The sequence below is a fragment of the Achromobacter denitrificans NBRC 15125 genome (assembly GCF_001571365.1).
Taxonomy (GTDB): Bacteria; Pseudomonadota; Gammaproteobacteria; order Burkholderiales; family Burkholderiaceae_B; genus Achromobacter; species Achromobacter denitrificans.
Genome location: NZ_BCTQ01000001.1, coordinates 334731 through 389749, shown reverse-complemented (window position 1 = coordinate 389749; position 55019 = coordinate 334731). Strand labels below are relative to the sequence as shown.

At 67.9% G+C, this 55019-nt stretch carries 54 protein-coding genes, 2 tRNA genes and 1 pseudogene (2 of these 57 cut by a window edge); 40 read left to right on the top strand and 17 right to left on the bottom strand.

Annotated features, from left to right (window positions below; genetic code table 11):
- Positions 1-243: the 3' end of a threonine ammonia-lyase gene (locus tag ADE01S_RS01820; RefSeq protein WP_062679743.1), read on the top strand. The gene continues 975 nt to the left of window position 1, outside the view; 243 of the gene's 1218 nt are visible here — the last part of the coding sequence; the start codon falls outside the window, past its left edge; its stop codon occupies positions 241-243.
- A gap of 16 nt (positions 244-259) precedes the next feature.
- Here the strand turns inward: ADE01S_RS01820 and ADE01S_RS01815 are convergent, their stop codons facing one another.
- The 3 genes from ADE01S_RS01815 to ADE01S_RS01805 form a co-directional block, all read right to left on the bottom strand.
- A complete protein-coding gene (locus ADE01S_RS01815; RefSeq protein WP_370511551.1) occupies positions 260-925 on the bottom strand; it encodes a PIN domain-containing protein in 666 nt (221 codons plus the stop codon).
- A 75-nt stretch (positions 926-1000) separates the two neighbouring features.
- On the bottom strand, positions 1001-1690 hold the full coding sequence (locus tag ADE01S_RS01810; RefSeq protein WP_062679741.1) for a glutathione S-transferase family protein: 690 nt from the start codon (positions 1688-1690) through the stop codon (positions 1001-1003).
- 511 nt (positions 1691-2201) lie between these two features.
- Complete coding sequence (locus tag ADE01S_RS01805; protein ID WP_062679740.1) at positions 2202-3125, bottom strand: carbon-nitrogen hydrolase family protein; 924 nt, start codon at positions 3123-3125, stop codon at positions 2202-2204.
- Positions 3126-3217: 92 nt separating this feature from the next.
- On the opposite strand from ADE01S_RS01805, the gene ADE01S_RS01800 reads away from it, so the two are divergent.
- Entirely contained in the window at positions 3218-4153 is a 936-nt protein-coding gene (locus tag ADE01S_RS01800; RefSeq protein WP_062679739.1) for a LysR substrate-binding domain-containing protein, read from the top strand.
- A 238-nt stretch (positions 4154-4391) separates the two neighbouring features.
- Here ADE01S_RS01800 and ADE01S_RS01795 read toward each other — a convergent pair whose 3' ends face one another.
- Entirely contained in the window at positions 4392-4829 is a 438-nt protein-coding gene (locus ADE01S_RS01795) for a universal stress protein (RefSeq protein WP_062679738.1), read from the bottom strand.
- Positions 4830-5053: 224 nt separating this feature from the next.
- Here ADE01S_RS01795 and cobA point away from each other — a divergent pair, with 224 nt between their 5' ends.
- The 8 genes from cobA to ADE01S_RS01755 are packed head-to-tail and all read left to right on the top strand — an operon-like array spanning position 5054 to position 11154.
- A complete protein-coding gene (cobA, locus tag ADE01S_RS01790; protein WP_062679737.1) occupies positions 5054-5857 on the top strand; it encodes a uroporphyrinogen-III C-methyltransferase in 804 nt (267 codons plus the stop codon).
- Positions 5836-6195, top strand: coding sequence for a c-type cytochrome (locus tag ADE01S_RS01785; protein ID WP_075873202.1), 360 nt, complete (start codon positions 5836-5838; stop codon positions 6193-6195). The genes cobA and ADE01S_RS01785 overlap by 22 nt, the downstream gene beginning before the upstream one ends.
- An 8-nt stretch (positions 6196-6203) precedes the next feature.
- Complete coding sequence (locus tag ADE01S_RS01780; protein WP_062679736.1) at positions 6204-7376, top strand: cytochrome D1 domain-containing protein; 1173 nt, start codon at positions 6204-6206, stop codon at positions 7374-7376.
- Positions 7366-8364 (top strand): siroheme decarboxylase subunit beta, encoded by a 999-nt coding sequence (gene ahbB / locus ADE01S_RS01775; protein ID WP_062679735.1) that lies wholly within the window; start codon positions 7366-7368, stop codon positions 8362-8364. The genes ADE01S_RS01780 and ahbB (ADE01S_RS01775) overlap by 11 nt, the downstream gene beginning before the upstream one ends.
- Positions 8357-8839: an Lrp/AsnC family transcriptional regulator gene (locus ADE01S_RS01770; protein ID WP_062679734.1), complete on the top strand. Its 483-nt coding sequence runs from the start codon at positions 8357-8359 to the stop codon at positions 8837-8839. The genes ahbB (ADE01S_RS01775) and ADE01S_RS01770 overlap by 8 nt, the downstream gene beginning before the upstream one ends.
- Before the next feature lies 1 nt (position 8840).
- Positions 8841-9344: a siroheme decarboxylase subunit beta gene (gene ahbB, locus ADE01S_RS01765; protein ID WP_062679733.1), complete on the top strand. Its 504-nt coding sequence runs from the start codon at positions 8841-8843 to the stop codon at positions 9342-9344.
- A 1-nt stretch (position 9345) separates the two neighbouring features.
- Positions 9346-10500, top strand: coding sequence for a heme d1 biosynthesis radical SAM protein NirJ (gene nirJ, locus ADE01S_RS01760; RefSeq protein ID WP_062679732.1), 1155 nt, complete (start codon positions 9346-9348; stop codon positions 10498-10500).
- Between the two features lie 18 nt (positions 10501-10518).
- Positions 10519-11154 (top strand): DUF4202 domain-containing protein, encoded by a 636-nt coding sequence (locus ADE01S_RS01755; protein ID WP_062679731.1) that lies wholly within the window; start codon positions 10519-10521, stop codon positions 11152-11154.
- 24 nt (positions 11155-11178) lie between these two features.
- On the opposite strand, the gene ADE01S_RS01750 is transcribed toward ADE01S_RS01755, so the two are convergent.
- Genes ADE01S_RS01750 through ADE01S_RS01740 form a run of 3 tightly spaced genes read right to left on the bottom strand, consistent with a single transcriptional unit; the run spans position 11179 to position 14136 of the window.
- The gene (locus tag ADE01S_RS01750; RefSeq protein WP_123786034.1) at positions 11179-12171 is read right to left on the bottom strand and encodes a precorrin-2 dehydrogenase/sirohydrochlorin ferrochelatase family protein; all 993 of its coding nucleotides are present in this window, start codon (positions 12169-12171) and stop codon (positions 11179-11181) included.
- A gap of 38 nt (positions 12172-12209) precedes the next feature.
- Positions 12210-12557 (bottom strand): c-type cytochrome, encoded by a 348-nt coding sequence (locus tag ADE01S_RS01745; RefSeq protein ID WP_062679729.1) that lies wholly within the window; start codon positions 12555-12557, stop codon positions 12210-12212.
- Between the two features lie 16 nt (positions 12558-12573).
- Positions 12574-14136 carry a nitrite reductase gene (locus tag ADE01S_RS01740; protein WP_062679728.1) on the bottom strand — a complete coding sequence of 521 codons (1563 nt, stop codon included), beginning with the start codon at positions 14134-14136 and terminating at the stop codon, positions 12574-12576.
- Between the two features lie 230 nt (positions 14137-14366).
- On the opposite strand from ADE01S_RS01740, the gene pdxR reads away from it, so the two are divergent.
- Together pdxR and ccsB are read left to right on the top strand one after the other, a co-directional pair.
- On the top strand, positions 14367-15887 hold the full coding sequence (gene pdxR, locus ADE01S_RS01735; RefSeq protein WP_075873203.1) for a MocR-like pyridoxine biosynthesis transcription factor PdxR: 1521 nt from the start codon (positions 14367-14369) through the stop codon (positions 15885-15887).
- A 169-nt stretch (positions 15888-16056) separates the two neighbouring features.
- Positions 16057-17418 carry a c-type cytochrome biogenesis protein CcsB gene (gene ccsB / locus ADE01S_RS01730; RefSeq protein ID WP_082775658.1) on the top strand — a complete coding sequence of 454 codons (1362 nt, stop codon included), beginning with the start codon at positions 16057-16059 and terminating at the stop codon, positions 17416-17418.
- A gap of 78 nt (positions 17419-17496) precedes the next feature.
- Here the strand turns inward: ccsB and ADE01S_RS01725 are convergent.
- Positions 17497-17584 (bottom strand) — tRNA-Ser (locus ADE01S_RS01725).
- Between the two features lie 123 nt (positions 17585-17707).
- Here ADE01S_RS01725 and ADE01S_RS01720 point away from each other — a divergent pair.
- From ADE01S_RS01720 to ADE01S_RS01705, 4 genes are all read left to right on the top strand, one after another.
- Positions 17708-18685, top strand: coding sequence for an NAD(P)H-quinone oxidoreductase (locus tag ADE01S_RS01720; RefSeq protein ID WP_062679727.1), 978 nt, complete (start codon positions 17708-17710; stop codon positions 18683-18685).
- A gap of 120 nt (positions 18686-18805) precedes the next feature.
- Positions 18806-19552, top strand: a complete 747-nt coding sequence (tpiA, locus tag ADE01S_RS01715; RefSeq protein WP_062679726.1) for a triose-phosphate isomerase — start codon at positions 18806-18808, stop codon at positions 19550-19552.
- 21 nt (positions 19553-19573) lie between these two features.
- Entirely contained in the window at positions 19574-20041 is a 468-nt protein-coding gene (gene secG / locus ADE01S_RS01710) for a preprotein translocase subunit SecG (protein WP_062679725.1), read from the top strand.
- 127 nt (positions 20042-20168) lie between these two features.
- The gene (locus ADE01S_RS01705) at positions 20169-21002 is read left to right on the top strand and encodes a MurR/RpiR family transcriptional regulator (protein ID WP_062679868.1); all 834 of its coding nucleotides are present in this window, start codon (positions 20169-20171) and stop codon (positions 21000-21002) included.
- On the opposite strand, the gene ADE01S_RS01700 is transcribed toward ADE01S_RS01705, so the two are convergent.
- Positions 20996-21841 carry an HAD-IIA family hydrolase gene (locus ADE01S_RS01700; protein WP_062679724.1) on the bottom strand — a complete coding sequence of 282 codons (846 nt, stop codon included), beginning with the start codon at positions 21839-21841 and terminating at the stop codon, positions 20996-20998. The two genes, ADE01S_RS01705 and ADE01S_RS01700, sit on opposite strands and share 7 nt — an antisense overlap.
- Positions 21842-22069: 228 nt before the next feature.
- On the opposite strand from ADE01S_RS01700, the gene ADE01S_RS01695 reads away from it, so the two are divergent.
- The 11 genes and pseudogenes from ADE01S_RS01695 (at position 22070) to ADE01S_RS01650 (ending at position 34004) form a co-directional block, all read left to right on the top strand.
- Positions 22070-23008 carry a phosphate/phosphite/phosphonate ABC transporter substrate-binding protein gene (locus tag ADE01S_RS01695; RefSeq protein WP_062679723.1) on the top strand — a complete coding sequence of 313 codons (939 nt, stop codon included), beginning with the start codon at positions 22070-22072 and terminating at the stop codon, positions 23006-23008.
- 23 nt (positions 23009-23031) lie between these two features.
- On the top strand, positions 23032-23880 hold the full coding sequence (locus ADE01S_RS01690; protein WP_062679722.1) for a phosphonate ABC transporter ATP-binding protein: 849 nt from the start codon (positions 23032-23034) through the stop codon (positions 23878-23880).
- Positions 23877-24881 carry a phosphonate ABC transporter, permease protein PhnE gene (gene phnE, locus ADE01S_RS01685; protein WP_062679721.1) on the top strand — a complete coding sequence of 335 codons (1005 nt, stop codon included), beginning with the start codon at positions 23877-23879 and terminating at the stop codon, positions 24879-24881. Before ADE01S_RS01690 ends, phnE begins: the two co-directional genes overlap by 4 nt.
- A gap of 89 nt (positions 24882-24970) precedes the next feature.
- Complete coding sequence (locus ADE01S_RS31710; RefSeq protein WP_165695600.1) at positions 24971-25141, top strand: hypothetical protein; 171 nt, start codon at positions 24971-24973, stop codon at positions 25139-25141.
- Between the two features lie 37 nt (positions 25142-25178).
- Positions 25179-27433, top strand: a pseudogene (locus ADE01S_RS01680) (phosphocholine-specific phospholipase C).
- A 79-nt stretch (positions 27434-27512) separates the two neighbouring features.
- Positions 27513-28976 (top strand): YadA family autotransporter adhesin, encoded by a 1464-nt coding sequence (locus tag ADE01S_RS01675; protein ID WP_062679720.1) that lies wholly within the window; start codon positions 27513-27515, stop codon positions 28974-28976.
- A gap of 86 nt (positions 28977-29062) precedes the next feature.
- Positions 29063-30004 carry a LysR substrate-binding domain-containing protein gene (locus tag ADE01S_RS01670; protein WP_062679719.1) on the top strand — a complete coding sequence of 314 codons (942 nt, stop codon included), beginning with the start codon at positions 29063-29065 and terminating at the stop codon, positions 30002-30004.
- Positions 30005-30085: 81 nt separating this feature from the next.
- Positions 30086-31483, top strand: a complete 1398-nt coding sequence (gene hglS / locus ADE01S_RS01665; protein ID WP_062679718.1) for a 2-oxoadipate dioxygenase/decarboxylase HglS — start codon at positions 30086-30088, stop codon at positions 31481-31483.
- Positions 31480-32655 (top strand): alpha-hydroxy acid oxidase, encoded by a 1176-nt coding sequence (locus ADE01S_RS01660; RefSeq protein ID WP_062679717.1) that lies wholly within the window; start codon positions 31480-31482, stop codon positions 32653-32655. The genes hglS and ADE01S_RS01660 overlap by 4 nt, the downstream gene beginning before the upstream one ends.
- 109 nt (positions 32656-32764) lie before the next feature.
- Positions 32765-33754, top strand: a complete 990-nt coding sequence (locus tag ADE01S_RS01655; RefSeq protein WP_062679716.1) for a Bug family tripartite tricarboxylate transporter substrate binding protein — start codon at positions 32765-32767, stop codon at positions 33752-33754.
- Between the two features lie 165 nt (positions 33755-33919).
- Positions 33920-34004, top strand: a tRNA-Leu gene (locus ADE01S_RS01650).
- An 80-nt stretch (positions 34005-34084) separates the two neighbouring features.
- Here the strand turns inward: ADE01S_RS01650 and ADE01S_RS01645 are convergent.
- From ADE01S_RS01645 to ADE01S_RS01635, 3 genes are all read right to left on the bottom strand, one after another.
- Positions 34085-35248 (bottom strand): alpha-hydroxy acid oxidase, encoded by a 1164-nt coding sequence (locus ADE01S_RS01645; RefSeq protein ID WP_062679715.1) that lies wholly within the window; start codon positions 35246-35248, stop codon positions 34085-34087.
- Positions 35245-36249 carry a Bug family tripartite tricarboxylate transporter substrate binding protein gene (locus ADE01S_RS01640; RefSeq protein ID WP_165695601.1) on the bottom strand — a complete coding sequence of 335 codons (1005 nt, stop codon included), beginning with the start codon at positions 36247-36249 and terminating at the stop codon, positions 35245-35247. The genes ADE01S_RS01645 and ADE01S_RS01640 overlap by 4 nt, the downstream gene beginning before the upstream one ends.
- A 73-nt stretch (positions 36250-36322) precedes the next feature.
- Entirely contained in the window at positions 36323-37303 is a 981-nt protein-coding gene (locus ADE01S_RS01635) for a Bug family tripartite tricarboxylate transporter substrate binding protein (protein WP_062679713.1), read from the bottom strand.
- Between the two features lie 184 nt (positions 37304-37487).
- Here ADE01S_RS01635 and ADE01S_RS01630 point away from each other — a divergent pair, with 184 nt between their 5' ends.
- Both ADE01S_RS01630 and ADE01S_RS01625 read left to right on the top strand, forming a co-directional pair.
- The gene (locus ADE01S_RS01630) at positions 37488-38162 is read left to right on the top strand and encodes an RraA family protein (RefSeq protein WP_062679712.1); all 675 of its coding nucleotides are present in this window, start codon (positions 37488-37490) and stop codon (positions 38160-38162) included.
- 124 nt (positions 38163-38286) lie between these two features.
- A complete protein-coding gene (locus ADE01S_RS01625) occupies positions 38287-39093 on the top strand; it encodes an IclR family transcriptional regulator (RefSeq protein ID WP_062679711.1) in 807 nt (268 codons plus the stop codon).
- Between the two features lie 27 nt (positions 39094-39120).
- Here the strand turns inward: ADE01S_RS01625 and ADE01S_RS01620 are convergent, their stop codons facing one another.
- The 3 genes from ADE01S_RS01620 to ADE01S_RS01610 form a co-directional block, all read right to left on the bottom strand.
- Entirely contained in the window at positions 39121-40089 is a 969-nt protein-coding gene (locus ADE01S_RS01620; protein WP_165695602.1) for a Bug family tripartite tricarboxylate transporter substrate binding protein, read from the bottom strand.
- Positions 40090-40159: 70 nt separating this feature from the next.
- Complete coding sequence (locus tag ADE01S_RS01615) at positions 40160-41596, bottom strand: aldehyde dehydrogenase family protein (protein WP_207554414.1); 1437 nt, start codon at positions 41594-41596, stop codon at positions 40160-40162.
- Positions 41597-41636: 40 nt separating this feature from the next.
- Positions 41637-43346: a thiamine pyrophosphate-binding protein gene (locus ADE01S_RS01610; RefSeq protein WP_062679708.1), complete on the bottom strand. Its 1710-nt coding sequence runs from the start codon at positions 43344-43346 to the stop codon at positions 41637-41639.
- A 221-nt stretch (positions 43347-43567) separates the two neighbouring features.
- Between ADE01S_RS01610 and ADE01S_RS01605 the strand changes: the two genes are divergently transcribed.
- Entirely contained in the window at positions 43568-44371 is an 804-nt protein-coding gene (locus tag ADE01S_RS01605) for an SDR family oxidoreductase (protein ID WP_062679707.1), read from the top strand.
- A gap of 27 nt (positions 44372-44398) precedes the next feature.
- Positions 44399-45382, top strand: coding sequence for a quinone oxidoreductase family protein (locus tag ADE01S_RS01600; protein ID WP_062679706.1), 984 nt, complete (start codon positions 44399-44401; stop codon positions 45380-45382).
- Positions 45383-45460: 78 nt separating this feature from the next.
- Here ADE01S_RS01600 and ADE01S_RS01595 read toward each other — a convergent pair whose 3' ends face one another.
- Positions 45461-46333 (bottom strand): LysR substrate-binding domain-containing protein, encoded by an 873-nt coding sequence (locus tag ADE01S_RS01595; RefSeq protein ID WP_062679705.1) that lies wholly within the window; start codon positions 46331-46333, stop codon positions 45461-45463.
- A gap of 141 nt (positions 46334-46474) precedes the next feature.
- On the opposite strand from ADE01S_RS01595, the gene ADE01S_RS01590 reads away from it, so the two are divergent.
- The 7 genes from ADE01S_RS01590 (at position 46475) to ADE01S_RS01560 (ending at position 52580) form a co-directional block, all read left to right on the top strand.
- The gene (locus ADE01S_RS01590) at positions 46475-47479 is read left to right on the top strand and encodes a Bug family tripartite tricarboxylate transporter substrate binding protein (protein ID WP_062679704.1); all 1005 of its coding nucleotides are present in this window, start codon (positions 46475-46477) and stop codon (positions 47477-47479) included.
- A 33-nt stretch (positions 47480-47512) separates the two neighbouring features.
- Complete coding sequence (locus ADE01S_RS01585) at positions 47513-48892, top strand: MmgE/PrpD family protein (protein ID WP_165695603.1); 1380 nt, start codon at positions 47513-47515, stop codon at positions 48890-48892.
- Positions 48893-48951: 59 nt separating this feature from the next.
- Positions 48952-49935, top strand: coding sequence for a Bug family tripartite tricarboxylate transporter substrate binding protein (locus ADE01S_RS01580; RefSeq protein ID WP_062679702.1), 984 nt, complete (start codon positions 48952-48954; stop codon positions 49933-49935).
- A gap of 35 nt (positions 49936-49970) precedes the next feature.
- The gene (locus ADE01S_RS01575) at positions 49971-50870 is read left to right on the top strand and encodes an NAD(P)-dependent oxidoreductase (RefSeq protein ID WP_062679701.1); all 900 of its coding nucleotides are present in this window, start codon (positions 49971-49973) and stop codon (positions 50868-50870) included.
- Positions 50871-50941: 71 nt separating this feature from the next.
- Entirely contained in the window at positions 50942-51835 is an 894-nt protein-coding gene (locus ADE01S_RS01570) for an NAD(P)-dependent oxidoreductase (protein WP_062679700.1), read from the top strand.
- Between the two features lie 14 nt (positions 51836-51849).
- Positions 51850-52257: a cupin domain-containing protein gene (locus tag ADE01S_RS01565; protein ID WP_062679699.1), complete on the top strand. Its 408-nt coding sequence runs from the start codon at positions 51850-51852 to the stop codon at positions 52255-52257.
- Positions 52254-52580: an NIPSNAP family protein gene (locus ADE01S_RS01560; protein ID WP_062679698.1), complete on the top strand. Its 327-nt coding sequence runs from the start codon at positions 52254-52256 to the stop codon at positions 52578-52580. Before ADE01S_RS01565 ends, ADE01S_RS01560 begins: the two co-directional genes overlap by 4 nt.
- Positions 52581-52586: 6 nt before the next feature.
- On the opposite strand, the gene ADE01S_RS01555 is transcribed toward ADE01S_RS01560, so the two are convergent.
- Positions 52587-53483, bottom strand: coding sequence for a LysR substrate-binding domain-containing protein (locus ADE01S_RS01555; protein ID WP_062679697.1), 897 nt, complete (start codon positions 53481-53483; stop codon positions 52587-52589).
- Positions 53484-53632: 149 nt separating this feature from the next.
- Here ADE01S_RS01555 and ADE01S_RS01550 point away from each other — a divergent pair, with 149 nt between their 5' ends.
- On the top strand, positions 53633-54028 hold the full coding sequence (locus tag ADE01S_RS01550; RefSeq protein ID WP_062679696.1) for a RidA family protein: 396 nt from the start codon (positions 53633-53635) through the stop codon (positions 54026-54028).
- A 1-nt stretch (position 54029) separates the two neighbouring features.
- Positions 54030-55019, top strand: partial view of an oxidoreductase gene (locus ADE01S_RS01545; protein ID WP_062679695.1) — the 5' portion only. The gene runs 189 nt beyond the window's last position; the window shows 990 of its 1179 coding nt (coding positions 1-990); it begins with the start codon at positions 54030-54032; the stop codon falls past the right edge of the window.

The window sequence follows — 55019 nt, the reverse complement described above, 5'->3', positions numbered from 1 at the left end:
CGCCTGGCCCGCATCCGCGTGGACCTGCGCGACCTGCCGGGCGCGCTGGCCCATGCCACCAAGCTCATCGCCGACGCGCAGGCCAACATCACCGAGGTGCACCACCAGCGCGCCTTTACCTCACTGCCGGTGCGCAACGTCGAAGTGGATTTCGTGCTGCAGACCCGCGGGCACGAGCACATCCAGGAAGTGATAGAAGTGCTGAACGCCGCCGGATTCGCCGCCAGCAATCACGACCACTGAGCGGCGCCGCTCGGATTCAGGCCGCCGGCGCGGCGTCTCGCGCCAGCAGGTTCTTCAGGCCGTACAGCCGCTCGCGGTGCAGCGTCGCCGACAGCGGCTCGGGCTCGCGCCCCAGCGCGACGTAGTCGGCGGGCACCTGCGCCACCGCGGCGCGGATCGGGTCGGCGCCGGCCTGCCACCATTGCACCAGCATGCGGTCGGGGTTGTAGACGTCCAGCCCCTGGCGACGCAACTCCGAGCGGTTGAAATCCTTCAGGTTCCACGTCAGGACCTGCACCACCGGCGGTTGCTGCAGGCCGCAGCGGGCGCGGCGCGCCAGGCCGGCCGCGATCACGTGAAAATCCTTGGGGTCGCTGTAGCGCAGGGACGCTTCGTAGACTTGCGTGTCCACCTCCCGGGCGGCGGGAAAGCGCGCATTCATGTCGTCCCACAACTCGTTCATGACCTCGGGCGGTATGGTCCAGATGCGCGAGGCGTTGCGGCGCCATTCCTCGCCGATGCGGTCGGTCCAGACCGGCACGAACACGCCGGCCTCGGCCAGCCGCAACAGCAGGCGGCGCAGGATGCCGGACATGAGGACGCAGGCGTCGAGGACGATGAAGGGGGCAGTGGCGGGAGCGGCGGTCAAGATGCGATTCGGGGGCGGGCCGGAGCGGGGCCGCGGCGCGGGCCCCGGCGGCATGGCCGGTAAGGAAAAGAGGCGAGGCGCAAGAATAATGGTTTTTCGGCTCGTCGGGGAACGGCGGGGCCGCCCCGCCTAGGCCAGGTCGGCGCGCAAGGCGTTGCAATGACGCACCAGATTGCGGCGCGACGACAGGAATTGCTTGAGCGGCGTGTCGATGGCGTAAAAGTGGATATTGGCCAGGAAACCGTAGAGGCCCGCGTCCACGCTGCCTGGATTGGGGCCGAAAACGAAATCCTTGTCGCCCAGCAGATCGGCGATGACTTCCAGGTCGGCGACCCCGCGCGCGTAGACGTCGTCGGGCGCGTAGCGGCCGATGCCCTGGTAGTGGTAGCGCTGGAAGTTGTATTGCCGGGCGGCCTCCATCTGTTCGGGCGACACGTCCGGATGGGTGTCCAGCAGCGCCTTCCTGAAGATCGGCCAATAGCGGTCGTCGCGCCAGCGCGAATACGACATGACCCAGTACAGATCGTCCAGCGTGCGGCGGATCAACAGGTCCAGCCCGTGCTGCTGCGGGGTGAGGGCGCTGTCTATCGTCAGTTCGTAGCGCCGCTTCAGGTAGGCGATGATGGCGTCGCTGTCGCCGATGGCCAGGTCGCCGTCCACCACGTAGGGCAACTGCCCCCGCGGCGCCGATTGCACGTCGAGGGTATGCCGGTGGTCGAACGGCAGCCGGCACAGCTTCAGGAAGGCGTAGATCTTCAGGCCGTAGGGATTGTTGTCCTCAAGCCCATAGAGTCCGGGGTACGAGAATAGGGTGATCATGGGACGCTCCCTGGTTGCCGGACTAGATTAAATCGATAGCCGGGATCGCGGGCGCCCAATTTCATGGGGACGGAGACGAACCGCAAGGGAGCGCGCGCCGGCGGGGCGCGCGAGGGGTGGTGCCCGAGACCGGAATCGAACCGGTACGGCCGCGAGGCCGAGGGATTTTCTTACCACTTCGGCTTTCGCCGCCAGCGCGGGGCGCTGTTCGTGGTCTGGAGCACGCCTTCACCATAGCCTTGCGGCCGTAGGTGCCCGCCGTCTGCTCTCTACACCTTCCCCGGCCTTTCAGCGGGGCTTGGCTCGGCGTTGGCTCGGAACGGGTCCAGGGCATTCGCCGAGTTTGACGGGCTACACCTTTGGAGTTTCCTCCAAAGGGCTCAAATTAGTTCAAGTCCCTTGTGTCTACCAATTTCACCACTCGGGCATTGCGCGGCCCCGGAAGGGCCGGCAGCGGGCGAGACTATACCATCCCGGGGCCGGACATAAGCACGCCCGGCGGGTCCGGCGGTCAGGAGATGAACTGCACCGGCGGGCGGGGGCGTTCGTCGACGGTCAGGGAGAAGACGTCCGGGCGCGAATAGTGGCCCACCACGTCGAAGTCGTAGCGGGCGCGCACCAGTTCTTCCGTGTCCACCTGGGCGGTCAGCAGGCCGGCCTTGCCGCGCAGCGGGCCGGCCAGCACGTCTCCCAGCGGGCCGACGATGACCGACCCGCCGTTGATCAGCGGCCGGTCGGCGTCCCAGCCGGGCACGTCCTGGCCCAGCTCGGCGGGCGAGGGCTGCACCTGGCAGGCGCTGACCACGAAGCAGCGGCCTTCATGGGCGATGTGGCGCATCGAGCATTGCCAGATGTCGCGCTCGTCCACCGTCGGCGCGCACCAGATTTCTACGCCCTTGGCGTACATGGCGGTGCGCAGCAGCGGCATGTGGTTTTCCCAGCAGATGGCGCCGCCGATGCGGCCGGTGGCCGCGTCGATGACGGGCAGGGTGGAGCCGTCGCCCTGGCCCCAGATCAGGCGTTCGGTGCCGGTCGGCATGAGCTTGCGGTGCTTGGCGGCCAGGCCGGCGCCGGGTTCGAAGAAGAGCGCGGTGCAGTACAGCGTGCTGCCGCCGCGTTCGATCACGCCCACGACCAGGCTGGCGCCGGTGCGCTGCGACAGGCCGGCCAGCGCGTCGGTCTCGGGGCCGGGCACGTCGATGGCGTTCTCGTAATAGCGGGCATAGGCTTCGCGGCCTTCGGGCAGGCGGTAGCCCAGGCGGGTGCCGAAGATCTCGCCCTTGGGATAGCCGCCCAGCAGCGCTTCCGGCATGACGACGAGCGAGGCGCCGGAGGCGGCGATTTCGCTTTCATAGGCCAGGATGTGCTCCAGGGTCCGGGCCTTACCTTCGGGAGAGGAGCCTATCTGCAGCGCGGCAACGGTTTTCGTGGTCATGTCGATGGTCTCGATGGGTGGGGAGGAAGGGCGATGCGACTTAGTGTCGGGCGCGTCCTAAAATCAATCAATCCTGCCCAGAGATAAATGATATGAACAAGATTGATATCGAATCGACGGATCTGAACCTGCTCAAGGTCTTCGAGGCGATCTATGACGAGGGCGGGGCGGGCCGCGCGGCCTTGCGCCTGGGCGTAACGCAGTCGGCCGTCAGCGCCGCGCTGGGCCGCTTGCGGGTCCTGTACGGAGATGCGCTGTTCACCCGCACAGGCAGGGGCCTGGCACCCAGCCTGCGGGCGCGCGAACTGCGGCCGGTCATCGGCGAGGCGCTGGACAAATGCCGGCAGAGCCTGGCCCTGGCGCGGCCGGGCGCGGCGGACTTCGCGGGCAGGTCCGTGACCCTGGGGCTGTCGGACGACTTCGAGATCGCGCTGGGGCGGGATGCGATCGGCGCGCTGGCGGAAAGCGCGCCCGGCCTGCGGCTGATCTTCCGCCAGACCCACAGCCGGCTGGCGGCGGACATGCTCATGGCGCGGGAGGCCGACCTGGTGATCGCCTCGGGCGGCCTCTCGGCCCACGCCTTGCAGCGCGTCACGGCCGGGCAGGGCGGCTACGCCTGCCTGCTGGATCCCGCCAGCCTGGCGCCGGGGCAGGCGGCCCTGTCCGTGGACGAGTTCATCGGCCGCCAGCACATCCTGGTGTCGTCGGGCGGCTTCATCGGCGTGGTGGACGAAGTGCTGCACGGCCTGGGGCTGTCGCGCCGGGTGCAGGCCTCGACCACGCATTTCTCCGCGCTGGCCTTTCTGTTGCGCGGCGGGGATGCCCTGTCGACCTTGCCCGCGCATGCGGCGCGGGGCCTGGCCCGGGCCACGGGCCTGCGCATGCTGCCCTGTCCGGTGGTCATGCCGGGTTATGCCATCGAAATGGGCTGGCGCCCGGACGCGCTGCGCGATGAGGCGGTGGCGGCGGTCCGGCGCTGCGTGCTGGGCTTGCTGGAAGGCTACGACTGGGACCGCCCAGGCGCCTGACTTCAGCGGGCGAAGGCGCTGGCGTCGTGGCGGCAGGCGTAGGGACGATCGTCCCGCGCGACATCGTCGCTGCCGCATTGCCAGCGGCGCATGGCAACTGAAGCACTGCGTATTGCGGGCCGGGTCTTGCCCGTTGCAGCGAGGGCATTGCATGGGCGGGATACGTCGGGCGCGGGCCGACGGGCGGCGGACCGTGGACGATACCCAGCCATGCGCATCGGGGAAAACCTGGCGGGCCTCAGCGGTACACCAGCACCGGCAACGTGGAGTGCGCCAACACCTTCTGGGTCTGGCTGCCCAGCAGCACGGCCGCCACCGCGCCATGGCCGCGCGAGGACATGGCGATCAGGTCGCAGCCTTGGGTCATGGCCAGGTCGACGATCGCCTGGTAGGGATTGCTGCTTTCGCGCATTTCCGTCGTGCAGGGCACGCCGGCGGCCTCTGCCCGCTTGGCCGCGTCCGACAGGTATGACTGGGCCAGGTCCCGGGCATGGCGCTCATATTCGGTGCGGACGCCTTCCAACTGCACGGTTTCCATGGAAATCGTCTGGAAGGGACTGTAGACGGTCAGCACCGTGACGCTGGCGCCCAGCGCGCGGGCCAGGCCCAGTCCTTGTTCCAGGCCGGCAGCGGCCAGGGCGGATCCATCGACGGGGATGAGTATGTGCTTGTACATGACAACCTCCTGAGGGTGGGGAGGGCACGCCGGTCCGGGAGCCCTTCAAGGAGCGTGAACAGCAGCAGCGCTATCCATACTACCCCTAGCCGCGGCTTTCCGCGACCATCCGGACGGCGGGCGCACCCATCCGGCGGACATCGACCGTACCTATGGCGCCCGCGCCCCGCTCCCTACACTTCCCTCAAGGCATTTTGCGCAGCGCGGCTGCAAAGGAGGGAGAGTTGAACGGAACGGTTTACCTCATCGGCGCCGGTCCGGGCGATCCCGAACTGCTCACGGTGCGCGCGGTGAAGCTGCTGCAACAGGCCGATGCCGTGGTCTGCGACCGGCTGGTGGGGGCCGGCATACTCCCCCTCATCAATCCGCGCGCGCAGTTCCACGACGTGGGGAAAGTTCCGGGCGGCTGCCTGCACCGGCAGGACGACATACATCGGCTGCTGTTGGATCTGGCGAGATCGCACGCCCGCGTCGTGCGCCTGAAAGGGGGCGATCCGTTTATTTTCGGCCGCGGCGGCGAGGAGCTGCTGTTCCTGGCGCGGCACGGCATTCCCGTGGAGGTGGTGCCGGGCATCACGGCGGCCAACGGCTGCGCGGCGGCCGTCGGCATCCCGCTCACGCATCGCGGGGTCGCGACCAGCGTGCGCTTCATTACCGGCCATCTGCGCGACGATGCGGGCCTGGAGCTCGACTGGAGTTCGCTGGCGGATCCCTCCTGTACGCTGGTGTTCTACATGGCGGTGGCCAATGTCGCGGCCATCGTCGACGCCCTGGTACGGCACGGACGCGACGGCAACACGCCCGCCGCGCTGATCCACGGCGGAACCACCACGAGCCAACGCTGGGAAGCGGCGCCGCTGCGCCGGATTCCAAAGATCGTCGCCAGCTTCGAGCCGCCCACGCTGCTGGTCGTGGGCGACGTGGTGCGGCTGGCCCGGCGCGCGGGGCCGGACGCGAAGCCGGCGCCTGCCGGCGAGCCTCGCCATGCTTCCGATGCGATCGAGCCATGCGCGCCTGTCGCCGCCTGATCGGGCCGATGTTGCTGTGCTGGGCGGGATGGGCGGCGGCGGGGGGCGGCGCGGCTCAGCCGGCCGGGTCCGGCGCGGAAGCCGGCGCGGGCCGCGAGGCCAGGCTCATCCATCTGGTGCGGCAGGACTGCGGTTCGTGCCACGGACTGCGGCTGAGCGGCGGCCTGGGCCCGCCGCTGACGCCGCGCGCGCTTTCCGGCAAATCGGGCGCCTATCTCGAACACGTGATTCTCCACGGCATACCCGGCACGGCGATGCCGGGATGGCAGGGGATCGTCGCGCCGGCCGAAGCCGCCTGGATAGCCGGGCAGCTGCTGGACGGCTTTCCACAGGAATAGAAGCCATCATGAACCTGCGTTTCCTTGCGATCCTGGCCGCGATCGTCGTGCTGTCCGGCTGCGCGCCGGCGTCCGCGCCGCGCGGCACAAACGATCTCGGGCTGGTGATCGAGCGCGCCGACGGCAGCGTTTCCCTCGTCGAGACCTCCGGCCCCAGCGTCCTGCAACGCATCGAAGGCTTGGGGGATCTGTCGCACGCGCATATCGCCTATTCGCGCGATGGCCGCTACGGCTATGTCTTCGGCCGCGACGGCGGCCTGACCAAGGTGGACCTGCTGCGCGCGCGCGTCGACCGCCGGGTCGTGCAGTCGGGCAATGCGATCGGCGGCTCCATCTCGCAGGACGGGCGCTTGATCGTGGTGCAGAACTACGAGCCGGGCGGCATCAAGGTTTTCGACGCCGAGACGCTGCGGCAGATCAGCGAAGTGCCGGCCGAATACGCGCCAGGGAGGCGGTCCAAGGTCGTGGGCCTGGCGGACCTGCCGGGCCAGAAGTTCGCCTATGCGCTGTTCGATGCCGGGGAAATCTGGATCACGGACCTTACCGATCCCGCCCGGCCCAGCACCCGTCGTTTCGCCGCCGGGCGCCAGCCCTACGACGCGCTGGTCACGCCCGATGGGCGCTACTACATCGCGGGCCTGTTCGGCGAAGATGCGCTGGCCATGATCGATCTTTGGCATCCGGAGGCGGGGGTGCGCAAGATCCTGCAGGGCTACGGCCGCGGCGAGCAGCCGCTGCCGGTCTACAAGATGCCTCATCTGCGCGGATGGGGCATGGCGGGCAGGCGCCTGTACCTGCCCGCCATCGGCCGGCACGAGGTGCTGGTGGTGGACACCGACAGCTGGCGCGAGGTCGGGCGGGTGGCGACGCTGGGCCAGCCGGTGTTCGTCATGGCGCAGCCGGACGGCCGCCGCGTCTGGGTCAATTTCGCGGTGCCGGACAACGGCCAGGTGCAGGTCATCGACACCGAGACGCTGGGCGTGATCCGGACGCTGGCGCCGGGCCGCGGCATCCTCCACATGGAGTTCACGCCGCGGGGCGAGTCGGTCTGGCTGTCCGCGCGCGATGACGACCGGGTCCTGGTGTACGACACCCGGACATTGGAACGCGGCAGCAGCTTCGACATCCCCAAACCGAGCGGCATCTTCTTCACGCACAGGAGCACGCGCATTGGCTTCTGATCTCCCCGAAGCCGACCTGCGCCTGCTCGACGCCTGGCAGCACGGCTTTCCCCTGACTTCGCGACCCTTCGCCTTGCTGGGCGCCTGCGTGGGCCTGGACCAGGCGACGGTGCTCGACCGCTTCCGGCAGTGGCGGCGCGAGGGCGTGGTCAGCCGGATCGGCCCGGTGTTGCACCAGGCCTGTTTCGCCAGCGCCCTGGTCGCGATGCAGGTGCCGCCGCAGCGCCTGGACGCCGTCGCGGCCTACGTGACGCGGCTGCCGGAGGTCAACCACAACTACGAGCGCGAACACGCGCTGAACCTATGGTTCGTTGCCGCCTGCCGCGACCGGGATGCGCTGGAGCGCTTGCTGGCTCGGATCGCCCAGGAGACGGGATGCCGGCCCCTGGCCTTGCCGATGGAGGCCGGGTATCACATCGACCTGGGCTTCAGCCTTTCGTCGCCGGAACGCCGCGCCGCGTCGGTCGAGACTGCGCGGCGGATCCGGCTTCCACCGGCGGGCAGCGCCGCGGAAGCCCTGCTGCACGCGGCGCAGGACGGCATCGAACTGAGCGCGCGGCCCTACCGGCGCCTGGGGCGGCTGGCCGGCCTGCGGGAAGAGGACGTGCTGCGCCGCCTGGGGCAATGGCAGCGGGACGGCGTGTTCCGCCGCTTCGGCGTCGTCCTGCGGCACCGCCGGCTCGGCTTCCGGGCCAATGCCATGTGCGTATGGAACGTGGACGATGCCGCGGTGGATGCGCTGGGCGCGCGGCTGGGCGCGGAACCCGGCGTCACGCTCTGCTACCGCCGCACGCGCAGCCTCCCGCACTGGCCCTACAACCTTTTCTGCATGATCCATGGCAAGGAGCGGGACGCGGTGCTGGCCCTGCGCGCCGAGATCGCGGCGCGGCTGGGACTGGACGCGTGGGCGCATGCAGTGCTGTTCTCGACCCGCTGCTTCAAGCAGCGCGGCGCCAGGCTCGCGATCGAGGAGCGAACGCATGGATGACCTTCGGAATCCGCCGGGCAACGGCATGGCGCTGGACGACACCGACCGCGCGCTCATCAACCATCTGCAGCACGGGTTTCCGGTATGTCCGCGCCCCTTCGCCGAGGTGGGGCGGGCGCTGGGCCTGGACGAGGACGTAGCGATCGGGCGCGTGGCGCGCCTGCGCGAGCAGGGCGCGCTCACCCGTTTCGGCCCGCTCTTCCAGATCGAGCGCGCCGGCGGCGCCTACTGCCTGGCCGCCATGGCCGTGCCGCAATGGCGATGGGAGCGCGTCGTGGAGCAAGTCAACCGCCGGATCGAAGTGGCGCACAACTACCGGCGCAACCATCTCCTGAACATGTGGTTCGTGCTGGCCGCGGCGGATGCCGCCGACATCGGCGCCTGCCTGCGGGCCATCGAGGAGGAGACGGGGCTGCCCGTGCTCGCCTTCCCGAAAGAGCGCGAGTATTTCCTGGAAATGAAGCTGGAGGTCTGACATGCCTGCTCCCGGGCTATCGCCATTCGAGTTGTCCCTGGTCCGCGCGACGCAGGCCGGCCTGCCCATCGCGCGGGAGCCATACCGCGCCGTTGCCGCGGAGCTGGGCGTCTCCGAGGACCAGGTGATGACGCAACTGCGTTCCATGCTGGAGCGCGGGGTGATCCGGCGCATCGGCGCGGTGCCCAACCATTACGCCCTGGGGTTCGTGTCCAACGGCATGACCGTGTGGGACGTGGACGATGCGCAGGTCGACGCGATCGGGGCCTGGATGGGCAGCCTGCCGGACGTGACCCACTGCTATCGGCGTCCGCGCCACGCGCCGCTGTGGCGCTACAACCTGTTCGCCATGCTGCACGGCACCGACCACGACGCGCTGCAGGCGCGCATCGCGCAACTGGCGCGGGCGTTGGGCAGCCGCTTTCCCGGCGCCCTGCGCGAGCATGAGGTGCTGTATTCCACGGCCATCCTGAAAAAGACCGGCCTACGCTTGAGGCACGCCTAGCATGTTCCGCATCTCCGCCTTCGTTTCCGATCTGCTGCAACCCACGCCTCCCGTTCCCAGGCGCGATCCGCCGGGGCCCGTGGTGATCTGGAACCTCATCCGTCGCTGCAACCTGCAGTGCCGGCATTGCTATTCGGCCTCGGTCGACAAGGACTTCCCGGGGGAGTTGCGCTACGAGGAGATCTGCGCGGTCATGGACGATCTCCATGCCTTCGGCGTGCGGGCCCTGATCCTGTCGGGCGGCGAGCCCTTGCTGCATCCCCGCATCTTCGACATCGCCCGGCGGGCGAAGGCGCTGGGGTTCTACGTCGGCCTGTCCACCAACGGCACCCTGATCAACGAGGGGAACATCGCGTCCATCGCCGATTGCGGATTCGATTACGTGGGCATTTCCCTGGACGGCGTGGGCGCGACGCACGACCGGTTCCGCGGCCAGGCCGGCGCGTTCGCGGCCTCGCTGGAAGGCATCAGGCTGTGCCGCGAACGCGCGCTGAAGGTCGGCATCCGCTACACCATGACCCAGGGAAACGCGGCTGATCTTCCGGGCCTCCTGGACCTGCTGGATACCTCGGGGGTGGATCGCTTCTATTTTTCGCATCTGAACTACGCGGGGCGTGGGCTGCGCAACCGCGGCGAAGACAGCCACCACCGCATGACGCGAGCGGCCATGGAGCGGATTTTCGAGGCCTGCCTGGCCTATGCGTCTGCGGGCCGGCCCAAGGAATTCACCTCGGGCAACAACGATGCGGACGGGGTCTTCTTCCTGCATTGGGTGCGGCGCCGCTTTCCGTCGCATGCCGCCCGCATCGAGGCCAAGCTGCGGAACTGGGGCGGCAATGCTTCCGGCGTGAACGTCGCCAACATCGACAACCGGGGCAATGTCCACGCGGATACCATGTGGTGGCACTACACTCTGGGGAACGTGCGGTTGCGGCCGTTTTCGGAGATATGGTCGAATCCGGACGAGCCCTTGCTCCAGGTGTTGCGGCGCAGGCCCCGGCCGGTCAAGGGGCGTTGCGCCGGCTGCGCCTATCTGGATATCTGCAATGGCAACACCCGCATCCGCGCGGAGAAACAGTCGGGCGATCTCTGGGCCGAAGACCCGGGGTGCTATCTGACCGACCACGAAATCGCGGCGGGCGGCGCGGCCCGCTGATTTTTCACTGGAGATGGCATGGAACATTCGACCAATCCCGCGGCGCAGGACGACACGCCATTCCAGCGCGCATTGCGCCTGTTCGACGACTACAACCGGCGCGACCCACACTCGATGGCGTGGCAGGGCGAGGCGCAGCCGCGCGAGTGGCTCCACGCGCAGTTCCTGTCCGACTGGGTCGCGAGGTTGGCGCCGGACGCCAGCCTCGCGTTGCGCCTGGCCGCCCGCTGCCAGCATATCGGCCGCTGGGAAGTCTCGCGCGCCGCGTATCCGGAGGGCCGCAGCGGCTATCTGCAATGGCGCAATGCGCTCAAGGAGCATCACGCCGGCATCGCCGAGCGGCTGCTGCTCAGCGCGGGCCATGATCCGGAGACGGTCGCGGCCGTGGCGAAGATCGTGCGCAAGGAGGGCATCAAGCGCGATCCGGATGTCCAGTGCATGGAAAACGCGCTGTGCCTGGTGTTCCTGGAGCACCAATACGAAGACTTCTGCGACAGCTATCCCGACAAAGTGATCGACGTGTTGAAGAAGACCTGGAGAAAAATGGACGATGCTGGCAGGGTGGCGGCCGCGTCCCTGTCTTTCAGCGAGCGGGGCCGCGCCTGTCTGCTCGCGGCGCTGGCGGAAGAACCGCCGCGGGAACGGGCCTCCTGATTCCGCGGGGCCCGCGCGCGGCCGTCAGAGGACGGTGCAAGGCACGCCGCGGGCCACGATGCGCCGGGCCAGCAACTGCGGGTCGTGCGCCGTGCCCAGCAACAAGGTGGCGCGCTTGCCCGATTTCACGTGCCGCACCAGCCACGCCAGCCCGTCGTCTCCCGAGGCGTCCGGTTCCGAGCGCAGTCCCTGGCCTTTGAGCGCGATTCTTGCCGCGTCCCGCCGCGCCTTGTCGAGAATGGCCGGGTTGACCGCCGGGACGTGGGCCACGAGGTCGGCCTGGTTCAAGGCGCGCAAGGCGCGCAGGGTCAGCAGGTCCACGGGGCCGTCCGCGGCGGCCAGGATGGTCGCGCTTCCGATGCGCGCCGCGGATTCGCCGTCCATGGCCGCTTCCAGCGTCAGGCAGGCCCGCCGGTCCTCACCCGCCGCAAGCAGGCCGGGCAAGGGGCCGTCCAGCATCCAGTCGTAGAAGTCGCGGCGCGCGTCCAGGTCGCGAAAGCGCCTCACGATGCGGCTGCGGTAGCGCGCCACGAATCGCGCCAGATCGCCCGTGCTTTCGTCCAGCAGCGATTCGAGCCGCTCCCGGATCCGCCGCGCCAGCATGGGCGCGCTGCCGCCGGAGGACACCGCCACCACCAGGGGAGACCGGTCGATGATGGCTGGCACCTGGATGGTGGACAGGACCGGATCGTCGACCACGTTGCACGGAATGCGACGTTCCCGCGCCGCGGCCGCGACCGCCTGGTTGACGCCGCCCTGGTCGGTCGCCGCGACGACCAGCCAGGCGCCGTCCAGGCTGGCCGGCGTGAACGGCGCGGGCACGTGTTCGAGGCTTCCCGCGTCCGCCGCGTCCCGCAGCCAGGGGGTAAGCGCCGGGGCCACCACGACAATGGCGGCGCCGGTGCCCAGCAGCAGGCCCACCTTGCGTTCGGCGACGGCGCCGCCGCCGACCACCGCGACCCGCCGGTCCGCCAGATTGAAGAAGACCGGAAAAAGGGTCGGGGGTGCGTTTGCCATGGATTCGGGTTCCTCGCGGGGGCGGCTGCCCCCGGCTTTCATTTGCGGCTGGAGAAGTACTGGGCCAGTTCCTGGATGGCCTCGGGGCTCAGGGGCTCGGCCATGGAACTCATGACCGGGTCGTTGCGCTCGCGGGATTTGAAGGCCTGCAGCTGCTTGACCAGGTATTCCACCTTTTGCCCGGCCAGGTTGGGATACAGGCCCACCGCGCTGATCCCGTCGGCGCCATGGCATGACGCGCATAGCGGCAGCATGGTGGAGACGTGGGGCGAGAGCGTGTCGGGATTGCCGCCGTCGACGACCGCGGGCTTGCCGTCGGCGGCCAGCGCCTGCGCCGCGGCCTGCGAGAGCATCAGCGCCACGAGTATGCGGAGAAACGATTTCATGTCCGTGGTCCTCCAGTCAGTATTTGCGGGTTTCGGACAGGCCGATGGTCAGCCAGCGGGTGCGCGCGCGCGAGAAGATGCCCGACGGGCTTTCCATCTTGTGCTCGGCCACCAGCTTGAGCGTCTTGCTGTCGTAGATCTTGAGTCGATCCCCCCAGTAGCCCGAGCTCACGTAGAGGTAGTTGCCGGTGCGGTTGTAGTCGGGGAAGAAGGCGTGTCCTCCGACATCCAGCGTTTCCGCGACTTCCAGCGTGTTCTTGTCGATCAGCTGTATCCAGGCGGCGCGCTTGTCCTTGTCCACGATGTCGACCGCGACGTACGGCGCGTTGGGATGGGCGGCGGGCGACTCGGTGGCGCCGGCGACCGGGATCTGTTTGACGACCGAGAAGTCCTTGGTGTCCCACACCGTGACCACCGAGCCCTTGTCGCAGGTGCCGATGTTGGTGCCGAACGCGAGGAACCGGCCGTTGACCTCCGTCACCGCGCCGGAGCCGACGTGGGGCTGGCAGCCCGCCGGAATGTCGCGCACGACCTTGTCGTCCTTGAAATCGATCGCGACGATCTTGTTGTCGTCATAGGAGGCAACCATGGAGTAGCGGCCGTCCGGCGTCAGGAAGGTGTCGTGCAGCATCCGGCCGACCTTGGTCAGCTTGGTCACGGGCATGTCGGGCTTGTCCGGGTCGATGATCCAGATCTGGCCGGCCTGGCGCAGCGTGAGCGCGAACTTGTTGTTGATGCGGCTGCCGATCACCGGGCCGCCCGCCGACTTCACGAATTTCCCGTCCGGATCCTCGCCTTCGAGGTCCATGTACTTCACGGGCTCCAGGGTGTCGGCCTTCAGGATGGCCACGCTCTTGGGCACGAACGAGCTGATGGCCAGCCACTTGCCGTCGTTGGACAGCGCGATGCCGGGGCCGGTCAGGCCGACCTTGGCCTTGCGCACGATCTGCAGGGTGTACAGGTCGATCTTGTAGACCGTGCCGTCGTCGCTCTTGAGCCACGCCCACCGCTCGGCGACCGGGCTGAAGTCCATGATGTGGGGCGCGACCGGCGTGGCGATCTCGCCGACGATCTTGTTGGTCTTGCCGTCCAGGAAGACGGTGCGCGCGTTGTTGCCCTCGTCGCCGCGGCCATAGCGCCCGCGCGCCATCACCACCATCAGGTCGTACACCGTGTCGATGGCGTAGGTCGGCTTGTTGGGGAGGGTGGATTCGTCCACCAGCACTTCCACGCTGGAGCGGATCTGCTCCAGTCCCCATTTCGGGTCGGAGGCGCCCTGCGTTTTGATGAGGTGGGCGATGGACCGGATTTCCTCGTCGGAGAGCCGGCCCACGAAGGGCGGCATCAGGGTGTCGGGTATGCCGGTCATGATGGTGCCGCGCAGCGCCGCTTCGCTCTGCACCAGCCGGTCGCTGGTCAGGCCGGGCGCGATGTAGCCGCCGCGATCGGCGCCGTGACAGACGGCGCAGTTCTGTTGGAAAAGCTGGTTTGCCTTGATGAGGTATTCCTCGCTCGGCGCACCCCAGGCGGTGCCGGCCGAGACGAGTAGCAAAGCCGCGCTCAATAGCTTGGTGTGCATGTCGCTCTCTCCCGAAAGATTCTTGCCGGAACGCCGGCCCATGCACTGTGTCACCATCGCTGCCGGTGGATAAGGTATGGGTCCCGGGCACGAGATGGTTACGGTTTCATTGTTTTTGACCTAGGACAAAGTTGGTTCGCGCGCGGGAGACTACCGTGGTAGTGCGGGGAACGGGTTGGGTCCTCGCCGCCCCGAGGGGCGATATCGTTTTCATCCTGTGGTTGCCCGTCATGTTCTCACTACCGCTTTCCCTATCCAGGCAGGACTCGAAACCTTTCAAGCAGCAGATCGCGGACCAGATCGCCTCCTTGATCCGCGCCGGACGATTGCAGGAGGGAGACCGGTTGCCGGCGATCAACCGCATGTCCTCGCTCCTGCAGGTATCGAAGAACACGGTGCTCGGGGCCTATGAGCTCCTGATCGATTCCAACCTCATCGAGAGCAGGCCCAGCCGGGGGTACTTCGTCACCTTGGAGCGGACCCTGCTGGTCAATCCGAAGAACCCGGATTTCGTGCTCGACCGCCCGGCCGTCTACGCGGGCGCCGCCAATTCCGCGCTATCGAGCGGGGTCTGCGGACAGACGCCGGCGATTCCCCCGCGCTATGACTTCAAGGTCGGCAGGCCCTCGCTCCACGCGTTTCCCCAGCGCCAGTTCATCACGCTGTCGAACCAGCTGCTGCGCCACGTCAGCTGTGCGATGGCGGAATACGCGCCGCCCGCGGGGCTGTGGGGCTTGCGGGTCCAGATCGCCGACTACCTGTCGGCCTCCAAGGCGCTGAAGGTCGAACCGGAACAGGCGCTGATCACGGCCGGCAGCCAGGAGGCGCTGAGCCTGATCGCCTCGCACTTCCTGGACCGCGACGGCGCGGCGGTGTTCGAGTCGCCCTGTTACACCGGCTTCAGGAACCTGGTGCGGCGGCACGGCGCCGTGGCCGTCCCGATCCCGGTCGACGCGGAGGGACTGCGCACGGCGCTGCTGCCCGAGGGGCCGGCCCGGCTCGCCTACGTCACGCCGTCGCACCAGTACCCGCTGGGCTACACCATGTCGATGGCCAGGCGCCGGCAATTGCTCGAATGGGCCGGCCGCAGCGGCGCGCTGGTCATCGAGGACGATTACGACGGGGATTTCTGCTACGACTCCGTCCTGCCGCTACCCCTGGCCGCGATGAGCCCGGCGCAGGTCATCTACCTGGGCACGTTTTCCAAGACCCTGGGACCCGGCCTGAGGCTGGGCTACATGGTCTGTCCGCCCGCGCTGGTGGACGATTTCGTCGAACGCAAGGCCTTGCTCAACAACGGCAGCCCGTGGCTGACCCAGGCCGTCCTGGCCCGCTACTTCGACGAGTGCTGTTTCGCGCGCCATCTGCAGTACCTGCGGCGCCGCTACCAGGAACAGCGCGACGAACTGTTGCGCGGGATCGAGGCCGTGTGGGGCGGGGAGGGCACCGTAAGCGGCCAGAACTCGGGCATGCACCTTGCCTTCGAGCTGCCCGCGGACAGCCCGGACGCCAACCTGATCTCCACCGCCGCGCTGGGGTATGGCGTGAGGCTGTATCCGCTGTCCCACGCCGCGTCCAGCGAGGTCGACGACGCCAATCCCCGCCACCTCCTGTTCGGGTACGCGGCCCTGGAGGTCGACGAAATCGCCCGGGCCATGTCCCGGGTGAACGCGGCCTGCAGGCAGATGGAACGGGCGCGTCACGAGCCGGTGGAGGCCGGCGCGCTGCCGCTGCCCTGCGGCAGCGCCTAGCACGGTTCTCCCGGATCCGGTAGGGGTGGCCGGGCGTGGCGGCGCATCGCCGCATCCCTGTACGGCGCGGTGTCGGAATTCGTAGAATTATTTGTCCTATGACAAATACCTTGTGTCGTCCGGCTTGGCGGGCTGCCCGCGGGCGGGATGTTTTCCTGGAGATCGTCCGATGCCTCTGCTCGCAGCCGGGTCCGTCCCGCCGCATTCCGACCTGTCCGCGCCCGGCGCCCTGGTCGGCGACATCCGCCCCCTCAGGCGGCTGACCCGCGCCGACGCGGGGTTCTTCATTGTTTGCGTGGCGTCCGCCGCGTATGCGCTGGTGGCCTATGGCCAGGCGCTCAACGGCTACGAGAAGGCGATGCTGGCGGGCGCCGTGCCGGCCCTGGCATGGCTGGGATGGTTGTGGCGTCCCTTGCGGCGGCTCGCGCTGGCCTGCGGCGCCAGCGCGTTGCTGGCCGTCTGGCTGTACTCGGGCGGCGGGGGGCTGGAGCAGGGCGACCTCGGCCGGGCCGAGAGCGTGTTCCTGCTCAAGTACCTGCTGTCGTCGCAATCGGCGATTCTCTGGATGGGTTGCCTGTTCGTGCTGGGCACCGCGTGCTATTGGGTCGGCCTGGCGCGGCCCGCGCTCGCCTGGCTGGGCACGGCGCTGACCTGGAGCGGCGTGTGGGCCGGCCTGACCGGCCTGCTGGTGCGCTGGCGCGAGGGGCACCTGCTGGGGCCGGACGTCGGGCACATCCCGGTCAGCAATCTGTATGAAGTCTTCGTCTTCTTCGCGCTGGTCACGGCGCTGCTCTATCTCTACTACGAGTTCCGCTACGCGACGCGGGCGCTGGGCGGATTCGCGATGCTGGTGGTCGCGTCCATGGTCGTGTTCCTGCTCTGGTATTCACTCACGCGCGACGCCCACCAGATCCAGCCGCTGGTGCCGGCGCTCCAGAGCTGGTGGATGAAGCTGCACGTGCCGGCCAATTTCATCGGCTACGGCACGTTCTCGCTGGCGGGCACGGTGGGGTTCGCCTACCTGGTCAAGCGGCACGGGCAGACCCGGTCCCGCAAACCCCTGATTCCTGTCTTCGTCCTGGGCGCGGTGCTTTGCGCCGAACCACCGGTCTTCGGCGCGCGAGGCGTCTCGCCCGTCTGGATGCTGTACTTCGGGGTGGGCGCCCTGATCGTGGGCGCGGTGCTGGCGCTGCGCGGGCCCATCGCGCGCCGGCTGCCTCCGCTGGAGGTGCTGGAAGACATCATGTACCGCGCGATCGCGCTCGGATTCGCCTTTTTCACCGTGGCCACCGTCCTGGGCGCGCTATGGGCGGCCGATGCCTGGGGCGCCTACTGGCAATGGGATCCCAAGGAAACCTGGGCCTTGATCGTATGGCTGAACTACGCCGCCTGGCTGCACATGCGCCTGATCAAGGGGCTCAGGGGAGAGGCGGCGGCCTATTGGGCGCTCGCCGGCCTGGTCGTGACGAGTTTCGCCTTCCTGGGCGTGAATATGTTCCTGTCGGGCCTGCATTCGTACGGTAGCCTGTAACGGCCCGTCGCGCGGCTTCCTATCTGTTTCTCCAAGCGCGTTGCCCGTGCCAGAGCGACGCCAGGCGCTCGTCGTTACTGGCGGAAGCGGTGAGATTCGAACTCACGAACGGTTGCCCGTTGCCGGTTTTCAAGACCGGTGCAATCGACCACTCTGCCACGCTTCCGGGTCGTGCCTTGACCGCGTATTGTCCGGCAATCCGGCCATCTGGCAAACAAAATGGCCAAAGGAGACGCGATCCGCAGCAAAGGGCGCAATAATAATCCATTTGCTGCAAAGGAGGCACGCGATGCACGCCGTAGAAATCTCTCGCCCTGGTGGCCCCGAGGTCCTGGTTCCCGTGGAGCGTCCCACGCCGGAAGCCGGCGCGGGTGAAGTCCTGATCAAAGTGAGCGCCGCCGGGGTCAACCGGCCGGACGTATTCCAGCGCAAGGGCAACTATGCCCCGCCGCGCGGCGCCTCGGACCTGCCGGGCCTGGAAGTGGCCGGCGAGATCGTCGGCGGCGACCTGGCCGGCAGCGGCTTCGCCCTGGGCGACAAGGTCTGCGCCCTGGTGGCGGGCGGCGGTTACGCCGAGTACTGCGTGGCGCCCGCCGCGCAATGCCTGCCGATTCCCAAGGGCCTGTCCGACATCGAGGCGGCCGGCCTGCCGGAAACTTATTTCACCGTCTGGAGCAATGTGTTCGACCGCGGCCGCCTGTCCGAAGGCGAGGCCCTGCTGGTGCACGGCGGCGCCAGCGGCATCGGCACCACGGCCATCCAGCTGGCCCGCGCCATGGGCCACAAGGTCTATGCCACCGTCGGCAGCGACGACCGGGCCCGCGCCGTGGAAGCGCTGGGCGCCGAGCGCGGCATCAACTACAAGACCCAGGACTTCGTGAAGGAAGTGCTGGACGCCACCGGCGGGCGCGGCGTCGACGTGATCCTGGACATGGTGGCCGGCGACTATATCGCCCGCGACATGCAGTGCCTGGCGGACGACGGCCGTATCGTCATCATCGCCCAGCTGGGCGGTTCGCACGCCAATGTGGACACGGCCCAGGTCATGCGCCGCCGCCTGACCATCACCGGCTCCACCTTGCGTCCCCGTCCGGTCGCCTTCAAGGGCGCCATCGCCCGCGCCTTGCGGGAGCAGGCCTGGCCTCTGCTGGAAAATGGGGCCATCAAGCCCATCGTTCACGCCACCTTCCCGCTGGCCGAGGCGTCCCGCGCCCATGCCATGATGGAAAGCGGTGAAAACATCGGCAAAATCATCCTGACAATGTAAGAATCGCGGGGCGCTCGGCGTAGCGTCCCGCAACAGGATACAATCACGGGTTTCGCCTGGAATTTTTTCCAGGCAGGCCCGTGGGCGCTTGCCGCCCGCCACCTTCTCTAGACACCCGCCATGACTTCAGTCGAAAACCGCGCCCGCCTCGTGCTGGGCAACTGGAAGATGCACGGCAACCTGGCCGAGAACGCCGCGTTGCTGACCGAGCTGCGCGCCGCGGACGCTGCGAGCCACTGCGAAATCGGCGTCTGCGTGCCGTTCCCGTACCTGGCGCAAGCCGCCTCGGCCCTGACCGGAAGCAGCGTGTCCTGGGGAGCGCAGGACGTCAGCGCGCACGACAAGGGCGCCTATACCGGCGAGGTCTCCGGCGCCATGCTGAAGGAATTTGGCTGCCGCTGGGCCCTGGCCGGCCATTCCGAGCGCCGCGTGCTGCACGGCGAAACGGACGAGGTGGTCGCCGCCAAGGCCCAGGCGGCCCTGGCCGCCGGCCTGACGCCCGTGGTCTGCGTCGGCGAGTCCCTGGCCGACCGCGACGCCGGCAATACCCTTGCCGTCATCGAGCGCCAGCTCAAGCCGGTGCTGGCGCTGGGCGCCGACGCCGTGTCCCGCATGGTCCTGGCCTACGAGCCCGTCTGGGCCATCGGCACGGGCCGCAGCGCCAGTCCCGAGCAGGCGCAGGAAGTCCATGGCGCCATCCGCGCCGCCCTGCGCGCGCTGGGCGCCGGGCAGGTGCAAGTGTTGTACGGCGGCAGCGTGAAAGCTGCCAATGCCGCCAGTTTGTTCGCCATGACTGATATCGACGGAGCCCTGGTCGGCGGCGCGTCGCTCGTGGCCGAAGAATTTTTGCGAATCGCCGCCATCTAAGTTTCCGTTCCGGAGTCTGCAATGCCCTTGATGCTCAAACTTCTGCTGGCCGTCCAAGTGATCTCGGCGCTGGCTATCATCGTCCTTGTCCTGCTGCAGCAGGGCAAAGGCGCCGACATGGGGTCCGCGTTCGGCAGCGGCTCGGCCGGCAGCCTGTTCGGCGCCACCGGCGCGGCGAACTTCCTGTCGCGCGCGACCAAGTGGGCCGCCGTGGTCTTCTTCGCGTCCACCGCCGGCCTGGCCTACGTCAGCCACAAGGGCACGACCGGCACCGCCGTCGATTCGGGTGTGATGCAGAGCTTCCCGGCCGACCGCTCGGTGCCGCAGGTGCCGGGTTCGGTGCCCGCCACGCCGTCGGGCGCCTCGTCTGTGCCGGGCGCGGGCTCGGTTCCGGCCGCGCCGGCCAAGCCCGACGCTTCGGTGCCGGCCGCGCCCGCCGCCCCGGCTCCCGCCGCGGGCGACAAGCCGGCCGAAACGCCGGCGAAGTAAGCCACAGCAGACGAAAAGGCCGGCGCATGCCGGCCTTTTTCATCGCCGAGCCGCCATGGCCACTTCCAAACGCTCCTCCCGCACGCCGTCCGCCGCCGCCGACCCGCAGCGGGGTTCGCCGCAGGCCATGCTGGCCCGCATCCAGAGCCTGCTGCCGTCGATGGGCGCGGCCTCGCAGCGCATCGGCGAATTCGTCATCCGCCATCCGGCGGAAGTGGTCCACATGTCGGTCAGCGAGGTAGCCGAGCGCACCCAGTCCAGTGAAGGCAGCGTGGTCGGCTTTTGCAAGCTGCTGGGCGCCACCGGTTTCCAGCAGCTGAAGATCGCGCTGGCGCAGCAGATCGTGCAGCCGGTGCAGTACATCCACGAAGACCTGGCCGCGCAGGACACGCCGGAACAGGTCGTCAGCAAGATCTTCCACAGCAACATCCAGACCTTGCAGGAAACCGAATCGGTGCTGGACGTGGCGGCGCTGTCGGCGGCCGTGGAGTTGATCCGGGGCGCGCGCCGCGTGGAAATCTACGGTATCGGCAGTTCGGCGATCATCGCGCACGACGCGCACTACCGCATGCTGCGCATCGGCCTGAACGCGACCGCGGTCACCGACTCCCATGTGCAGGCCATCAGCGCGTCGCTGACGGGGCCGGACGTCGCGGTGCTGACCATCTCCCACTCGGGCAGCACGCATGAAACCGTGCTGGCGACGCGGCTCGCCAAGGAAGCCGGCGCGCGCACGGTCTGCATCACCAATTTCGGAAAATCGCCGATCCAGGAGTACGCGGACGTGGTGCTGCACACCATGTCGCGCGAGACGCGCTTCCGCACCGAGGCCATGACCAGCCGCCTCGCGCAGCTGGCCATCATCGACACCCTGATCGCCTGCCTCGCCCTGTCCGACTACGACAAGGCCGTCTCGACCCTGCGCAGCACGTTCGACGTGCTGTCCACCAAGCGCTACTGATCCCCGTCGGCCGCGATGCCCTCCGGCAACGCATGCCGGCGCGGGCGCGCGGCCGCAAGCAGCCGCGCCATGTCCGGCGCGTCGGCGTGGGGCGCATCCCCGACCAGCAGATAAGCCATGCCCAGGCGCGCCGCGCCCAGCGCGTCGGTGCGCGCGTTGTCGCCGATGACGGTGACGTCCCCGGCCGGCAGACCCAGTCGGCGCAATCCTTCCTGGAACAGCATGGCCGCCGGCTTGCCGAGTATGAGGGGCCGGATGCCGGGCGCGCATGCCAGCACCGCGCGCAGCAACGCGCCGGTCTCGGGCACCACGGACCCCTGGGGGCCGGGATGGGTGAGGTCGCCGTTGCTGACCATCAGCAGGGCGCCGGCCGCCAGTTCGCGGGCCAGGGCTTGCAGCGTGGCGTAGCTGAAGTCGCGGTCGCGCGCCAGCAGCACGATATCCGCGTCGCGCGTCACCAGCGCCAGGTCCAGGCCGGCGGCGCAGGCGCGCAGCGTTTCGGAACCGCACAGCATCAGCCTGGCTCGCGGATGGCCGCGGGCGATGCGGCGCACGGCCTGCTCGCCGGCCAGGACCAGGGAATCGGCCTGGACCGGCAGGCCCAGGGCGCGAAGGCGCGGCGCCAGGCCCGCCGCGGTATCTGTTGAGTTGTTGGAGACGATGACATAGCGTCCGGCCCAGCGGGTCAGCAGTTCTCCGGCGCCGGGGATCACTTCGTGGCCCCGGATCAACGTGCCGTCCAGGTCCAGGATCAGGCCGTGCGACCGTTGCGTCCAGGGCGGCTCGGCGGTCGGCGACGCCGAAGGGGAAAGCAGGGAAGCGCGGGCAATGCGGGTCATGGATGGGCGGCGGGGCGGCGAGGCGCGTAGAGGGGTTGAGGGGGAGCGGGCGGCGGGATCCGGCCGCCCGGCGGTGCAGATTCTATCTGAATAAAATTCAAAAACATGTTTTTTTAAATTGAGCGTTTTTCATTTCCTTGTCATGTGCGACGCCTAATCTGCGTTCCGGAATCAGGGCGGCCCACGCGTCGCCCCGATGGCAACTTCACCAAGACAAGGAACAAAGACATGAAAACGCCGCGCTTTTCCGCTTCCGCATTGGCGCTCATTTCCCTGCTGGCGGCCGCGCCGCTCGCACAGGCCCAGTCGCTGGCCGACGGCTCGGCGCAGCGCCCGCTGCGCGTGCTGCTGATCCCCGCCGACGGCGGAACGGAGTCGGGCACCAAGGCCGACTACGCGCCCATCTTCAACGCCATCACGCGCAGCACGGGTCTGCATTTCCAGCTCACGGTGGGCCAGTCGTACGGCGCCGTGGTCGAGGGCATGTGCAACCAGCTGGCCGAAGTCGCGTTCCTGGGCCCGGTCTCCTACGTGCAGGCGCATGACCGGCAGTGCGCCCAATTGCTGGCGGTGGGCGTGCAGAAGGGCGAGTCGGCCTACTACGCCGCCATGTTCGCCAAGGCGGATTCGCCGATCAGTTCGCTGGCCGACCTGAAGGGCAAGCGCGCCGCCTTCGGCGACGTCAATTCCGCTTCGAGCTTCACCTTCCAGGTGGCATCGATGCTCAAGGACGGCATGAACCCCGCCAAGGACCTGGCGGCGCTGCAGCTGACCGGCAGCCACGCCAGCAGCCTGGCGGCGCTGGTGCAGGGGCAGGTGGACGCGGCCGCCCTGTCGTTCGATTCGTTCGACAAGGCGGTGCGCCAGGGCGCGGTGGATCCCAAGTCGGTCAAGGTCATCTTCAAGAGCGAGCCGATTCCCTATCCGCCGCTGGCGATGAACACGCGGCTGCCGGAGCCGCTGAAGGCCACGCTCAAGCAGGCGTTCGCCACCGTGCACAAGGCGCCGGGCGTGACGCCGGACATGGTGCGCGGCTACGGCGGCGCCAAGCTCGACCGCTTCGATACCGAATTCTCCGAAGAGCAGTTCGCCGGCCCGGCGTCCAAGATGTCCTTGCTGACCGACGAGATCAAGGGTGAAATCCTCGACAAGGCGGCGCAGCGGTGAGCGCGGGCGCAAGAGACGCGGACATGCTGCGCTACGAATCTGTGGGCATGCGCTACGCCGACGGCACCATGGCCCTGGACTCGGTTTCGCTGCGGGTGCCGCGCGGCCAGTTCTGCGTGATCCTGGGCGCGTCGGGCGCGGGCAAATCGACGCTGCTGCGCATGGCCAACGGCCTGACCACGCCGACCCAGGGGCAGGTCAGGGTGGACGATACCGAGGTCCGCCCGTCGACGCTGGCCGCCGTGCGGCCGCGCATCGGCATGGTGCACCAGCATTTCAACCTGGTGTCGCGGGCCACGGTGGCGACCAACGTGCTCTCGGGGGCGCTGCCCGGCCTGCCTGCCTGGCGCGCCTATCTGTTGCGCTTTCCCGCCGAGCTGCGCGAGCGCGCCTGCCGGCTGGTGCGCGAAGTCGGCCTGCAACCCGAGCACCTGCGCCGCCGCGTGAGCGAGCTGTCGGGCGGCCAGCAGCAGCGCGTCGGCATCGCGCGCGCGTTCATGCTGGCGCCCGCGCTGCTGCTGGCCGATGAGCCGGTGGCCAGCCTGGATCCGCGCATCAGCCGCGACATCCTCGGGCTGCTGCGCGACCAGGCCCGCGAGCGCGGCGCCACGGTGCTTTGCAGCCTGCACCAGGTCGACCTGGCGCGGGAGTTCGCCGACCGCATCGTCGCGCTGCGCCAGGGAGCGATGGTGTTCGACGGACCCGCCAGCGCCTTCGACGAGATCACCGCCCGGGCGCTATACCAGGCGGGCTCGTCGCCCGCGCCGCGCGAGGCCGCCGCGGCCACGCCCGAGGCGGCCAGCGAACCGCCGGGACAGCGCCTGGCCGCGCGCGTCCGGCCGGCGCTGCTTTCGGTGGGAGGCGCGCGATGAGCACGCAGGCCGAGAACGCCGCCTGGCGGCTGGATCCTCCGTATGGCGCCCGGGCGCTGCTGGTCGTCATCGCCGCGCTGATGCTGTTCCTCTACACCGGCCAGCGGGTCGAGATGGGCCGCATGGCGGCGCTGACGTTCGATGGCGCGCTGGCGGCGGTCGGCCTCAAGGAGCAGTCCCAGGTCACCGCCGGCCTGGGGGCGCTGGCCGACAGCCTGTTTCCGCTGCAGGTGTCGTACCGCACCGAGACCTCGCGCATCGAAGGCTTCGATCCCGACAGGCTGCCCTGGCTGGCGCGGGTGGAAACCGTGCAGGTCACGGAAAGCCGCCTGAATCCGCACACGCTGAAGATGGAAGACGAGGTATCCACCCACACCTACCTGGTCGAACCGCTGGGTTACCTGTGGCGGGTGGCGGTCAAGATGGTCGAGACCTTCGAGATCGCGATCTGGGCCACGCTGCTGGCGGTGCTGGGCAGCGCGCCGCTGGCCTACTGCAGCGCGCGCAACTACGCGCCCAACCGCCTGCTGTACGTGGCCGCGCGGGCGGCGGTCAGCCTGTTCCGCGCCATGCCGGAGCTGATCTGCGCGCTGTTCCTGGTGCTGGCCTACGGCTTCGGCCCCATCGCCGGCGTGCTGGCGCTGGCCATCCACTCGATGGGCTTCCTGGGCAAGTTCTACGCCGAGGACATCGAGACGGCCGACACCAAGCCGCAGGAGGCGCTGGCCGCGATCGGCGCCGGCAAGCTGCGCGTGCTGGCCTATGCGGTGCTGCCGCAGGTGTTGCCCAAGTTCACCGGCTACACGCTCTACATCCTGGACCGCAACGTGCGCATGGCCACCGTGGTGGGCCTGGTGGGCGCGGGCGGCATCGGGCAAGAGCTGAAGGGCCGCTACGACATGTACCAGTACGCCCACGTCGGGACGATTCTCGTCGTGATCTTCATCACCGTGTTTTTGCTGGACCAGGTGGCCGCCCGGCTGCGGCGGCGCCTGATCTGAACCGGCGCGGCTCGCCTCGCCGGGCGGGCCGCGCCCCGATCGCCATCCTGCCGGGCAGACCCGGCAACGTTCCCTGACCAGGAGTAGTCATGACCCCGTACTTTGCACCGGGCCGCGCCCTTGTTGCGGCCATCGCCCTGAGTTTGACCCTTGCCGCCTGCGGCGGCGACGACGATTCGGATGAAGGCACGGCGCCGCCGCCCGAGATCGAAAAGCCCGTCACGCCGCCGCCCGCGCCGCAGCTGCGCTGCGCGCCTTGAATGCCCGTCCCGTCCAACCCAACGCATGAGTAGCCCCATGACCAAGACTTCCCTTCCGCATTCCGCCGGCGCTTCCCCTGCCTTGCCGGGACGCCGGCAGTTCTTCCGCGTATCGGCCCAGGCGGCCGGCGCGCTGTCGGCGATGGCTTTGCTGCCCGCGTCCATCCAGCGCGCCCTGGCGATTCCCGCCGCGGTCGACAGCGGCACGATCCAGGACATCAAGCACGTCGTGATCCTGATGCAGGAAAATCGTTCGTTCGACCACTACTTCGGCACGATGCGCGGCGTGCGCGGCTTCGGCGACCGTTTCCCGATTCCGCTGGCCAATGGCAAGCCGGTGTTCTTCCAGCCGAACCCGGCCGGAGGCCAGGACATCCTGCCGTTCCGCCGCGACTCCAGGATCAGCAAGGCGCTGATCGGCTCCGGCACGCCCCACAATTTCCCCGACCAGCAGGCGGCGTGGAACCAGGGGAAAATGGACCGCTGGATCCAGTTCAAGAACCAGGCGACGATGGGTTTCTTCATGCGCGAGGACATTCCGTTTCAGTTCGCGCTGGCCGACGCCTTCACGGTCTGCGACGGCTACCACTGTTCCATCCTGACCGGCACCGACCCCAACCGCATCGTGTTCTGGTCGGGCGCCAACGCCAACCCCGAGCTGCGCAAGCTGGGCATCAATTGCACCGACACCGATTCCGAGCCCGTCAACTCGCGCTGCTGGCCCAGCCCGTCCAACTGGGTCGCGGGCCGGGTGCAGGAGGTGGACGGTTCGGGCCAGATCGATCCCGTCACCGGCACCTACAACTACAAGTACAAGAACAACGCCTTCAAGTGGGACACCTTGCCCGATCTGCTGGAGCGCGCCGGCGTCAGCTGGCACATCTACCAGAACATGAACAACAACTGGACGGGCGCCATGCATGGCTGCCTGGCCTTCAAGAGCTTCCGCGAGGCCCAGCCGGGTTCGCCGATCTATGAGCACGGCCTGACCGGGGGCCCCGAGAAGGCCGACGGCGCCGTCAATTTCCTCGCCCAGCTCAAGCAGGACGTGGTCAATGGCACCTTGCCGCAAGTGTCGTGGGTGCTGCCCACGCAGGCCCTGGCCGAGCATCCGGGCAGCAGCGAAGGCGTCGCCGGCGCGGCCGACTTCATCGCCGACGTGCTGGACGCGCTGACGTCCAATCCCGAAGTCTGGAGCAAGACCGCGCTGTTCGTGACTTTCGACGAGAACGACGGCTTCTTCGACCACGTAGCGATGCCGGCGGTGCCTCCTATGACGCCAATGGCGTGCTGATGGGCAAGTCGACCGTGCCGCTGGACGGCGAGTACTTCGACGCGTCTGTCGGCAGCTACCTGAAGGCCGAGGACACCACCACCGGCACCGTCCGGCCCTGGGGCATGAGCTCCCGCGTGCCGATGTACGTGGTGTCGCCGTGGAGCAAGGGCGGCTGGGTCAATTCGCAGGTGTTCGACCACACTTCGGTAGGCCGGTTCCTGGAGCAGCGTTTCGGCATCAAGGTGGACGCCATCAGCCCATGGAGCCGCGCGGTCAGCGGCGACCTGACCACCTGCTTCGATTTCGTCACCCCGAACGATCCGCGGATTCCCAAGCTGCCCGACACGAGCAACTATCCCGCGATCAACGCGGCGCAGAATCTGCTGCCCACGGCCCCGGTGACCCAGGCGCCCGCGATACCGCAGCCGCTGTTCCAGGAGACCGGCACGCGCTTCTCGCGCGCGCTGCCCTACGAGCTGCACACCAGCGCCCGGCTCGGAACGGACGGTGCCGTCGAACTGCTGTTCAGCAACACAGGGGACGCCGGCGCGGTCTTCCATGTTTACGACAAGCGCAACCTGGACTTGATTCCGCGGCGCTACACCGTCGAAGCGGGCAAGACGCTGTCCGACACCTGGACCGGCGGCGACTACGACCTGTGGGTCTACAGCACCAACGGCTTCGTGCGGACCTTCGCCGGCAACACACAGCGCGGCGCAGCGCTGGAAGTGCAGGTCTGCTACGAGCCCGCGGGCGGCGCGCTCTACGTGAAGGTGTCCAACCACGGCAAGGCCCGCCTGCAGGCCGCGCTGCAGGCCAATGCCTACCGCTCGGACGGTCCCTGGACCCTGACGGTCGAACCGGGCGCGGTGGCCGAGCACCACTGGTCGATCGCGGAGAGCGGCAACTGGTACGACTTCACCGTCACCGCCGAAGGCTTCGAGCGGCGCTTCGCCGGACGCATGGAGAACGGCCGCCACGGGGTCAGCGATCCCGCCATGGCGCTCCATCTCTGACGGCCGAGGAATGCGCGGGGCGGGCGCGCATCGGGGTGCGCGCCCGCGCCGTCCTGGACAATAAACGATCAACGCTCTCATGAAACACACATACGCAATTCTGGCCGCCAACGGCCTGTCCGTGGCCTTCCTGGTGGGCGCGCTGGCCGGGGGACCGCCCGCGCAAGCCCAGTCCGCGCCGCCCGTGCAATGGGACGGCAGCAATCTCGGCTACGGGCCAGGCGCCGGCCAGGGAACGACGGGCAAGGGCAATCACGCGATCGGCAAGAGCGCGGGCGTCAACGTGACCGGCAGCAATAACGTGGCCCTGGGCAACGGCGCGGGCAAGGACGTGTCCACCAACTGGAACCTCGCGATCGGGGAGGGCGCGGGCTCCAAGGTCGGCGGCAAGAACGCCAACCAGGCCATCGGCTACTACGCCGGCACCAACGTGCAGGGCGGCTGGAACCAGTCGTTCGGCCGCAGCGCGGGCCAGAACGTCACGGGCGACTACAACGACGCCTACGGCTTCTGGGCCGGCACGGACACGGTGGGCAACAACAATGCCGCCTACGGCGCCAACTCGGGGCGCAACGTCAAAGGCAACGGCAATTCGGCCTTCGGCCAGGAGGCCGGCCGCAATGTCATGGGGGACGGCAACCTGGCGCAGGGCCAGAACGCCGGGCAGCAGGTCGAAGGCGACGCCAATCTGGCGCAGGGCAAGAACGCCGGGCAGTACGTGACCGGCTCCAACAACCTGGCCGCCGGCGCCTACGCGGGCTATGGCGTGACGGGCGACGGCAACACCGCCAGCGGCCTGGCCGCGGGCCGCAATGTCACCGGCGACAACAACGTGGCGCAGGGCACCGCCGCGGGCTCGGGCGTGCAGGGCAGCGACAACGTCTCGATCGGCTCGAACGCGGGGCGCGGTTCGGCCGCCGACCGCAGCGTTTCCGTGGGGGCGGCGTCGGTCGCGGCCACTCAGAGCGTCGCGGTCGGCGCGGGCGCCGCCGCGGCGGCGCCCGATAGCGTGGCGGTGGGCGCGGGAGCCGCCGTGACGGCGGGCAACAGCGTGGCGCTGGGCGCGGGGTCCTCGGCGGCTCGCGGGGCGCAGGAAGGCTACGAGGCCTATGGCCTGGCGGCGCCCCAGGGCTCGGCGGGGGAGGTGAACGTGGGCGGGCGCCAGATTACCGGCGTCGCGGCCGGCAGCGAAGACACCGACGCCGCCAACGTGGGGCAACTGCGCGCCGTCAGCAGCGCGGGCGAGGCGAGGGTGGGCGCGGTGGAACGCTCGCTGCAGAACCTGCGCAGCGACCTGGACTCCCAGGAGCGCATGCTGAGCGCCGGCGTGGCGGCCGCGATGGCGACGGCATCCCTGCCGCAAGCCTATCTGCCCGGCCGCAATATGCTGTCCGTCGCCGGCGGCACCTGGAACGGCGAATCCGGCTACGCCATGGGCCTGTCGCGCGTGTCCGGCGGCGGCCGCTGGGTATACAAGGTGTCGGCCAACGGCACCTCGCGCGGGGACTTCGGCGGCGCGGCCGGCGTCGGGTACCAGTGGTGAGGCCGGGCCTGCGATAATGCGCTTGCGCGGCGGCCGGGCCCTGTTTCTCCGGCCGCCGCCCGCACAGTATTTTCGGATCGGCCCCCATGGAAAAGCGTTTGATGCCGTCGATGATGGCGCTCCAGTGTTTCGAGGCGGTGGCGCGGCACATGAGTTTCACGCGCGCCGCCGAAGAACTGCACATGACCCAGAGCGCGATCAGCAAGCAGATCGCGCAGCTGGAAGCGCTGCTGCGCAACCCGCTGTTCCTGCGGGTGCGGCGGCGCCTGCAGCTGACCCCCGCGGGGGCGCTCTACCAGTCCGAGGTTCGCACCATCCTGAACCAGGTGGACATGTCCTCGCGCTACATCCTCACCTATGGCAGCGAAACCCAGGTCCTCACCATCGGCACGCAGCCGACGTTCGGCGCGCGCTGGCTGATCCCGCGCCTGCAGCGCTTCCTGTCCGCCCATCCCGACATCCAGGTGAAGGTGCGCAGCGAGACTCGGCCGTTCGACCTGATGCAGGCCAAGATCGACATCTCCTTCTTCTTCGGCCATGGCACCTTGCCCGGCGCCCAGTGCCGCGAGCTGTTCGAGGCCGAGGTGGTGCCGGTCTGCGCGCCCGGCTTCCTGCCGGGGGACCGGGTGGACAGCCTGGAGGCGCTGAGCGGCCAGGCGCTGATCCAATGCGCGTCGCGGCCGGAAGCCTGGCACGACTACTTCTCGCGCCAGCAGTTCCAGTCCGACCGCAGCTACCACGGGCCGCGCTTCGACACCTTCTATATGTGCGTGCGCGCGGCCGAAGGCGGCTGCGGCATTGCCCTGACGCCGCGGCTGCTGGCCGAGGAAGAGCTGCAGGCCGGCAAGCTGGTGATTCCCTGGGGCTACGTGCAACCCAGCGACGGCGCGTACTTCGTGGCGTATTCGGAGCATTCGGCCGAAGTCCCGAAGATCAAGCAATTCGTCGCCTGGGTGGAGGAAGAAGCCGCGCGCAAGCGCGCCGGCGACGCCCAGCGCAAGCGGTCCATGAAAAAACGGACTGATTAGGCCGATTTTTTTCATTTGATTGCGGCAGCGCGGCATGATTTCATGCGGCCATTCTTTGTTTACCGATGTGCCGAGCCCGCCATGAGTCAGAATTTCGTCAGCCCGGACCAGATCCGCGCCTGGTTCTCCCGCGCCATGTCCGACATGTACAAGTCGGAAGTGCCCCTGTATGACACGCTGCTCGACCTGGTCGCCCAGGTCAATGCCCGGACGCTGGCCGAACAGCCCGAACTGGCCGAGCAGCTGGCGCGCACCGGCGAGATCGAGCGCCTGGACATCGAGCGTCACGGCGCCATCCGGGTGGGCACGGCCGAAGAACTGGCCAATATGCGCCGGGTGTTCGCCGTCATGGGCATGCAGCCCGTGGGCTATTACGACCTGTCGCCGGCCGGCGTGCCGGTGCATTCGACCGCCTTCCGCGCCACGCACGAAGCGGCGCTGCAGGCCAGCCCGTTCCGCGTCTTCACCTCGCTGTTGCGGCTGGAACTGATCGACGACGTCGCCTTGCGCGAGAAGGCGGCCCGCATCCTGGCGGCCCGCCAGATCTTCACCGCGCGGGCGCTGGAACTGGCCGCGCGCTTCGAGGCCGAAGGCGGCCTGGACGAAGCCTGCGGCCGGGAATTCGTGGGCGAAGCCCTGCATACCTTCCGTTGGCACGGAGAAGCCACCGTCAGCCTGGAAGACTACCGCGAGCTGCATGGCCAGCATCGCCTGATCGCCGACGTGGTGGCCTTCAAGGGCCCGCACATCAACCACCTGACGCCGCGCACCCTGGACATCGACGAAGCGCAGGCGGAGATGCCGCGCCGCGGCGTGTCGGCCAAGGCCGTGATCGAAGGCCCGCCGCCGCGCAAGTGCCCGATCCTGCTGCGCCAGACCAGCTTCAAGGCGCTGGAGGAGGCGGTGAGCTTCACTGGCGCCGACGGCCGCGCCGCGGTCGGCAGCCATACCGCCCGCTTCGGCGAGATCGAGCAGCGCGGCGTCGCGCTGACGCGCAAGGGCCGCGCGCTGTACGACCGCCTGCTGGACCTGGCGCGCACCCGCATCGACGGCGGGCCCAGCGAAGGCAACGCCGCCGCCTACATGCAGAACCTGCAAGCATGCTTCGCCGAGTTTCCGGACGACTACGCGACGCTGCACGACCAGGGGCTGGCCTACTTCCGCTACTACCTCACAGGCAAGGAAGACGCGCCCGCCGACGCCGATCCGGGGACGCTGATCGCCCAGGGCTACATCCGCTTCGAACCGCTGGTGTATGAAGACTTCCTGCCGGTCAGCGCAGCGGGCATCTTCCAGTCGAACCTGGGCGACAAGGCCCAGGCCGAGTACGCGCAGAATGCCAGCCAGACCGCCTTCGAGCAGGCGCTGGGGGCGCCGGTCCTGGACGAACTGGCGCTCTACCAGGACACGCAGGACCGTTCGCTGGCTGCCTGCCTGCAAGCGCTCGGCGCGCAAGCCGGCGCATCGGTGGCCGCATGAGCCGCCTGGGCCGCTGCCTGTCGGTGCGGGACTTCGAGCGCGAGGCGCGGCGCATCATGCCGCGTTGCGTCGAAGGCTACGTCTGCGGCGGCACCGAGGATGGCGCTTCGCTCGACGAGAGCGTCCGCGCGCTGCGGGACATCGGCTTCCGACCGCGCGGCTTGCGCGTGGTGGACCAGCGCAGCAGCCAGGTCAGCCTCTTCGGCCAGGACTACGCCATGCCGATGGGCTTCGCGCCCACCGGCTTCTCCGCCATCGTCATGCACGAGTGCGACCTGGCGCTGGCGCGCGCCGCCCAGGATGCGCGGATACCGTTCATTATCAGCGGCGCTTCCAGCGTACCGCTGGAGCGCCTGCAGCAGGCCACGGGCAAGCGCTGCTGGTACCAGGCCTACCTGCCGGGCAATACCGATCGCATCGCCAAGCTGCTGGCCCGCCTGCGGCAGGCGGAGATCCCGGTCCTGGTCGTCACCATCGACACCTGCGTCGGCGCGAACCGCGAGAACCTGCAACGGCTGGCATTCACCGTGCCCTTCAAGATGAGCCCGAGCGTGGTGCTGGACGGCATGCTGCATCCGCGCTGGACCCTCAACGTCTTCCTGCGCACGCTGTTCGGCAGCGGGGTGCCGCGCTTCTCGAATCTGTACGAAGAGATCGGTCCGCCCATCACGCAGGACCCGCCAAACGGCTTTCGCGGCGAGCGCGACAAGCTCTCCTGGGAGCACATCCGCTGGATCCGCGACAACTGGCCGGGCAAGCTGGTGCTCAAGGGCGTGATGCACGCCGACGACGCGCGCCAGGCCTGGGCGGTGGGCGCCGACGGCGTCATCGTCTCCAACCATGGCGGGCGTCAGCTCGACGGCTGCATTTCGCCGCTGCAGGCGCTGCCCGACGTGGCGGCGGCGGTGCCGCCCGGTTTCCCCGTCATGGTCGACGGGGGCTTTCGGCGCGGATCCGACGTGCTCAAGGCCGTGGCCCTGGGCGCGCGCCTGGTCTTCACCGGCCGGCCCCAGCTGTTCGGGGCGGCGGTCGGCGGCGACGCCGGCATCCGCAAGGTGGCGGAGATATTCCGCAGCGAGATCTCGACCAACATGGCGTTGCTTGGCTGCCGCACGCTGGCGGACGTGACGCCGGACCTGATCGCGCCGATACGTCCCGCCGGCTCCGCCTAGGACGGGCAGGCCGCGGCGCGGCCGATCCAGGGCGGCCCGACCGCCCAGACAACAACAAAAACAGGCGCGCCCATCCGGGCGTGCCCATCCGTTTTCGACAGGAGGAAACATGAAAAAGATCTACACCAAACTGGCCGGCGTGGCGGCGGTGCTCGCCTGCGTCGCGTCCGGGCCCGTCCAGGCCCAGGCCGGCGCCTATCCGACCAAGCCCGTCCGGCTGGTCGTGGGCTATGCCCCCGGCGGCACCACCGACATCAGCGCGCGCATGATCGCCGACGTGCTGGGCAAGGAGTTCGGCCAGACCTTCGTGGTGGAGAACAAACCCGGCGCCAACAGCAACATCGGCGCGGAGTCCGTGGCTCGCTCGCCGGCCGACGGCTACACCTTGTTCGTGGGCTCGATCTCCACCGCGATCAACCAGTCCCTGTACTCCAAGATGTCGTATGACGCGCTCAAGGACCTGGACGCCGTCGCGCTGCTCAACGTGGTGCCCAACATCCTCGCGGTCAATGCCAGCGTGCCGGTCAAGACCGTCCAGGAATACGTCGACTACGCCAAGAAGAACCCCGGCAAGCTCACCTGCGCCTCGCCCGGCAACGGCTCGTCCGCGCACCTGGGCTGCGAACTCTTCAAGATGAAGACCGGCATCGACATCCTGCACGTCCCGTACCGCGGCAGCGGCCCGGCCGTCGCCGACCTGCTGGGCGGCCAGGTGGACTCCATCTTCGACAACCTGCCGCCGCTGCTGCCTCACGTCCGCGCCGGCAAGCTGACCGGCCTGGCCGTCACCACCGGCAGCCGCGTGCCCTTCGCGCCCGAGATTCCCACCATCGCCGAATCCGGCGTAGAAGGCTTCGACGTGGCCGCCTGGTTCGGCCTGTTCGCGCCCGCCGGGACTCCGCCGGAAATCGTCCAGAAGGTCAACGCCGCCATCAACAAGGCCCTGACCTCCGACGCCGCCCTGGCCGCCAGCTATCAGACCAACGGTTTCCTGATGCCCCCGCCGCCCAACACGCCGCAAACGTTCAAGGCCTTCATGGAAAGCGAAACCCGTAAGTGGGGCGAAGTCGTCAAGGCGACCAACCTGCAGATCAACTGACCGGACGAGCGCCGGGGCGGGCCTGCGGCCGGCCCCGGCGCCAAGTGCGGCCCCAAGGGGGGCGGGAGGTATCCGAACGACAAAGCCGGGCGGATCCACCCAATTTTCAAATTGCGTGATAGAATGTTCGACTTTCCAGGAATGCATGCTTTTCTGGACGGTTTAGCCGACGTGGTGAAATTGGTAGACACGCTATCTTGAGGGGGTAGTGGCGAAAGCTGTGCGAGTTCGAGTCTCGCCGTCGGCACCAGGAATTTGTTCCAGCATTTAGTCTGGAAATTGCGAAAGCCCGTAAGAATCAACGTCTTACGGGCTTTTTCTATTTGCGGTTCAGCGGACGCGGGGCGCGATGAAGTCGTGCCCGAGTTCCGTCACGTCGCGGCAGCCCAGGAGGCCCAGGTTGCGGTCGATTTCGGCTCCCAGAATGTCGATGATGCGCGTCACGCCGGCCTGGCCGGCCACGGACGCGCCATAGAGAAACGGACGCCCCATGAACACCATGCGCGCGCCAAGCGCGATGGCCTTGAGGATGTCGGTGCCTCGGCGGAAGCCGCCGTCGATCATTACCGGGAACGTGGAGGCCACGGCCGCGACCACGTCGGACAGGGCATCCAGCGATCCCTGCGCGCCGTCGAGCTGACGCCCGCCGTGATTCGAGACGATGAGGCCATCCAGGCCTATGCGTTCGGCCATCTGCGCATCGCCGGGATGCGCCACGCCCTTGAGGACGATGCGCCCCGGCCAGGCCTCGCGCATCCATTCCAGGTGAGACCAGTCCAGCCGATCGCGGCCGCCGCGCAGGCCTCCCTTCGGTTCTTCCGTGATGCGGTAACCGCGCGCGTCGGCGACCACGTTGCAGAAGCGCGGTATTTCCCGATCCGAGAGCAGGGTGCGGGCGAACACGTTGGCGGACCAGCGGGGATGGCGGATGCCATCCCAGAGCAGGCCGCGACTGAACTTGAACGGAATGGTGAAGCCGTTGCGCTGATTGTTTTCGCGATTGGCGCCCAAGGGCGTGTCGATGGTTACGACCAGCACGTTGACGCCGTTGGCTCGCAGGCGCCGCATCAGCGGTTCTATGACTTCCTTATCGCCGGGAAGGTAGCCCTGGTACCAGAAATCGGCGTCTGCCTTGCGCACGGTTTCCATGGCCAGCGTGGACAGGCCGCTCAGCACGAATGGGATCTCCGCGTCCGAGGCGGCCTTGGCCAGATCCCATTCGCAACGGTGGCGGCACATGGCCGTCACTCCCATCGGCGCAATCCCGAACGGATGGCGGTATCGGCGTCCCCAAAGTTCGACCGCCTGCGTCCGGTCCGCCACGCCGACCAGGCCGCGAGGGCGGAATTGAACCGAGCGAAATGCGCTCCGGTTGGCCTCAAGCGTCAGGCAGTCTTCCGTGCCGCCGTTGACGTAGCCGAAAACCGCGCGCGGCAATACCGACTGTGCCGCGCGCTCGAAATCCGCCACCGACAAGAGATTCTTCGAGTTCATTGCAGTTGGATGTTCGCTTCGGTGATTTTCGCCTTCCAGAAATCCCGCTCGGCGCGCACGCGCCGCGTGAAGTCGGTGGAAGACGTGCCGGTGATCACGAAGCCCAGGGACTCCATCTTTTCCTTGAATTCCGGGGTCTTCTTGACTTCCGCTATGCCGGCTTCCAGCGTCTTCAGCACCGCGGGCGGCAGTTTCGCAGGGCCCATCACGCCAGTCCAGCCTCCGACGTCCACGCCCTTGAAGCCGCTTTCTTCCATGGTGGGAACCGTGGGCAGCATGGCGTTGCGCTCCTTCGATGTGATGCCCAGCGCGCGCACCTTGTCACTTTTCGCCAGGCCGATGGCGGCATCGGTCTGGGCGAAGACGAAGCTGACTTGCCCGGCCATCACGTCGTTGAGCGCCGGTGCATTTCCCTTGTAGGGAACGTGCAGCATGGGCGCGTTGGCGGAGCGCGAGAACAGTTCGCCCGCAAGGTGGTTGGTCCCGCCCAGGCCCGAGGATCCGTAGGTGACGGCCGTCGGATTCTGCTTGGCGAATTCCACCAGTTCCTTGAGATTCGCCGCCTTCGTTTGCGGGCCGGCAAGCAGGACCAAGGCATAGTCCACCAGGTCGGATACCGCGGTGAAGTCCTGGGTGACGTCGTATCGGAAGTTGGGCTGCGTCAGCGGCGCGATGGCGGTCACGGGAGACACCATGATCCCCAGCGTATAGCCATCCGAAGGCGCGCGCGCCAAGGCCGTCAATGCGACGATGCCGCTTGCCCCGGTGCGGTTCTCGACCACCACGGGCTGCCCCCACAGCTTGCTCAGTCCAAAGGCGAGTTGGCGCGCGATCAGGTCGGTGGGACCTCCGGCGGCATAAGGCACCAGGAAGGTCACCTGCTTGGAGGGATAGGCGGAGGCCGCCTCTTCCTTGGCATGCGAGGGGGCGCCGGTCATGCCAAACGCCGCCGCGGCCAGAGCCAGTCCCGCCTTGATGGCGAAACGCCGATTTGCTTTCATTTTTGTCTCCTTGGGTTTTTCTTGGTATTGCCGGCGCGCCGCCTTGCCCGGCGGCAGCGCAATGCGCATGGCTTCAGTCTATGGCGATGTTCGCGGCCCGAACCGTCTTGCCCCACATCTCCCTTTCCTGGAGGATGAAGCGCTGAAACGCTTCGGGCTGCATGGCGCGCGGCGTCACGCCCATGTCCGCGAAGCGCTGGACCACGGCGGGAGCGGCCAGCGCCTGCGCCATAGCCTGGTGTAGCTTGTCGATGACCTCCTTCGGCGTGCCTGCCGGCGCCACCATGCCGTTCCATGCCGAGACGTCGAAGCCGGGAAGGGTCTCGGCGATGGAGGGTACGTCGGGCGTCATGGGCGAGCGCTTGGCGGTCGTGACGGCAATGGCCTTGAGCTTGCCGGCCTGCACGTGGGGCAGCGCCGAGATCATCGTGTCGAAGCTGAGCTCGCACACGCCCGCGATGGTGTCCGTGATCGCCGGGGCGCTGCCCTTGTAGGGCACATGCGTCATCTGCACTTGCGCCAGGTTGCAGAACAGTTCGCCGGCCATGTGGGTGGAGTTCCCGGTGCCGGAGGTGGCGAAGTTCAGCTTGCCCGGGCGCGCTTTCGCGTACGCGATGAACTCCGGCAGCGAGTTGACCGGCAGGCTGGGGTGCACAACCAGCATGATGGGGCCTTCCTGCAGGAAGCCGATCGCCGAGAAGCTGCTTGCGAGGTCGTAGCCGGGTTTCTTGTACAGCCAGCTGTTGATCGGATGCGCCGTCGTGAGAATACCGATGGTGTAGCCATCGTTGTCCGATCTGGCCAGCGCCTCCAGGCCCAGGTTTCCGCCGGCGCCGGGGCGGTTTTCCACGATGAAGGTTTGCCCCAGCGCGCGCCCCATGCCCTCGGCCGCCAGCCGGGCGGCGATATCGGTCGAGCCCCCGGGGGTAAAGGGCACGATGACCTTGACCGGCCTGCGCGGCCAGTCGCTGGCGGCAAATGCCCGCGGGCCGATAGCCCCGATCAGCGCTCCGGCCGACAGTTGTTTGAGCAAGGTACGTCGAGAGTCGCGCATGTATCCAGTCTCCTTGTATTTGGACCTTGGCAGTCCAGATGGGCAGAGACGTCGTCGCCTAGCTCTGCTACTCGACCACCTAAATGTTCATCATTGAACGAAATTAATTATTCATTCATTGAAAGTTTTATTTCTTTATTGTAATTTTGGTCTGCATCATCATTCAATTCGGAGAAGAACGCAAGTGCCTATCCATCAAGGAACCCGCCCGGACACCTCCCCCGAGCTCATCGACGCATTCAAGGGACTCGCCACCAGCACCATCGGAAACGTGCTCGATGACCTGGGCATCGGCAGCATCGGCCTGAACCTCAGGCCCGTCGCCCCGAGAATGCGGTTCGTCGGCGCCGCGCTTACCGTCAAGGAAGTGACGGGGGCCAAGAACGCCTACCTGCCCTCCGAGTTCGGGCTGGGCGCGGTCATCGACATGTGCAAGCCCCTGGATGTCGTCGTGATCGACAATGGCGGCCAGCAAGTGTCCACCTGGGGCGGCGTGGCCTCGGTGGCCGCCGTGCAGAACGGCGTTGCGGGGCTGGTGGTCGATGGCGGCGTGCGCGACGCCGACGAGATCATCGAACAAGGTTTCCCCGTGTTTTCGCGCCATGTCGTCCCGCTGTCGGGCAAGACGCGGGTGAAAGTCATCGAGATCAACACCACCGTGAAAATCGACGGCATGCCCGTGCATCCCGGGGACATCATCATCGGAGACGCCAGCGGGCTGGTGGTGGTTCCGCGTGATCGCGCGGCGGAAGTGGCGCAGCGCGCCGGCGAGCTGGAGCAGCAGGACAGAAAGGCCAGCGAGGAGATCCGCGCGGGCCTTTCGTTCACGGAAGCCCTGCGCAAGTACGCTAAACTCTGATCCGCAGCTTGGCCGGAGCGCGTCAGCGGCTGGACTCGGCCCATGCGCGCCCCGCCTTGTAGACCAGACTATGCCAAGACCACGTAAAAATCCCGCGAGTTCCACCGCCGCCGAGACGGCCGCAATGACCGATGGCGTCAAGGGGAACGGGCCGCTGGCTGGGACCCTGCTGCGCGGCCTCGCCCTGCTGGATACGCTGCTTGCCGCAAGCCATCCGATGACGCTGGCGGAATTGGCCGCCGACGTGAAGCTGGATCTAAGCACCACGTTGCGCCTCTTGAGAACGCTGGAAGACGCCAAGCGCGTCATCCGGATCGGCGATGGCAAATACTATCTGGCATCGCCTTCCACCTTGCGCCCTCTGGCATTGAAGCACCCCCTGGAAGAATTGCGCCGCCAGGCCGACCCGCTGGTGCGCGGCCTTGCAAACAAAGTGAGCCAGTCCGTCGTGCTGGTCGCCTACATAGGCGGCGAACGGGTCGTCGTCGATGTGATGCAGGCGGGGACTTCCCTCAACCCGTATTACACGACCTGGCTGCATGGCCCGCTGCATGCGTCGGGCCCGGGCAAGGCGCTGCTGCTCGCGTCTGACCCGGCCAGGCGCGAGGCGCTGCTGGGCAAGCCGCCCTATGCCGCTCGGACCAACAAAACCCTGACCACCAAGACGGCGCTGGACGCGGATCTGGAACGTGCGGCGGCGAACGGCTATGTGCTGGTGCGTGATGAGTTCTACGATGGGTTGAGCGCCATCGCGGCCAATTTCTATTCGTGGGACAAGACCGCGCTGGGCTGCCTGGCGATCACTGCCTATTCCGAGAGTTTCGACGACGAGACCATCGCGCTTGTCGCCAAGGAACTGCTGGCCTGCACCCGCCTGATGCCGCTCCAGGTGCCCGCGCTGCAGCAGATCGCGCAACTGTCCGGCCGTTGACGCCGGCCGGACCGGGCTGCCTGGGGATCAATCCTGCGGCTGGATCCCCGAGGCGGCCGCCACTTGCTTCCAGCGCTGGTTCTCCGCGACGATGAAACGGCGGAACTCCTCGGGCGAGGAGGGCGACGGTTGCACGCCCGAGGCCGCGAAGTTCCGCTTGATCTCATCCGACGCCAGGATCCTCACCAGGGCGGCATTCAGTGTCTGGACGATTTCCCGCGGGGTTCCTGCCGGGGCGAGCAGGCCCTGCCACGACGAGGCCTCAAACCCCGGCATGCCTTCTTCTATCACCGTGGGCAATTCCGGCGCGGCATCGGAACGCGTCTCGGCGGTCAGCGCCAGCGCCTTCACCTTTCCGGCCTTGACCAGGGCGCCCATCGTGGAATAGGGGTCGATCATGAAGCCGATCTGCCCGCCCAGCATCGCTTCAATGGCGGGCGTCGTGCCCTTGAAGGGAACGTGAGTCATCTTTACGCCCAGCTGCGCATTGAAGGCTTCCGTGATCAGTTGGTAGGAACTGCCGGAGGTGCCGTAAAACATGTCGCCTTGCGGGCGTTTTTTCAGGTAGGCGGCGAGTTCCTGGATGCTGCCGGCGGGCACTGCCTTGCTCACGACCACGACCAGCGGCTGCTTGGCCACCAGCCCGATATGCTCGTAGCTCTGGACCGGGTCGTACCGGATCTGGCGATACATCACGGGATTCGTGCCCAGCGGGGCAATGCCCGCCATCAACAGGGTATAGCCATCGGGTTCCGCCTTGGCGGCCGCTTCGCAACCTATCATGCCGCTGGCGCCGGGACGGTTTTCGACGATGACGGGCTGGCCAAGCTCGGTGCTGAGATGGCTGGCTATCGTGCGTCCCATGACGTCGGTGATGCCGCCCGCGGCGAACGGCACGATGATGCGGATGGCGCGTTGCGGATAGCCCGCCGCATGGGCCGCGGTCGCCAATATGGCCGCCGAGCACAGAAACAGGCTGCTTATCAGTTTTTTCATCATTGTGTCTCCTCTGGTGCATGGGAACCGCCGGGCCGGATTCGCGCGATGTCGGCGTACGGCAGGGGGATCAGGCGGATGTGTACGCCGTCTTGACGACGGTGTAGAAGTCCACGGCATACTGCCCCTGTTCGCGCGGCCCGTAGGAGGAAGCCTTGCGTCCGCCGAACGGCAGGTGGTAGTCCAGTCCGCTGGTTGCCTGATTCACCTTGACGATGCCGGCCTGGGCCTGCCGTTTGAACTGGGACGCGTGGCGCAGGCTGGTGGTGCAGATGCCAGCCGCCAGGCCGAATTCCGTGTCGTTGGCGATATGGAGCGCCTCTTCGAAATCGCGGGCTTGGGTGACCGATGCGATCGGTCCGAAGATTTCTTCGCGCGCGATCCGCATGGACGGATTCGCCTCGGTGAACAGGGCGGGCTGCAGGTAGTATCCCGGGCTGTCGCGCTCCAGTACTTCGCCGCCCCAGGCCAGGCGGGCGCCTTCCTTGCGGCCGATGTCGATGTACTCCAGGTCGACGTCGAATTGCTTTTGATCGACGACCGGGCCGATGTGCGAGTCCGCCCGCAGGGCATGACCGATATTCAGCCGATCCAGCCGCTGGATGATCCCGCGGACGAAACGGTCGTGAATACCTTCGGTCACAATGAAGCGGGACGTAGCGGTGCACCGTTGTCCCGTGCTGAAGAACGCGCCTTGCACCGCGCACTCCACCGCAACCTCCAGATCGGCGTCGTCCAGGACGACCAGGGGATTCTTGCCTCCCATTTCAAGTTGCATGCGCTTCATGGACGGACCGCTCACGCAGTCGGCGGCGATGCGGCGCCCGGTGGGGACCGAGCCGGTAAAACTGATGGCGTCGACCTCCGGATGCGAGCACAGCACGCCGCCGATCTGGCTTCCAGATCCCATCACCAGATTGAGCACGCCATTCGGCAACCCCGCGCGATGCAGGATATCCACGAGTGCCCAGGCCGAACCGGGCACCAGGTCCGCAGGCTTGAACACCACCGTATTGCCGTAGGCCAGCGCGGGCGCGATCTTCCAGGCGGGAATGGCAATTGGAAAATTCCAGGGGGCAATCACGCCCACGACGCCAAGGGGTTCGCGAGTGACTTCGGTGTCGCTTCCCGGCTGCAGGCCGGGGAGACGGTCTCCCCGAATGCGCAGCGCTTCTCCGGCCATGAAGGCCAATACGCTGGCGGCGCGCGCCACTTCGCCGATGCCTTCGGGCAGTGTCTTGCCTTCTTCGCTTGAAAGCAGGCGTCCCAGTTCCTCCTTGCGGGCCAGTAGTTCGTTGGCTGCCCGGGCAAGGATGTCGTGGCGCAGCTGCGGAGAGCTTTCCGCCCAGGCCGGGAAGGCGGCGCGCGCGGCCTCCACTGCGTGCCGCGCGTCGGCCGCGCTGCCGCGCGCGTACAGGCCGACAATTTCCCTGGTGTCCGATGGGTTGATGTTCCGCGTGACCTCGGCCGGCTCGCGCCAGTGCCCGTCGATCAGGTTGCGATGTATGGCTTTCGCTGTATCCATGATGGTGTCCTTCGCGCCTGGGTCAGCCGCGGCCGGCGGCCAGCGCGGACGCGCGCAGTTGCGAAAGCGTGAACGCGGGGCTGATGGCCTCCGGATCGATCACGCAATGCAGAATGGCTGGCTGGCCGGATGCCAGCGCGCGTTCGAACGCGGGAGCGAATTCTTCCGTTTTCTCGACGCGTTCGCCGTGTCCGCCGAATGCGCGGGCGTAGGCGGCGAAGTCGGGGTTGCGCAATTCGGTGGCGCTGACGCGGCCTGGATACTCCCGCTCTTGATGCATGCGGATCGTGCCGAACATGCCGTTGTCGACCACGATGACGATGATGGGCAAGCGGTATTGCACGGCGGTGGCGAATTCCTGTCCGTTCATCAGGAAACAACCGTCTCCGGCGAACGCGATCACCGTCTTGTCCGGGAATACGCGCTTCGCGCCCACGGCGGCCGGAACCCCATAGCCCATCGAGCCCGAGGTCGGCGCCAGCTGGGTGCCGAATGCGTCGAAGCGATAGAAGCGGTGGATCCAGGTGGCATAGTTGCCAGCGCCGTTGCATACGATCGCGTCTTGCGGCAGCACGCTGTTGAGATGCTCCATTACCTGGGCCATCTGCAATGCGCCGGGGGTCGCCACCGATTCGGTGCTGCGCCACGTTTCGTATATGGCGCGCAAGTGGGTCGCATAGGTGGCGCGGGACGCCGAGGCGGGCAAGGGCTCGGCGCACAGCGCCTGGACAAAGGCCGAGGGCGTCGCGCAAATGCCCAGCGTGGGGGCATAGACCCGGCCGAGCTCGGCCGCGTCCGGGAACACATGGATGAGTGTTTGCCTGGGCACCGGGATGTCGAGCAAGGTGTAGCCCTGGCTGGGCGTTTCGGACATGCGGCTGCCGATCAGCAGTATGAGGTCGGCCTGCTTCACTTGTTCCACCAGGGCCGGGTTCGGGCCGAAGCCGAGATCTCCGACGAATGATTCGTTGCCGGTGGGAAAGAGCATCTGGCGGCGCAGCGACACCGTGACCGGCAAGCGAGAATCGCGGGCCCATTGGGCGAATCGGCTCACGGCCTCGGCGTTCCAGCGCGTGCCTCCAAGCACGACCAAGGGCCGCTTGGCCTCGGCCAGAAGCGCCAGCGCGCTGGCCACCTGGTCGGCGCCGGGGTTGGCTTGCACCTCGCGGGCCGGCTGCGCGTCGGTGCATTCGACACGGTCTACGAGCATGTCCTCGGGCAGCGCGATCAGAACCGGGCCGGGCCGGCCGGACATGGCCGTGTGCACCGCCCGCGACACGATTTCCGGTATGCGGCGGGCATCGTCGATTTCCGTTGCCCACTTCGCGAAGTGGCTGAACGCCGCGCGGTAGTCCAGCTCCTGCAGCGCGCCGCGCTCGCGCACCCCGCGCTCGATCTGGCCGACAAAGACCAGCACCGGGGTGGAATCATGCGACGCAATGTGGATGCCCGGCGTTGCGTTCGTGGCGCCCGGCCCGCGCGTGACGAAACAGGCCGCGGGCCGCCCGGTCAATTTGCCGTGCGCCTCGGCCATCATCATGGCGCCGCCCTCCTGGCGGCATACCGTCACGTTGATGTCGGCGTCGTGCAGTGCGTCCAGCACCGCAAGATAGCTTTCCCCCGGAACGCAGAAGACGTGATCGATTCCATGTATGCGGAGTTGGTCGACCAGAATCTGCCCGCCGGTGCGGGGCCGAGATTTCGGGGCGGGGGCTGTAGGTGTTGCGCTCATTGTTTCTCGGAAGATTGCGTGTAGGGGTGGAAAGAGGAGGCGCCGAAGCCTGGCGGCATGCGGGTATGCCCCTGGTTGCGCTCCGGAAAGGTCGGAAGTTGTGGTTTTAATCATAGTAATGAAAGTAAAATTTCACAAGTAGCAAATTTAATTTCGATAATTAGCCATCGAGACAGCATTTCGTGTGAACTGCGGTCTTGCGCGAGAGAGGAGGGAAGGCGATGGACTTGGGTATTTCTGGAAAGCGGGCATTGGTATGCGCCGCGAGCAAGGGCCTGGGCTATGCCTGCGCCCAGGCATTGGCGCAGGCGGGCGCGCACCTGGTGATCGTCGCGCGCAACGACGCGCCGTTGCGAGCCGCGGCCGAGCAACTGCGGTCGCTGGGGCCGATATCGGTGGAGGCCGTCGCGGCAGACATCACGACCGAACAGGGGCGTGCCAGCGCCCTGGCCGCGGCTGCCGGGCTGCCCGGCGGCGCCCCGGGCGCATTCGACATCCTGGTTACGAACGCTGGCGGGCCGCCGGCGGGAGACTTTCGCGATTGGGACGAGGCCGCCTGGCTGCAGGCGCTGGGCGCCAATATGCTTACCCCGATCGCATTGATGCGCGAGACGCTGGACGGAATGATGTCGCGCGGCTGGGGGCGGATATGCAATATCACCAGCACGGCGGTGAAGGCGCCCAGTCCCTACCTGGGCCTTTCCAACGGCGCCCGCAGCGGCCTGACGGGCTTCGTGGCGGGCCTGGCGCGCCAGGTGGCGGGTAGCGGCGTCACCATCAATAATCTATTGCCCGGGACGTTCGACACGGACCGGCTCAGGTCCAATCTCGTAGCGGGCGCCGGTCAGGCCGCGATGGCCCTGGATGCCTATACCGCCAAACGCCTGGACGGCATTCCCGCGCGGCGTTTCGGACGGGCGGAGGAATTCGGGGCGGCCTGCGCCTTCCTCTGCAGTCGGCAGGCCGCCTACATCACGGCGCAGAACCTGCTGATTGACGGCGGGGCGTATCCCGGTACCCTGTAACCGATTCACGAAGCAAGAGGAGATTCCATGACTTCAGCCATCGTCATGCATGCCACGGGGGGGCCCGATGTTCTTCAATGGGAACCCGTCGAGGTTGCCGGGATGCAGGCGCATGAGGTGCTTCTGCGGCACACTGCCGTCGGCGTGAACTATCACGATGCCTATGTGCGCTCCGGCCTGTACCAGACGCTCGCCTTGCCGGGCATTCCCGGGATAGAGGCGGCGGGCGTCGTCGAGGCGGTCGGCAAGGATGTGCAAGATTTCAAGGCGGGCGATCGCGTGGCGTACGTCACGCGCCAGTACGGGGCCTATGCGGAACGGCGGGTCATCGCCGCGGACCTGCTCGTGCCGCTGCCGGATGCCGTTACCGACATCGCGGCCGCCTCGTCGCTATTGAAGGGATTGACCGCGCAAATGCTGGTCCAGCGCGTATATGCCGTAAGCGAGGGCGACTGGGTGCTGGTGCACGCGGCGGCGGGCGGCGTCGGCACGCTCCTGTGCCAGTGGGCCCGGCATCTGGGGGCCAAGGTGATCGGCACGGTCGGCTCCGCGGAAAAGGTGCCATTGGCGTTCGCCGCAGGCTGTCATTCGGTGGTGCGCTACCGCGAGGAAGACTTCGTGGCGCGCGTGCGCGAGATCACCGGGGGAGAGGGCGTCCAGGTCGCTTACGATGCGGTAGGCAAGGACACGTTTTTTGGTTCGATGGAATGCCTGGCGCCCTTTGGGCACCTGGCGAACTACGGCCAGGCGTCGGGCGCGGTGCCGGCCTTCGAAGTGTCGATGCTCTTTCCCAAATCGAATTCGCTTTCGCGCCCCAGCGTCTTCCAGCATGTACGGACGCCCCAGCTCTTGCGCGATGCCGCCAGGCGTTACTTCGCGGCTTGCCAGGAAGGCGCCCTGGACATCCCGGAGGGCCAGTCGCTTGCGCTGCGCGATGCCGCGAAGGCGCATGCCTTGCTGGAGGATCGTTCCCGCCTCCGTCCCCTGATGCTGCGGGTCGATGCGAGTTGAACGCGATCGCGCCGGCGTCCGCCTGGCCATGTCCGCCGGACAACGCGCGATTGCGGCCAGGTCTGGTGTTTCGCGCCTTCACTTCACGCTGATCAACCAATCGGAAAACGTGCTGAAGGGCGGGCCGCTGGCGCGCGCGGGATTGCTGACCAGGTAGTAGCCCTTGCTGCCGCCCGCCGTATGGGGCAGGGGCTGGACGAGTTGGCCGGTGGCGAAGTCCTGGGTGATGTAGGCGCGCTGGGTGACGGCGATGCCCAGGCCTTCGGCCGCGGCCTGCAGGCACAGGACGGCGTTGGCCAGCGGAATGAAGCGGGTGTCGCCGCTGGCGGCCAGGCCGGCGGATTGCAGCCAGCGGTCCCAGCAGTCGGGGGCGATCATGGACTTGAGCAGGGTTTCGCCCAGCACGTCTTCGGGGCGGCGCAGGCGCTCGGCCAGCGCGGGCGAACAGGCGAGCACGAGCTCGTCGGGAAACAGCAGGTCGGCGCGCAGGCCCGGCCAATCGCCGTCGCCGCAGCGCACGACGAAGTCGGCATTGTGCAGGTCGGTGTCGTCGGCGCGCGCGACCGTGGCGATTTCGATGTCGATATCGCCGTGCCGCACATACAGCGAGCCCAGCCTGGGCATCAGCCATTTGATGGCGAAGCTGGGGATGACTTTGACGCGGATGCGCCGATTGGCGCCGGCTTCGGCCGCCTTGGCCAGGACGCCCTCCAATTGATCGAAGAGCTCGGCGGCCTGTAGCGCGAGCTCGGTGCCGACCGCCGTGAAGGCGATGTCGCGGCCGTCCTTCTGCACCAGTTGCACGCCCAATTCGCTTTCCAGCCGGCGCAGCTGGTGGCTCACGGCGCCGGGGGTGACGTGCAGGAGCTCGGCGGCCCGGCCCACGCCGCCGCTCCGGTACACCGCGTCCAGTACCCGCAAAGGCCCGAGACGATTTCTGAGTTTGTGCATTGTTGAAATGAACTCAATATTTGAAGAATAAGTTTCGACAGACGCCGAAGGGGAAGGCGCCTACAGTCTGCCTTGTACGACAAAACTAAATCAAGTATCGGAATGCGATGCCATGCTGCGTCGCGGCAAGGAGGAGACGGAATGAGCGGGTTTTTTCGGCGCAAGGCAGGCGCCTGCGCATTGCTGCCTTTTGCTTTCTTGGGGGCGGCGCTCTGGAGCGCGGGCGCCGGTGCGGCCTATCCGGAACGGTCCATCCGGCTGATCGTGCCGTTCGCGGCGGGCAGCGCGGCGGACACGCTGTCGCGCGTGGTCGCCTCGGCCCTGGCGGACGAACTGGGCCAGGCGCTGGTGGTGGACAACAAGGGCGGCGCCGGCGGCACCATCGGCACGATGGATATCGCGCGCGCCAAGCCCGATGGCTACACCTTGGGTATCGCGGCGCAGGGCACTTTCGTGAACAACCAGGTGCTCTATAGCGCGCCGGGCTACGACTCGATCAAGGACTTCAGCTTCATCAGCGAGATCGCCGATGTGCAGAATCTGCTGGTGGTGGCGGAGAAGTCGCCTTATCGGGACGCGCCGGCCCTGCTGGCCGATATCAAGGCCAAGCCGGCGGAGACGTTCCGCTATTCCTCCAGCGGCGTGGGAACCAGCCATCACATTGCCGGCGCAACCGTGTCGCAATACCTCGACAAGCCGATCATGCACGTGCCCTATACCGGCGCGCCCCAGGGCCTGAGCGCCATCATCAGCGGCGACGTGGACATGGGCCTGTACAACCTGCCCGCGGCCATCGGCCTGGTGAGGGCGGGCAAGCTCAAGGCGCTGGCGGTCACCGGGCCCAAGCGCTCCACGTTGCTGCCGGAGGTTCCCACGCTGCAGGAAAGCGGCCTGAAGGATTATTCGGTCACCCTCTGGTGGGGCCTGGTCGGCCCCGCGAGGCTGCCGGCCGACGTGTCGGCGCGTCTGTACACGGCCCTGGACAAGGTCATGAGCCAGCCCGCATTGCGCGAGAAACTGATCGGCCAGGGCTTCACGCTGCCTGACATGCCCATCCCCAAACCCGCCGATTTCGAGGCCCTGGTGCGCCAGGACCTCGCGAAATGGGTCCCCGTCCTCAAGGAACTGGGAACCGCCGCGCAGTGATGCCGGCAGAACGCAATCATCGAGGAATCTACTGTGCAATCCCCCTCCTTGGCGCGCCCCTTGGCGCGCCAGCTGGCCGACTTCGTCTTGTCCACGCGGGCCGATGCCCTGCCGGCGCTCGCCATCGAGCACGCCAAGATGAGCCTGGCCAGCACCCTGGCCAGCGCCTCCATGGGTTATGGCATCGAATCGGCCCGCATCATCCGTGAGATAGGGCTGGCCGATGGCGGCGTGCCGGCGGCAGGCCTGTGGTTCGACGGCGGCCGCCTGCCGCTGGCCAGCGCCGCGCGCATCAACGCGGCGGCCAGCGATGCGGCCGCGTCGGACGACAGCGACATGCGCAGCATCGCGCACATCGGCACCATCGTTTCCAGCGTGGCGCTGGCCGTGGGCGAGCGCGAGGGCGCGAGCGGCAGGGACGTGCTGGCCGCCATGGTGCTGGGCTATGAAGTCGCGGGGCGCCTCGACGAATCCTTGACGCCCGGCCGCATGCAGCGGGGGTTCCATGGCTCGTGGTCCACGGTGTTCGGCGCCTGCGTGGCGGCGGGCCTGCTGTTGCGCCTGGATGCGCCGCGCCTGGCCCATGCCATCGCGCTCGCGGCGACCTCGGCCAGCGGCATGGCCATCGCGGCCGATACCAGCTGCGCGCGGGAATACCACGCGGGCCAGGCGGCAAGCGCCGGCATACGCGCCGCGCTCGCGGCGCAGCGGGGCTTCGAGGGCGAGCTGGGCGTGCTGGAGCAGCCGCGAGGCCTGCTCGATGCCCTGGGCGGGCAGGCGCGCGAAGACATCGCGCGCGATTGGGGCGAGTCCTGGGACATCGTGACCGACCTGGCGATCAAACTCATGCCGGGCGCGCATCCTTTTCATGCCACCGCCGAGGCCGCGGCCGAGGCGGCGCGCGCCGGCGCCGTGCGGCCGGAAAGCGTGGCGCGCATCGTCGTCTCGGCGGCGGTGCAGTGGACCAATTTCAAGGGCGAACCCCATCCGCGCAATCTGGTCGACGCGGCGCACAGCCTGCCGTATTTCGTGGCCGCGTCGATCGCCGACGATGGCTTCGGCTGGAACCACATGGACGAGGCCCGCATGGCCGACCCGGTCATCGCGGCGCTGCAGGACAAGGTCGAGTTCGATCCCGATCCGCCGCCGCTGCCGGATCGGTTTCCGCACCGGCACGGCGGCACGGTGACGATACACATGCGCGACGGCGCGGTGCACAGCGCCACGTGCCGCGCGCCTCGCGGTTCCGGCGCGCGCGGCATCGATTGGCGCGACGTGGAGGCGAAGTTCCTGCGGCTGTTCCCGCTGGCCGGCCTGCCGGCGGGCGCGACCGGAGCCTGCCTGGAAGCCATCGCGAATCTGGACAGGGCCGGCTCCGTCGGCGCGCTGGCGAGGATGCTGAGCCGGCGCTGAACCGTTTTTTCCACCAAGGCACAAGGCCGCCAAAGGCCGCCCCATAGAGAGGAGACAACATGAAACGACGCATCGTATCCGCGCTTGCCGGTATCGCCCTTTGCCTGGGGGCGGCCCCGGCGGCCAGGGCCGACGAGAGCTTTCCGTCGAAGTCCGTCACCATCATGGTGGGGGTCGCGCCCGGCGGCAGCCTGGACGCCCTGGCTCGCCTGATCGCCAGCGAGCTGGGCAAGGCCACCAAGACGACGTTCGTGGTGGAGAACGTCACCGGCGCGGGCGGCCTGCTGGCTTTCCAGCGGCTGACCCGCTCAGCGCCGGACGGCTACACCCTGATGTTCAGCAATCAGTCCATGGTGCTGATTCCCCTGCTGTATCCCAAGGCCGGCCTGGACATCGTCAAGGACACGACGGCGGTGGGCACCATCGCCAACGTGCCCATGGTGCTCAGCGTGAGCAACCAGAGCGGCATCCAGGACCTGCCCTCGATGCTGGCGGGCATGCGCAGCGGCGAGCTCAAGCTGAACTTCGGCTCCGGCGGGCCTGGCACCACGGCACATCTGGCCGAGGCCATGTTCCTGCAGATGGCGGGCGTGCAGGCCGAACTGGTGCAGTACCGCGGCTCGGGCCCGGCCATCACGGACCTGATGGGCGGCACCATACAGTCGGTGCTGGACCAGACGGTCACCATGCTGCCCTTGCACCGGGGCAAGCAGATCAAGGCGATCGCCGTGGCGTCCAAGGAGCGCTTGCCGCAGATGCCCGACGTGCCGACCTTCGCCGAGGGCGGCGTGCCCCAGTTCGACCTGCAGATCTGGAACGGCCTGGTGGCGCCCCAGGGCACGCCCAAGGCCGTGGTCGACAAACTGGCCCAGGCATTGACCGAGGCGGTCCAGTCGCCGGATTTCCGCGCGCGCGTCGACAGCCTGGCCGCGCGGATTCCCTCGGCCGAGGAGCGCAGCCCCGACAGTTTTTCCCGCGTCCTGGCGCGCGATCAGAAACAGTTCGCCGAGCTGGCCCGGCAGATCGGCCTGCAGGCCCGCTAACCCCTGCCGCCAGCGGCATATTTCGAGGATGAAAGATGAGCGAGACGATTTACGGATTCATTGGGTTGGGCAACATGGGCGGCCCCATGGCGGCGCGCCTGCTCGACGCCGGCTACCCGCTGCACGTGGCCGATAGCAACCCCGCCGCGCGCCAGCAGCTCGCGGCCCGCGGCGCCGTGGCCCACGACACCGCCCGCGCCGTGGGCGACGCGGCCGACGTGGTGTTCCTCAGCCTGCCCGACGGCAAGGTGGTGGAGCAGGTGCTGGGCGGCGAACAGGGGCTGGCGCGGGCAGGCAGGGCCAAGTGCGTGGTCGATCTATCGACCATCGGCCCGGCGGCGGCGCGGCGCGCCTTCGACTCGCTGGCCGCGCAAGGCATCGAGTACGTGGATGCGCCCATCAGCGGCGGCCCGACGGGCGCCGAGCGCGGCACCCTGGCGATCATGGTTGCCTGCCCGCCGGCGCGATACGAGGCGCTGGCGCAGGTGCTGTCCACCTTCGGCAAGCCCTTCTACCTGGGCGCCGAAGCCGGGCAGGCCCAGGTGATGAAGCTGGCCAACAATCTGTTGTCGGCCACCGCGGTGGCGATCACCTCCGAGGCCATGGCGCTGGGGGTGAAGGCGGGCCTCGATCCCAGCGTCATGATCGATGTCATCAACGCCGGGTCCGGGCGCAATTCGGCCACGATGGAGAAGTTTCCCAAGGCGGTGCTGACCGGCACCTTCAACGTGGGCTTCGCGGCGCGCCTCGCGCACAAGGACGTGCGCCTGTGCCTGGAGGAGGCCGAGCGCCATGGCGTGCCCATGGTGGTGGGATCGTCGGTGCGCGAGATGCTGGTAATGACCACGGCCATCCGGGGCCAGGATGCCGACTATGCCGACGTGGCGCGCGTGGTCGAGGATTGGGCGGGCGTGAAGGTGCGCGCCCGGCAATGAACGGCGGCGCGCGAAAGGAGGCGTCCGGGGTTACTGGCATCCGGGGCGGCCCGGGGAAAAGGAGAACGCAGATGGACAGGAAACGCGCCGGCTTCATCGGCCTGGGCAATATGGGAGGGCGGATGGCGCGGCGGCTGGTCGGCGCGGGCATCGCGCTGCGCGGATATGACAGCGATCCGGCGCGCGCGGCCGCGGCAGGCGCCGAGGCGGCCGCGACGATCCGCGAAGTCATGGAGTATGCCGACGTCGTCCTGCTGTCCCTGCCCGACAGCAAGGTGGTGGAGTCGGTGGTGGAGGGCGAGGGCGGCATCCTGGCGCACTGCCGCGAGGGCCAGATCGTCGTCGACCTGAGCACGGCGGCGGCCAGTTCCACGGTGCGCCTGCATGCGCGCTTGGCCCGCCAGGGCGTGCGGTATGTGGATGCCGGCATATCGGGCGGCGCGGCCGCGGCGGAGAAAGGCGCCCTGACGCTGATGGTGGGCGGGGACCCGGACGCCATCGAGGCCATCGATTGGGTATTCGCGCCCATCAGCGCCAAGGTCGTGACCATGGGCGCCAGCGGCGCGGGGCACGCGACCAAGCTGCTCAACAACTTTCTGAATGCGGTCAGCCTGGCCGCCACCGCCGAGATCATGGTGGCGGGAAAGAAGGCCGGCCTGGACCTGCATCGCCTGCTGGACGTGATCAACAGCAGCAGCGGGGTGAACTTCGCCACGCTTAACCGTTTTCCCCACATCGTCGATGGCGATTATCTCGAAGGCGGATTGACCAGCAAGCTGATGAGCAAGGACGTGGTGCTGTACGTGGACATGGCGCGCGAGCTGGGCGTGGCCTCGCTGAACGCGGCCGGGCCGGCGGCCTGCTTCGGCCTGGCCACGGTGCTGGGCTATGGCGACCAGATCAGCAACCGCGTGGTGGACGCCATCGGCGACGTGTCGGGCGGCGTACGCCTGAAAACCGTTTGAACCAAGGAGCTTACATGCAAGTCTTTCACGGCAGGGCCCCGGGCAAGCCGTCCGAGCAGCGCAGCGCCACCTTCACCGGCGTGGTCTGGGCCGATCCGGTCATGGCCCCGGCGGACAACGTCGGCATCAACCATGTGTTCTTTTCCCCCGGCGCGCGCACGTTCTGGCACACGCACGAGCACGGCCAGGTCCTGCACGTGACCTCGGGCCGCGGCTGGATCTGCGTGGACGGCGAGGCGCCCCGCGAAATCCGCCAGGGCGACGTGGTGTGGATACGGCCTCGCGAGCGGCACTGGCATGGCGCCGCCGCCGACACCTTCATGGCCCACCTGGCCATCTCGCTGGGCAAGGCCGATTGGCAGGAAGCGTTGGCCGACACCGAATACGCGCTTGCGGATCGCCAAGAAACGGAGACGCAATGATCATCGAAACCCGCATCTACCATTGCCTGCCCGGGCGCCTGCCGGCGCTCAACGAGCGATTCAGCACCGCGACGCTGGGCTTCTTCGAGAAGCACGGCATCCGGCCGCTGGGGTTCTGGACCACGCTGGTCGGCCCGAGCAATCACGCCCTGACCTACATGCTGCAATGGGAAAGCCTGGCGGAACGCGAGCGCAAATGGAATGCCTTCCAGGCCGATCCCGAGTGGATCGCCAAGCGCGCCGCCAGCGAGGCCGAGCGGCCCATCGTGGAGCGCGTCGAGAACCATTTTCTCAGCCCGACGGACTACTCCCCGCTGCGCTGAGGAGGCTCACCCCGCCGCGTCCGGCGCCGCCTGTTCGCGCAACCACTGCGCGACGGCCTGGACCGGCGCCGAGGGCGGGCGGTCCGCGTACATGGCCAGGTGATAGGTGTGCCCGTCGATGGCGGGCCCGAAGGGCTGCACCAGATGGCCCGCTTCGAGTTCGTCGGCGATGAGCGCCAGGCTGACCAGCGCGATGCCGTGGCCGGCGACGGCCGCCTGTATCGCGTGCCCTTCGTCGGAAAAGCGCAGCTCGCTCGCCTGGCGCGGCTGGGGGCGCCGCGCGAGCGCGAACCAGCGCTCCCAGGTCGGGTTGTCGGGCTGCGGCCGCTTCCAGTCGAAACGGATCAACGGGACGCGGGCCAGGTCGTCCGGCGTCGCAACGCCCAGGCGCGGATTCGCCACGGGGGCGAAGCGGTCGGTGAACAGGGGCGTGACGGCCAGGCCGGGATACGGCCCGCGGCCATAGCGGATCGCGATGTCGACCGCCGTCGAGCGCAGGTCGACCAGTTCGTCGCTGGCTTGCAGCTGCAGGTCGATGCCGGGATGCCGACTGCGGAAATCGGCCATGCGGGGCACCAGCCACTTCACGGTAAAGGCATTCGTGGCGGAGATGCTGACCTGGCTGCGCGTTCGTTGAAGCGTCAGCCGCGCCAGCGCGGCTTCGAACGCGTCGAAGCCGTCGCGCAGCACCGGGTAGAGCTGCGCTCCCGCGTCGGTCAGCGATACCTTGCGCACCTGGCGATCGAACAGCACGAGCCCGGTTTGCGCTTCCAGCGCGCGGATCTGGTGGCTGACGGCGGTCGGCGTGACGGCCAGTTCCCTGGCCGCAGCCTTGAAGCTGCCCAGCCGCGCCGCGGCTTCGAAGGCGCGCAGCGCCGAGAGGGGGAGGAATCGACGTTGCATGGCCGGTATTTTCTTATAGATGAATTTATCTCTTCTTATAGCTGACAAATGAACCTTTGTCACCGAGGTTGCGAATCCCTAAATTTACGGAACGGATCGGCGATTCATGGCCTGGTCCTCCGACAAACATGAATGAAGGAATTCGCACCATGCTGCAACGTGTCATCACCCAGCCCGACAACTACGCGCCCTTCCTGCTCTCGCAGGGCATCCGCCACGGCAATCTGCTGTTCATCTCCGGGCAGGCGGGCGCCGGCGACGACGGAAAAATCGTTCCGGGCGGCTTTCTGGCCCAAGGGGAGCAAGCGTTCTCGAATTTGCGGCGCGCGCTGGAAGCGGGCGGCTCCAGCCTGAAGGACGTGATCAAGGTCACCATTTTCGTGACCGACATGGGCCATTTCGAGGACGTGGTGGCCTTGCGCCGCCGCTTCTTTTCGGCTCCCTATCCGGCCGACACGATCGCGGAGATCAAGGCGCTGTACGACCCCGCCGCCATGATCGAGATCGAGGCAATCGCCGCCGTGCGCCTGCCGGAGGACCGCTGACATGAACGCGCCCGTCCATCGTCCGGCCCGCGCCGCGCACGCCGCGCATGGCCACTTGTTTACGCCGCTCCAGGTGGGGCGTGCGCTGAGCTTGCCCAACCGGCTCGCGGTTGCGCCGATGACCCGGGTCAGCGCCACGGCGGACGGTCGAGCCACGACGCAAATGGCCGACTACTACGAAGCCTTCGCCGCCGGCGGCTTCGGCCTGGTGATCACCGAAGGCATCTACACGGACCAGGCCTATGCGCAGGGCTACCTCTTCCAGCCGGGCCTGGCCGACGACGCGCAGGGCGACGCGTGGCGCGCGGTGGTGGACCGCGTGCATGCGCGGGGCGGTCGCATCGTCGCGCAACTCATGCATGCGGGCGCGCTGTCGCAGGGGAATCCCCATCGAGCCACGGCCAAAGGCCCCTCGGCGGTGCAGCCCAAAGGGCAGCAAATGGCTTTCTACCGGGGCGAGGGACCATACCGGATGCCCGAAGCCATGTCGGACGAGGATATCGCCGAGGCGATAGACGGTTTCGCCCAAGCGGCGCGCAGGGCGCAGGAAGCGGGGTTCGATGGCGTCGAGATCCATGGCGCCAACGGCTACCTGCTGGATCAGTTCCTTACCGCCCACACCAATCTGCGCGAAGACCGTTACGGTGGCAGCCTGGACAATCGCCTGCGCCTGACCTTGGACGTGATCCAGGCCGTGCGGCGGTCGACGGCGGAGGGCTTTGCCGTGGGCGTGCGCAGTTCGCAAGGCAAGGTCAACGACTTCACGCACAAGTGGGAGGGCGGCGAGGCGGATGCGGCGCAGATCTTCGGCGCGCTGGGCGCGCAACCCATCGACTACCTGCATACCACCGAGTTCGAGGCGTGGCGCCCCGCTTTCGGCGAACGGGGCCCCAGCCTTGCGGCCCTGGCGCGCCGGCACGTTTCGGTTCCGGTGCTGGCCAACGGTTCGTTGCATGATGCAACGCAGGCCGGCGGGGTGATTGCAAGGGAA

Excerpts from the sequence above, each read along its gene's own strand:
- ADE01S_RS01785 (WP_075873202.1), top strand. The coding sequence starts at position 5,836 with ATGCGCGCCTGTCGCCGCCTGATCGGGCCGATGTTGCTGTGCTGGGCG.
- ADE01S_RS01750 (WP_123786034.1), bottom strand. The coding sequence starts at position 12,171 with ATGGCAAACGCACCCCCGACCCTTTTTCCGGTCTTCTTCAATCTGGCG.
- ADE01S_RS01635 (WP_062679713.1), bottom strand. The coding sequence starts at position 37,303 with ATGCGCGACTCTCGACGTACCTTGCTCAAACAACTGTCGGCCGGAGCG.
- phnE (WP_062679721.1), top strand. The coding sequence starts at position 23,877 with ATGAGCACGCAGGCCGAGAACGCCGCCTGGCGGCTGGATCCTCCGTAT.
- ADE01S_RS01565 (WP_062679699.1), top strand. The coding sequence starts at position 51,850 with ATGCAAGTCTTTCACGGCAGGGCCCCGGGCAAGCCGTCCGAGCAGCGC.
- ADE01S_RS01610 (WP_062679708.1), bottom strand. The coding sequence starts at position 43,346 with ATGAGCGCAACACCTACAGCCCCCGCCCCGAAATCTCGGCCCCGCACC.
- ADE01S_RS01805 (WP_062679740.1), bottom strand. The coding sequence starts at position 3,125 with ATGACCACGAAAACCGTTGCCGCGCTGCAGATAGGCTCCTCTCCCGAA.
- ADE01S_RS01605 (WP_062679707.1), top strand. The coding sequence starts at position 43,568 with ATGGACTTGGGTATTTCTGGAAAGCGGGCATTGGTATGCGCCGCGAGC.
- ADE01S_RS01770 (WP_062679734.1), top strand. The coding sequence starts at position 8,357 with ATGGATGACCTTCGGAATCCGCCGGGCAACGGCATGGCGCTGGACGAC.
- ADE01S_RS01660 (WP_062679717.1), top strand. The coding sequence starts at position 31,480 with ATGAGCCGCCTGGGCCGCTGCCTGTCGGTGCGGGACTTCGAGCGCGAG.
- ADE01S_RS01600 (WP_062679706.1), top strand. The coding sequence starts at position 44,399 with ATGACTTCAGCCATCGTCATGCATGCCACGGGGGGGCCCGATGTTCTT.
- nirJ (WP_062679732.1), top strand. The coding sequence starts at position 9,346 with ATGTTCCGCATCTCCGCCTTCGTTTCCGATCTGCTGCAACCCACGCCT.
- ADE01S_RS01575 (WP_062679701.1), top strand. The coding sequence starts at position 49,971 with ATGAGCGAGACGATTTACGGATTCATTGGGTTGGGCAACATGGGCGGC.
- ADE01S_RS01655 (WP_062679716.1), top strand. The coding sequence starts at position 32,765 with ATGAAAAAGATCTACACCAAACTGGCCGGCGTGGCGGCGGTGCTCGCC.
- ahbB (WP_062679733.1), top strand. The coding sequence starts at position 8,841 with ATGCCTGCTCCCGGGCTATCGCCATTCGAGTTGTCCCTGGTCCGCGCG.
- ADE01S_RS01625 (WP_062679711.1), top strand. The coding sequence starts at position 38,287 with ATGACCGATGGCGTCAAGGGGAACGGGCCGCTGGCTGGGACCCTGCTG.
- pdxR (WP_075873203.1), top strand. The coding sequence starts at position 14,367 with ATGTTCTCACTACCGCTTTCCCTATCCAGGCAGGACTCGAAACCTTTC.
- ADE01S_RS01550 (WP_062679696.1), top strand. The coding sequence starts at position 53,633 with ATGCTGCAACGTGTCATCACCCAGCCCGACAACTACGCGCCCTTCCTG.
- ADE01S_RS01745 (WP_062679729.1), bottom strand. The coding sequence starts at position 12,557 with ATGAAATCGTTTCTCCGCATACTCGTGGCGCTGATGCTCTCGCAGGCC.
- ADE01S_RS01755 (WP_062679731.1), top strand. The coding sequence starts at position 10,519 with ATGGAACATTCGACCAATCCCGCGGCGCAGGACGACACGCCATTCCAG.
- ADE01S_RS01780 (WP_062679736.1), top strand. The coding sequence starts at position 6,204 with ATGAACCTGCGTTTCCTTGCGATCCTGGCCGCGATCGTCGTGCTGTCC.
- ADE01S_RS01560 (WP_062679698.1), top strand. The coding sequence starts at position 52,254 with ATGATCATCGAAACCCGCATCTACCATTGCCTGCCCGGGCGCCTGCCG.
- ADE01S_RS31710 (WP_165695600.1), top strand. The coding sequence starts at position 24,971 with ATGACCCCGTACTTTGCACCGGGCCGCGCCCTTGTTGCGGCCATCGCC.
- ADE01S_RS01675 (WP_062679720.1), top strand. The coding sequence starts at position 27,513 with ATGAAACACACATACGCAATTCTGGCCGCCAACGGCCTGTCCGTGGCC.
- ADE01S_RS01645 (WP_062679715.1), bottom strand. The coding sequence starts at position 35,248 with ATGAACTCGAAGAATCTCTTGTCGGTGGCGGATTTCGAGCGCGCGGCA.
- ADE01S_RS01580 (WP_062679702.1), top strand. The coding sequence starts at position 48,952 with ATGAAACGACGCATCGTATCCGCGCTTGCCGGTATCGCCCTTTGCCTG.
- ADE01S_RS01740 (WP_062679728.1), bottom strand. The coding sequence starts at position 14,136 with ATGCACACCAAGCTATTGAGCGCGGCTTTGCTACTCGTCTCGGCCGGC.
- ADE01S_RS01590 (WP_062679704.1), top strand. The coding sequence starts at position 46,475 with ATGAGCGGGTTTTTTCGGCGCAAGGCAGGCGCCTGCGCATTGCTGCCT.
- ADE01S_RS01555 (WP_062679697.1), bottom strand. The coding sequence starts at position 53,483 with ATGCAACGTCGATTCCTCCCCCTCTCGGCGCTGCGCGCCTTCGAAGCC.
- ADE01S_RS01695 (WP_062679723.1), top strand. The coding sequence starts at position 22,070 with ATGAAAACGCCGCGCTTTTCCGCTTCCGCATTGGCGCTCATTTCCCTG.
- ADE01S_RS01705 (WP_062679868.1), top strand. The coding sequence starts at position 20,169 with ATGCTGGCCCGCATCCAGAGCCTGCTGCCGTCGATGGGCGCGGCCTCG.
- ADE01S_RS01720 (WP_062679727.1), top strand. The coding sequence starts at position 17,708 with ATGCACGCCGTAGAAATCTCTCGCCCTGGTGGCCCCGAGGTCCTGGTT.
- ADE01S_RS01815 (WP_370511551.1), bottom strand. The coding sequence starts at position 925 with ATGCCGCCGGGGCCCGCGCCGCGGCCCCGCTCCGGCCCGCCCCCGAAT.
- ADE01S_RS01670 (WP_062679719.1), top strand. The coding sequence starts at position 29,063 with ATGGAAAAGCGTTTGATGCCGTCGATGATGGCGCTCCAGTGTTTCGAG.
- ADE01S_RS01800 (WP_062679739.1), top strand. The coding sequence starts at position 3,218 with ATGAACAAGATTGATATCGAATCGACGGATCTGAACCTGCTCAAGGTC.
- ADE01S_RS01690 (WP_062679722.1), top strand. The coding sequence starts at position 23,032 with ATGCTGCGCTACGAATCTGTGGGCATGCGCTACGCCGACGGCACCATG.
- ADE01S_RS01700 (WP_062679724.1), bottom strand. The coding sequence starts at position 21,841 with ATGACCCGCATTGCCCGCGCTTCCCTGCTTTCCCCTTCGGCGTCGCCG.
- ADE01S_RS01795 (WP_062679738.1), bottom strand. The coding sequence starts at position 4,829 with ATGTACAAGCACATACTCATCCCCGTCGATGGATCCGCCCTGGCCGCT.
- ADE01S_RS01640 (WP_165695601.1), bottom strand. The coding sequence starts at position 36,249 with ATGAAAGCAAATCGGCGTTTCGCCATCAAGGCGGGACTGGCTCTGGCC.
- secG (WP_062679725.1), top strand. The coding sequence starts at position 19,574 with ATGCCCTTGATGCTCAAACTTCTGCTGGCCGTCCAAGTGATCTCGGCG.
- ccsB (WP_082775658.1), top strand. The coding sequence starts at position 16,057 with ATGCCTCTGCTCGCAGCCGGGTCCGTCCCGCCGCATTCCGACCTGTCC.
- ADE01S_RS01620 (WP_165695602.1), bottom strand. The coding sequence starts at position 40,089 with ATGAAAAAACTGATAAGCAGCCTGTTTCTGTGCTCGGCGGCCATATTG.
- hglS (WP_062679718.1), top strand. The coding sequence starts at position 30,086 with ATGAGTCAGAATTTCGTCAGCCCGGACCAGATCCGCGCCTGGTTCTCC.
- ADE01S_RS01595 (WP_062679705.1), bottom strand. The coding sequence starts at position 46,333 with ATGCACAAACTCAGAAATCGTCTCGGGCCTTTGCGGGTACTGGACGCG.
- tpiA (WP_062679726.1), top strand. The coding sequence starts at position 18,806 with ATGACTTCAGTCGAAAACCGCGCCCGCCTCGTGCTGGGCAACTGGAAG.
- ADE01S_RS01570 (WP_062679700.1), top strand. The coding sequence starts at position 50,942 with ATGGACAGGAAACGCGCCGGCTTCATCGGCCTGGGCAATATGGGAGGG.
- ADE01S_RS01810 (WP_062679741.1), bottom strand. The coding sequence starts at position 1,690 with ATGATCACCCTATTCTCGTACCCCGGACTCTATGGGCTTGAGGACAAC.